At 55.7% G+C, this 55,461-nt stretch carries 60 protein-coding genes (1 of these 60 only partly in view); 29 read left to right on the forward strand and 31 right to left on the reverse strand.

Going from position 1 to position 55,461, the window contains the following annotated elements:
• Positions 1-112: 112 nt before the first annotated feature.
• Positions 113-961, forward strand: a complete 849-nt coding sequence (locus HGK27_RS30595) for a DUF932 domain-containing protein (protein ID WP_206245862.1) — start codon at positions 113-115, stop codon at positions 959-961.
• A 249-nt stretch (positions 962-1,210) separates the two neighbouring features.
• On the opposite strand, the gene HGK27_RS30600 is transcribed toward HGK27_RS30595, so the two are convergent.
• Genes HGK27_RS30600 through HGK27_RS31495 form a run of 3 tightly spaced genes read right to left on the reverse strand, consistent with a single transcriptional unit; the run spans position 1,211 to position 2,837 of the window.
• Positions 1,211-1,684: a hypothetical protein gene (locus tag HGK27_RS30600; RefSeq protein WP_206245863.1), complete on the reverse strand. Its 474-nt coding sequence runs from the start codon at positions 1,682-1,684 to the stop codon at positions 1,211-1,213.
• Complete coding sequence (locus tag HGK27_RS30605; protein WP_206245864.1) at positions 1,684-2,409, reverse strand: nucleotide-binding protein; 726 nt, start codon at positions 2,407-2,409, stop codon at positions 1,684-1,686. The genes HGK27_RS30600 and HGK27_RS30605 overlap by 1 nt, the downstream gene beginning before the upstream one ends.
• Positions 2,406-2,837, reverse strand: coding sequence for a TraK family protein (locus HGK27_RS31495; protein ID WP_206245865.1), 432 nt, complete (start codon positions 2,835-2,837; stop codon positions 2,406-2,408). The genes HGK27_RS30605 and HGK27_RS31495 overlap by 4 nt, the downstream gene beginning before the upstream one ends.
• Before the next feature lie 347 nt (positions 2,838-3,184).
• Between HGK27_RS31495 and HGK27_RS30615 the strand changes: the two genes are divergently transcribed.
• The 19 genes from HGK27_RS30615 to HGK27_RS30705 all read left to right on the forward strand — a co-directional run bounded on the left by HGK27_RS30615 (position 3,185) and on the right by HGK27_RS30705 (position 24,818).
• Positions 3,185-3,568 (forward strand): plasmid mobilization protein, encoded by a 384-nt coding sequence (locus HGK27_RS30615; RefSeq protein WP_241127993.1) that lies wholly within the window; start codon positions 3,185-3,187, stop codon positions 3,566-3,568.
• 82 nt (positions 3,569-3,650) lie between these two features.
• Positions 3,651-5,810, forward strand: a complete 2,160-nt coding sequence (traI, locus tag HGK27_RS30620) for a TraI/MobA(P) family conjugative relaxase (protein WP_206245866.1) — start codon at positions 3,651-3,653, stop codon at positions 5,808-5,810.
• Positions 5,807-7,735, forward strand: a complete 1,929-nt coding sequence (locus tag HGK27_RS30625; protein ID WP_206245867.1) for a type IV secretory system conjugative DNA transfer family protein — start codon at positions 5,807-5,809, stop codon at positions 7,733-7,735. The genes traI and HGK27_RS30625 overlap by 4 nt, the downstream gene beginning before the upstream one ends.
• Complete coding sequence (traF, locus tag HGK27_RS30630) at positions 7,735-8,274, forward strand: conjugative transfer signal peptidase TraF (protein WP_206245868.1); 540 nt, start codon at positions 7,735-7,737, stop codon at positions 8,272-8,274. The genes HGK27_RS30625 and traF overlap by 1 nt, the downstream gene beginning before the upstream one ends.
• Positions 8,264-10,462 carry a DNA topoisomerase 3 gene (locus tag HGK27_RS30635; protein WP_206245869.1) on the forward strand — a complete coding sequence of 733 codons (2,199 nt, stop codon included), beginning with the start codon at positions 8,264-8,266 and terminating at the stop codon, positions 10,460-10,462. Before traF ends, HGK27_RS30635 begins: the two co-directional genes overlap by 11 nt.
• An 11-nt stretch (positions 10,463-10,473) precedes the next feature.
• Complete coding sequence (locus HGK27_RS30640) at positions 10,474-10,704, forward strand: hypothetical protein (protein WP_241127994.1); 231 nt, start codon at positions 10,474-10,476, stop codon at positions 10,702-10,704.
• A 2-nt stretch (positions 10,705-10,706) separates the two neighbouring features.
• Positions 10,707-13,526 (forward strand): zincin-like metallopeptidase domain-containing protein, encoded by a 2,820-nt coding sequence (locus tag HGK27_RS30645; protein WP_206245870.1) that lies wholly within the window; start codon positions 10,707-10,709, stop codon positions 13,524-13,526.
• Between the two features lie 342 nt (positions 13,527-13,868).
• Positions 13,869-14,267: a toxin co-regulated pilus biosynthesis Q family protein gene (locus HGK27_RS30650; RefSeq protein ID WP_206245871.1), complete on the forward strand. Its 399-nt coding sequence runs from the start codon at positions 13,869-13,871 to the stop codon at positions 14,265-14,267.
• A complete protein-coding gene (locus HGK27_RS30655; protein ID WP_206245872.1) occupies positions 14,264-15,907 on the forward strand; it encodes a secretin N-terminal domain-containing protein in 1,644 nt (547 codons plus the stop codon). The genes HGK27_RS30650 and HGK27_RS30655 overlap by 4 nt, the downstream gene beginning before the upstream one ends.
• Positions 15,904-17,040 carry a type 4b pilus protein PilO2 gene (gene pilO2 / locus HGK27_RS30660; protein WP_206245873.1) on the forward strand — a complete coding sequence of 379 codons (1,137 nt, stop codon included), beginning with the start codon at positions 15,904-15,906 and terminating at the stop codon, positions 17,038-17,040. Before HGK27_RS30655 ends, pilO2 begins: the two co-directional genes overlap by 4 nt.
• On the forward strand, positions 17,015-17,632 hold the full coding sequence (locus HGK27_RS30665; protein ID WP_206245874.1) for a hypothetical protein: 618 nt from the start codon (positions 17,015-17,017) through the stop codon (positions 17,630-17,632). Before pilO2 ends, HGK27_RS30665 begins: the two co-directional genes overlap by 26 nt.
• Before the next feature lie 75 nt (positions 17,633-17,707).
• Entirely contained in the window at positions 17,708-18,442 is a 735-nt protein-coding gene (locus HGK27_RS30670) for a hypothetical protein (RefSeq protein ID WP_206245875.1), read from the forward strand.
• An 80-nt stretch (positions 18,443-18,522) separates the two neighbouring features.
• A complete protein-coding gene (locus tag HGK27_RS30675; RefSeq protein ID WP_206245876.1) occupies positions 18,523-20,043 on the forward strand; it encodes a GspE/PulE family protein in 1,521 nt (506 codons plus the stop codon).
• Positions 20,043-21,164, forward strand: coding sequence for a type II secretion system F family protein (locus tag HGK27_RS30680; protein WP_206245877.1), 1,122 nt, complete (start codon positions 20,043-20,045; stop codon positions 21,162-21,164). The genes HGK27_RS30675 and HGK27_RS30680 overlap by 1 nt, the downstream gene beginning before the upstream one ends.
• Position 21,165: 1 nt before the next feature.
• Positions 21,166-21,753 (forward strand): type 4 pilus major pilin, encoded by a 588-nt coding sequence (locus HGK27_RS30685; RefSeq protein WP_206245878.1) that lies wholly within the window; start codon positions 21,166-21,168, stop codon positions 21,751-21,753.
• The gene (locus tag HGK27_RS30690; RefSeq protein WP_206245879.1) at positions 21,753-22,208 is read left to right on the forward strand and encodes a hypothetical protein; all 456 of its coding nucleotides are present in this window, start codon (positions 21,753-21,755) and stop codon (positions 22,206-22,208) included. The genes HGK27_RS30685 and HGK27_RS30690 overlap by 1 nt, the downstream gene beginning before the upstream one ends.
• Complete coding sequence (gene pilV, locus HGK27_RS30695; RefSeq protein WP_206245880.1) at positions 22,208-23,575, forward strand: shufflon system plasmid conjugative transfer pilus tip adhesin PilV; 1,368 nt, start codon at positions 22,208-22,210, stop codon at positions 23,573-23,575. The genes HGK27_RS30690 and pilV overlap by 1 nt, the downstream gene beginning before the upstream one ends.
• The gene (locus HGK27_RS30700; protein WP_206245881.1) at positions 23,575-24,216 is read left to right on the forward strand and encodes a prepilin peptidase; all 642 of its coding nucleotides are present in this window, start codon (positions 23,575-23,577) and stop codon (positions 24,214-24,216) included. Before pilV ends, HGK27_RS30700 begins: the two co-directional genes overlap by 1 nt.
• Before the next feature lie 278 nt (positions 24,217-24,494).
• Complete coding sequence (locus HGK27_RS30705; protein ID WP_206245882.1) at positions 24,495-24,818, forward strand: hypothetical protein; 324 nt, start codon at positions 24,495-24,497, stop codon at positions 24,816-24,818.
• A gap of 336 nt (positions 24,819-25,154) precedes the next feature.
• Here HGK27_RS30705 and HGK27_RS30710 read toward each other — a convergent pair whose 3' ends face one another.
• The 4 genes from HGK27_RS30710 to HGK27_RS30725 form a co-directional block, all read right to left on the reverse strand.
• Positions 25,155-25,733 (reverse strand): hypothetical protein, encoded by a 579-nt coding sequence (locus HGK27_RS30710; RefSeq protein ID WP_206245883.1) that lies wholly within the window; start codon positions 25,731-25,733, stop codon positions 25,155-25,157.
• A gap of 636 nt (positions 25,734-26,369) precedes the next feature.
• A complete protein-coding gene (locus HGK27_RS30715; RefSeq protein ID WP_206245884.1) occupies positions 26,370-26,957 on the reverse strand; it encodes a hypothetical protein in 588 nt (195 codons plus the stop codon).
• 237 nt (positions 26,958-27,194) lie between these two features.
• Complete coding sequence (locus tag HGK27_RS30720) at positions 27,195-28,457, reverse strand: Y-family DNA polymerase (protein ID WP_206245885.1); 1,263 nt, start codon at positions 28,455-28,457, stop codon at positions 27,195-27,197.
• Between the two features lie 9 nt (positions 28,458-28,466).
• Positions 28,467-28,904 (reverse strand): LexA family protein, encoded by a 438-nt coding sequence (locus tag HGK27_RS30725; RefSeq protein WP_206245886.1) that lies wholly within the window; start codon positions 28,902-28,904, stop codon positions 28,467-28,469.
• Between the two features lie 3 nt (positions 28,905-28,907).
• Between HGK27_RS30725 and HGK27_RS30730 the strand changes: the two genes are divergently transcribed.
• A complete protein-coding gene (locus HGK27_RS30730; protein ID WP_206245887.1) occupies positions 28,908-29,168 on the forward strand; it encodes a hypothetical protein in 261 nt (86 codons plus the stop codon).
• Between the two features lie 117 nt (positions 29,169-29,285).
• Here the strand turns inward: HGK27_RS30730 and HGK27_RS30735 are convergent, their stop codons facing one another.
• The 4 genes from HGK27_RS30735 to HGK27_RS30750 form a co-directional block, all read right to left on the reverse strand.
• On the reverse strand, positions 29,286-29,588 hold the full coding sequence (locus tag HGK27_RS30735; protein WP_206245888.1) for a hypothetical protein: 303 nt from the start codon (positions 29,586-29,588) through the stop codon (positions 29,286-29,288).
• A gap of 98 nt (positions 29,589-29,686) precedes the next feature.
• On the reverse strand, positions 29,687-30,004 hold the full coding sequence (locus tag HGK27_RS30740; RefSeq protein WP_206245889.1) for a hypothetical protein: 318 nt from the start codon (positions 30,002-30,004) through the stop codon (positions 29,687-29,689).
• On the reverse strand, positions 30,001-30,477 hold the full coding sequence (locus HGK27_RS30745; protein ID WP_206245890.1) for a MucR family transcriptional regulator: 477 nt from the start codon (positions 30,475-30,477) through the stop codon (positions 30,001-30,003). Before HGK27_RS30745 ends, HGK27_RS30740 begins: the two co-directional genes overlap by 4 nt.
• 78 nt (positions 30,478-30,555) lie before the next feature.
• The gene (locus HGK27_RS30750) at positions 30,556-30,951 is read right to left on the reverse strand and encodes a GNAT family N-acetyltransferase (RefSeq protein WP_206245891.1); all 396 of its coding nucleotides are present in this window, start codon (positions 30,949-30,951) and stop codon (positions 30,556-30,558) included.
• Positions 30,952-31,249: 298 nt separating this feature from the next.
• Between HGK27_RS30750 and HGK27_RS30755 the strand changes: the two genes are divergently transcribed.
• Positions 31,250-31,894: an acetyltransferase gene (locus HGK27_RS30755; protein WP_274617198.1), complete on the forward strand. Its 645-nt coding sequence runs from the start codon at positions 31,250-31,252 to the stop codon at positions 31,892-31,894.
• A 14-nt stretch (positions 31,895-31,908) separates the two neighbouring features.
• On the opposite strand, the gene HGK27_RS30760 is transcribed toward HGK27_RS30755, so the two are convergent.
• The 7 genes from HGK27_RS30760 to HGK27_RS30790 form a co-directional block, all read right to left on the reverse strand.
• The gene (locus tag HGK27_RS30760; protein WP_206245893.1) at positions 31,909-33,177 is read right to left on the reverse strand and encodes an MFS transporter; all 1,269 of its coding nucleotides are present in this window, start codon (positions 33,175-33,177) and stop codon (positions 31,909-31,911) included.
• Positions 33,178-33,278: 101 nt separating this feature from the next.
• Entirely contained in the window at positions 33,279-34,061 is a 783-nt protein-coding gene (locus HGK27_RS30765; protein ID WP_206245894.1) for an N-acetylmuramoyl-L-alanine amidase-like domain-containing protein, read from the reverse strand.
• 143 nt (positions 34,062-34,204) lie between these two features.
• Positions 34,205-35,461: a DegT/DnrJ/EryC1/StrS family aminotransferase gene (locus tag HGK27_RS30770; RefSeq protein WP_206245895.1), complete on the reverse strand. Its 1,257-nt coding sequence runs from the start codon at positions 35,459-35,461 to the stop codon at positions 34,205-34,207.
• Between the two features lie 2 nt (positions 35,462-35,463).
• Positions 35,464-36,888 carry an FAD-dependent oxidoreductase gene (locus tag HGK27_RS31500; RefSeq protein ID WP_407674722.1) on the reverse strand — a complete coding sequence of 475 codons (1,425 nt, stop codon included), beginning with the start codon at positions 36,886-36,888 and terminating at the stop codon, positions 35,464-35,466.
• A gap of 439 nt (positions 36,889-37,327) precedes the next feature.
• Positions 37,328-38,548: an MFS transporter gene (locus HGK27_RS30780; protein WP_206245833.1), complete on the reverse strand. Its 1,221-nt coding sequence runs from the start codon at positions 38,546-38,548 to the stop codon at positions 37,328-37,330.
• Between the two features lie 64 nt (positions 38,549-38,612).
• Positions 38,613-39,392: an NUDIX domain-containing protein gene (locus tag HGK27_RS30785; RefSeq protein ID WP_241127988.1), complete on the reverse strand. Its 780-nt coding sequence runs from the start codon at positions 39,390-39,392 to the stop codon at positions 38,613-38,615.
• Positions 39,389-40,081, reverse strand: coding sequence for a class I SAM-dependent methyltransferase (locus tag HGK27_RS30790; protein WP_206245834.1), 693 nt, complete (start codon positions 40,079-40,081; stop codon positions 39,389-39,391). The genes HGK27_RS30785 and HGK27_RS30790 overlap by 4 nt, the downstream gene beginning before the upstream one ends.
• An 843-nt stretch (positions 40,082-40,924) precedes the next feature.
• Between HGK27_RS30790 and HGK27_RS30795 the strand changes: the two genes are divergently transcribed.
• The 5 genes from HGK27_RS30795 to HGK27_RS30815 are packed head-to-tail and all read left to right on the forward strand — an operon-like array spanning position 40,925 to position 43,055.
• Positions 40,925-41,179, forward strand: coding sequence for a type II toxin-antitoxin system Phd/YefM family antitoxin (locus HGK27_RS30795; RefSeq protein WP_206245835.1), 255 nt, complete (start codon positions 40,925-40,927; stop codon positions 41,177-41,179).
• A complete protein-coding gene (locus tag HGK27_RS30800) occupies positions 41,176-41,604 on the forward strand; it encodes a type II toxin-antitoxin system VapC family toxin (protein ID WP_241127996.1) in 429 nt (142 codons plus the stop codon). Before HGK27_RS30795 ends, HGK27_RS30800 begins: the two co-directional genes overlap by 4 nt.
• Positions 41,601-41,963: a hypothetical protein gene (locus HGK27_RS30805; protein ID WP_206245837.1), complete on the forward strand. Its 363-nt coding sequence runs from the start codon at positions 41,601-41,603 to the stop codon at positions 41,961-41,963. Before HGK27_RS30800 ends, HGK27_RS30805 begins: the two co-directional genes overlap by 4 nt.
• Entirely contained in the window at positions 41,960-42,550 is a 591-nt protein-coding gene (locus HGK27_RS30810) for a recombinase family protein (protein WP_206245838.1), read from the forward strand. The genes HGK27_RS30805 and HGK27_RS30810 overlap by 4 nt, the downstream gene beginning before the upstream one ends.
• Positions 42,528-43,055, forward strand: coding sequence for a hypothetical protein (locus HGK27_RS30815; protein WP_206245839.1), 528 nt, complete (start codon positions 42,528-42,530; stop codon positions 43,053-43,055). Before HGK27_RS30810 ends, HGK27_RS30815 begins: the two co-directional genes overlap by 23 nt.
• 44 nt (positions 43,056-43,099) lie before the next feature.
• On the opposite strand, the gene HGK27_RS30820 is transcribed toward HGK27_RS30815, so the two are convergent.
• A complete protein-coding gene (locus HGK27_RS30820) occupies positions 43,100-43,312 on the reverse strand; it encodes a hypothetical protein (RefSeq protein WP_206245903.1) in 213 nt (70 codons plus the stop codon).
• 62 nt (positions 43,313-43,374) lie between these two features.
• On the opposite strand from HGK27_RS30820, the gene HGK27_RS30825 reads away from it, so the two are divergent.
• Complete coding sequence (locus HGK27_RS30825; protein WP_206245840.1) at positions 43,375-43,548, forward strand: hypothetical protein; 174 nt, start codon at positions 43,375-43,377, stop codon at positions 43,546-43,548.
• A 39-nt stretch (positions 43,549-43,587) separates the two neighbouring features.
• Positions 43,588-43,860: a hypothetical protein gene (locus tag HGK27_RS30830; protein WP_206245841.1), complete on the forward strand. Its 273-nt coding sequence runs from the start codon at positions 43,588-43,590 to the stop codon at positions 43,858-43,860.
• Between the two features lie 161 nt (positions 43,861-44,021).
• Here the strand turns inward: HGK27_RS30830 and HGK27_RS31505 are convergent, their stop codons facing one another.
• The 12 genes in view from HGK27_RS31505 to trbB are tightly spaced (at most 17 nt apart) and all read right to left on the reverse strand, a layout consistent with a single transcriptional unit that may run on beyond the window.
• Positions 44,022-45,020, reverse strand: coding sequence for a M23 family metallopeptidase (locus tag HGK27_RS31505; protein ID WP_206245842.1), 999 nt, complete (start codon positions 45,018-45,020; stop codon positions 44,022-44,024).
• A gap of 2 nt (positions 45,021-45,022) precedes the next feature.
• On the reverse strand, positions 45,023-46,849 hold the full coding sequence (locus HGK27_RS30840) for a type IV secretion system protein (RefSeq protein ID WP_206245843.1): 1,827 nt from the start codon (positions 46,847-46,849) through the stop codon (positions 45,023-45,025).
• 11 nt (positions 46,850-46,860) lie between these two features.
• Complete coding sequence (locus HGK27_RS30845) at positions 46,861-47,118, reverse strand: EexN family lipoprotein (RefSeq protein ID WP_206245844.1); 258 nt, start codon at positions 47,116-47,118, stop codon at positions 46,861-46,863.
• A 12-nt stretch (positions 47,119-47,130) separates the two neighbouring features.
• Positions 47,131-47,916 (reverse strand): P-type conjugative transfer protein TrbJ, encoded by a 786-nt coding sequence (trbJ, locus tag HGK27_RS30850; RefSeq protein WP_206245845.1) that lies wholly within the window; start codon positions 47,914-47,916, stop codon positions 47,131-47,133.
• Positions 47,917-47,930: 14 nt separating this feature from the next.
• Positions 47,931-49,373: a TrbI/VirB10 family protein gene (locus tag HGK27_RS30855; protein WP_206245846.1), complete on the reverse strand. Its 1,443-nt coding sequence runs from the start codon at positions 49,371-49,373 to the stop codon at positions 47,931-47,933.
• 10 nt (positions 49,374-49,383) lie between these two features.
• Entirely contained in the window at positions 49,384-50,205 is an 822-nt protein-coding gene (locus HGK27_RS30860; protein ID WP_206245847.1) for a hypothetical protein, read from the reverse strand.
• On the reverse strand, positions 50,205-51,167 hold the full coding sequence (gene trbG, locus HGK27_RS30865; RefSeq protein WP_241127989.1) for a P-type conjugative transfer protein TrbG: 963 nt from the start codon (positions 51,165-51,167) through the stop codon (positions 50,205-50,207). The genes HGK27_RS30860 and trbG overlap by 1 nt, the downstream gene beginning before the upstream one ends.
• 17 nt (positions 51,168-51,184) lie before the next feature.
• Positions 51,185-51,901, reverse strand: coding sequence for a VirB8/TrbF family protein (locus tag HGK27_RS30870; RefSeq protein ID WP_241127990.1), 717 nt, complete (start codon positions 51,899-51,901; stop codon positions 51,185-51,187).
• Complete coding sequence (locus tag HGK27_RS30875) at positions 51,898-54,447, reverse strand: VirB4 family type IV secretion/conjugal transfer ATPase (protein WP_206245848.1); 2,550 nt, start codon at positions 54,445-54,447, stop codon at positions 51,898-51,900. The genes HGK27_RS30870 and HGK27_RS30875 overlap by 4 nt, the downstream gene beginning before the upstream one ends.
• Positions 54,447-54,779 carry a conjugal transfer protein TrbD gene (locus tag HGK27_RS30880; RefSeq protein WP_206245849.1) on the reverse strand — a complete coding sequence of 111 codons (333 nt, stop codon included), beginning with the start codon at positions 54,777-54,779 and terminating at the stop codon, positions 54,447-54,449. Before HGK27_RS30880 ends, HGK27_RS30875 begins: the two co-directional genes overlap by 1 nt.
• Position 54,780: 1 nt before the next feature.
• Positions 54,781-55,164, reverse strand: coding sequence for a TrbC/VirB2 family protein (locus tag HGK27_RS30885; protein ID WP_206245850.1), 384 nt, complete (start codon positions 55,162-55,164; stop codon positions 54,781-54,783).
• A gap of 9 nt (positions 55,165-55,173) precedes the next feature.
• Positions 55,174-55,461, reverse strand: partial view of a P-type conjugative transfer ATPase TrbB gene (gene trbB / locus HGK27_RS30890; protein ID WP_407674723.1) — the final stretch only. Its footprint extends 681 nt past the window's final position; 288 of the gene's 969 nt are visible here — the last part of the coding sequence; its start codon lies off the right edge, out of view; its stop codon occupies positions 55,174-55,176.

Genomic DNA, 55,461 nt, shown 5'->3' on the forward strand with positions numbered 1-55,461 from the left:
TTGGGGCCCCTCCCCCCGCACAGCCCTTGCCGCCTTCACCCCCCCTTTCGCTCGATGAGCGCCAAAGAAATTAGAGCCATCGCCTTCGGCTCGATACGAAAGGGAATGCACCATGACCAACTATTCGCTGGCAACCCGCTTTGGCCGTCGCGTCCGCAGCATTTCGGGCCGTGATCCGCTGGACAATGGCCAGCTCCAGCAGGTTGTGCCATCGATCTTTGCGGAGGAGGCTCACCACAGCCGCTCAGGGCGCTATGTCTATGTACCCACCATCAACATTGTCGAGGGTTTGCGCCGTGAAGGCTGGCACCCGTTTTTCGCGGTTCAGGCTCAGCCCCGCGATGGTGGACGCACTGGCCACGCGAAGCACATGCTGCGGATGCGTCGCCCGGATCAGATGACCCAGACCGAGGCTCCCGAGGTTATCATTGTGAACAGCCATGACGGGACGACCTCGTATCAGATGTTTGCCGGGATCATTCGCTTTGTTTGCACCAACTCGCTGATTGCAGGCGATCAGTTTGAGGAAATCCGCGTCCATCACAAAGGCGACGTGCAGGACCAGATCATTGAGGGAGCCTACACCGTGGCGAAGGACTTCCCTCGCCTTTTGGATGCAACGCGGGAAATGAGCGCTCTTGATCTGTCCGCTGATGAGCGCCGCGTTTTTGCTGAAGCCAGCCTTGTTGCGCGGTATGGTGAGGAAAAGGCACCGATTACTCCCGAGCAGGTATTGCGGCCCCGTAGGCAAGCAGATGCACAAAGCAACCTCTGGACGACGTTCAACGCCGTGCAGGAAAATATCCTTCGCGGTGGCATCATCGGGCAGCGGGTGGATGACAGCGGGAGGATCAATCGCCGTAGGACGCGCGCTATTGGCGGGATCGACCAGAATGTGCAGGTCAATCGCGCACTCTGGACGCTTGCGGAAGGAATGCAAAAGCTCAAGGCGGCTGCATAAGTCGAAGGGGGAGGGGGCTTCGCACCCTCCCTCACTATTTGATGCGGTCGGAAGCTCAAACCATGAGCGCGTTCCTGAAAGATCGATCAGCTTCTCTCTGGCGGAAAATCGCGGGCCTTGAACGGCAAGCCGTTCAAGGCCCGCGAAGGCCCGAGTTTAGCGGCTAAACTTTTCCGAGGCCGGGCTTGAGCGGGCAGGGGGCAGGAAAATCGCGGGCTTTGAATGGCGAGCCATTCAAAGCCCGGTTTCTCAATGATGGAACATCATCCAGAGAGAAGCGGTCACGGCCAACAGGCTCATTGACGCAGCGAGAATGTTTAACCGCGAAACATGCTCTGCACTTTTCAGGTGAGGTATGATCCGAGCAATTGCCGCGTTGATCGGGCTTTCAATATCCCGCCCAACTTGCCCCCGGATCTCGGAAAGCTGCCCCTCCACACCGACCATCATTTTCTCACGCGCCGCTTTGTCAGCGGCTTCGATCACCGCGTTCAATGCTGCTTCTGTCGTGCGAACGACCTGACTGTTATAGCTGGATAATGCCTCTTCCAGCTGCTGCCGAAATTTCTGCGTCTCCTTTTCGACGGCGGTTGCCATGTCGCCCACCATCCGCGCATGGAAGGTTTCAAGTATGAGGATCGGATCATCCTTGCCCAGAGCAACCCCATGACGCCGAGCAACCTCAGCGATAATGTCTTTAAGTCGCTGGTCATGGTCATCCATCAGAACACCTGCGCTTGAGCCATTCCCGCAAAGATCTTGTCGCGGGTTTGCTTCAGTCGCTGCCTTACCATCAGGGGCAGCGCAGCATCATTCACAGCATCAGCGAAGGCGCGGCGCTCTTGCAGAAGGTCCGACAGATCGCGACCGAAGGTTTCGGCCTTCATCGAGGGGATGTTAATTAATGCGTTGACGCGCGACTTATTTGACAGATAGGCCTTCATTTTCTCGAAGCTCACGCCTTCATGCTCGATCGGCCCCCAATAGGGGTTCAACCAAACAACGATTGGCACCTCTGCCGGGAAGGCCTTGGCAAGAGAAGAGAACCCGGCCAACGTATCAAGCATGGCCTGCCCGCCCACGACGACCGTGTGCAATACGACCTGGTGCCCAAGGTCGAACAGCAATTCTGGCACACCATTGCTCAGGAGGTAATGGGATAGCGGTTGGTAGCAGCTCGCCCCGTTATCAACGATCACGTCGCTCTTTGACGAGGCGATCAACTCGACCATTGCGTCAAAATTCCGGGTGTTGATTTCGTCGCCCTCCAGCAGGGCGATCTTCTTCACGTTGAGCGATTCAAAACCCGCGAAGGTCTGGTTGACCGGATCGGTATCGATGCAGAGCGGCGCCTCGCCGCGATCTGCCATGAATTGTGCCATCATGGCCGAGGCGAAGGATTTGCCCACCCCGCCTTTGCCCTGGAGCATCATATGTACGCGGCTCATATAAGGTCCTCTTTTCTAGGATTAGGATCGTGAATGAAAACCCGACCCATCGTGTCAGGTCGGGGCATTGTTGGCGCAGGTAGGGCAGGGGGGGGCGCCAGCGCTGGCGCGCTCGCCGGCACAGGTGCCGACGAGCGCGAATTTCCATGAGAGGCGGTTCCCGCCTTTCGAGCTGATTTCACGGACGGCGCCTCGCCTTCCTCAAGCATCCTTCGGCAATAGATGGTGAAGGTCACATAGTTGACCGGGCAGTTCTGTTCTGTCCTCAGATGCTCCCAAATCGCGCGAGCCGTCTCTCCATCTTCCAAGGCTTCGCGCACCTCTCCTGAGATGGCACGAAACCACCGGCGCTTGCCGACACTGGTTTTATCATTGGCGGTTCTGGCGGCCTTCATTCGCTCCACCAGTCGCTTTTCGCGCGGTTCCATCGTTCAAAAACACCTCCTTTCTGGCGTCATCCATAGCGCAGGTCGGTTCGGTATGTCGAATATTTCCGCGAAAATTTGCAGGCCTATCGGTTGGATGCCTCATCACTAGCGTTCGAGGCATGCGGAAATATCGTGTTTATATCGGTCGAATTGCCCAAAATTCGGCTGACTTACCCGATGATATCGGATAAATGCCGTGAGAATTAAGGAGGAAGTGGCGGGCAAGATATGTGAGGTGTGTACACCGGCAAAGCCGGCGTCCCCCCCTCACTCCACCTTATTCGCAGCTACGCTGCTCAACGGTGATCTTGCCCTTCGGGAACACTGCTACCGCATTGGAAAACGCCATGGCTGAAACAGAAAAGGTTACCCGCAAGTCGAGCCCGATCATCGCTGTTCGGTGCTTGCCAGAGGAGAAGCGGGAGATTGAAGAGGCTGCCCGTTCGAGCGGATTGAGCGCATCTGCTTACTTGCGGCAGCTTGGACTTGAGCATGAGCCCAAGAGTGTTTTGGATCTCCATGCTGTTAAAGATTTGTCGTTGGCTCTTGCCAACATGGGGCGCCTTGGCGGGCTTCTGAAGCTCTGGCTTTCAGACGACGCCAAGCTGGTGGAGCTTGGCGTTCCCTATCGGCAAATGCAGCGCCATATTCGACGGGCTCTAACCGAGATCGAAGGTGGCCAGAGCGATCTACGCGCCATCATTCAGCGCGTGGTGAGGGGGCGGGCGTGATCCATTGTTCAGCCGCTAAACACTCTCGGCAAGCACATCGCGGCATGACGTTTGTTCAACCGCTAAACACTGGCGCGCGCAGATGATTGCCAAGCATGTGCCCATGCGGACAGCACGGCTGTCTGCCTTCTCCAAGCTGGTGGACTACATCTCAAACTCGCAAGGGCGCCAAGAGCGGGTTGGCGAGGTGACCATCACGAATTGCCATAGTGGCAATGTTGCCGACGCTTGCATGGAAGTGGAGGCCCTTCAGGCTTCCCAGATAAGGTCCAAGGGCGACAAGACCTATCATTTGATTGTCTCATTCCCCGTGGGTGAGAGCCCCGCGCCTGAGGTTCTAAAGGCAGTGGAAGCGGAGATATGTGCAGCTTTGGGGTTTTCTGACCACCAGAGAATAAGCGCGGTGCACCACGATACGGATAATCTGCATATCCACCTCGCCATCAACAAGGTGCATCCTGTCAGCGGGAACGTGCTCAGCCCCTATAATGACTACAAAACGCTGGCGAAGACTTGTGAGCGGTTGGAGGTGCAGTTCGGCTTGCAACTGGTCAACCATCAGCGATTGAGGCCAACCGGCGAGGGCCGGGCCAATGATATGGAGGCCATGGCTGGTGTTGAGAGCCTTATCTCTTGGGTCCGGCAAACCTGCGTCGAAGAAATGCGGGGAGCGCAAAGCTGGACCGAGATCCACACCATCCTTGGGCATCATGGCCTTGAGGTTCAATCCCGCGCCAATGGGCTTATCATCGTTTCCAAGGAAGATGGCACCTGTATCAAGGCAAGCTCAGCCTCTCGCGACCTCTCGAAAGCAGCGCTGGAAGGTCGCCTTGGCCAATTCCAGCGTGATCCCTCTGCGGTAACGGTCCCCAAGGCGGTCTACGCCCAAAGGCCGGTGCGGACCAAAATTGATACGAGTGCGCTATTCCAGCGTTATCGCGACGCAATGAACGCCAATCAGGGCGGTCGAAAAGAGGCAATGGATACCGCCAAGGTCAAGCGCGGGCACGCGCATGAGCAGATTACAAAAGCGGTTCGGGCGCAGCGCGATAAGATCAAGACCATCAAGTCACCGATCCTGCGCAAGCTGTCCTTTGCTGCGATCAACTTCGCACAAAGGAATGCCCGCGATGCGGTGCGCGTAGCTTATGAGTACGAGCGGAAGCGCATCGATGGCGCCTATCGTAAAACCGCCTGGCTCGACTGGCTGAAAGGTCAGGCGGAAACAGGTAACGCCGAGGCCTTGGCCGCTCTTCGTGGCAGGCGTGAGCGAGGACCAACGCAAAGGGAAGGGCTGAGTGGCATGGGGGCGGCTGCCTTTGTGGGTGCCCGCGTCGATGCCGTCACCCGATCTGGCACTATCATTTATGCCAATGACGGCGCCGCCGTCAGGGATGAGGGGAAGCTCCTCCATGTGAGCCGTGGAGCTGATGATAAGGCAATCCTCATGGCGTTGGAGATCGCGCGCCAGCGATTTGGTGACACCCTTAAAGTCGAGGGAAATTCACAGTTCCAAGGGCGTGTTGCTGCCTTGGCACAAGGGCTGGGCATTTCTGTAAACCTCACAAAATCAAAGGATGAAAATGAGCGAGGAAAAGACATTCGATCAGCTTCTGGCCGAAGCGGCGGCGGCAGTCAGTCAGACGCCAATGCCACGCGAGGGCCAGCAGGAGGAGATAGAGTTGACCGGGGAGCCTACGATGCATGGCGAACCGGAGATGGGCGAGGACGATCAAGCGGGCGGGGAGCTTGGACCCACCTTGCGGAGGTTGGACGAGAGCCGCCGCCCCAAGCCCGAAATCGTGTGCGCCACCTGTCCGAACTCAATGTGGCACGGTTCGAGCGACGAACTTCGATGCTACTGCCGCGTGATGTTCGTCATGACCTGGACCAGCGAGGAAGAGGGGCAGATCGTGATGTGCGACGGCCCGTTCATAACCTGAGTACCGATCAGAATCTGACTGCCGCGACTGATAAATACGTTGCGGAACGTGAGGCGAAGCGGCAAAGTGGTTTTTCAGTAGCGAAGCATCGCCCCTACAATGGTGAAGTAGGATCGGCGGAATACGCTGGCCGCCGAACCATTGATGGCGTGAATTTGCTTCTGCTTCGCCAGAAGGAAGAAATCATGGTGCTGCCCGTCAACGCCAAGACCGCCGCCAGAGTGGCGCGCTTGTCCATTGGAACAGAGATCGAGCTGGGTGAAGGCGGCAAGATCATCACGAAGGGGAGGGGCCGATGAAACCTCCCAAGCGCAACAACGCTGTTGGGCCACAAGTCCGAGCCAAAGCGCAGAGGCGTAGCCCTCTTGTCCCAGCGTTGGCCGTCACGTCGCTTGTCGCTGGCGCCAGTGTGGCCACGCAAATCTGCGCGCACGACTTCCGGTATCAATCAGTCCTGGGTGAGAGCTTTCATGGCCTTTATAAGCCATGGGCAATCTTCCAATGGTATTCCGCTTGGGGGAAAATCTACTCGGCGGAATTTACCAAGAGCCTCGGTTTCGGCGGGATGGTTTCCGCCCTCGGGCTTATCGCAAATGTGCTCTACCTAAATGTGAAAGCTAATAGCTCCCGCACCAACGAATACCTGCACGGTTCGGCACGCTGGGCTGACTGGAAGGACATTTCAGCAGCTAGCTTGGTTCATAACGATGGCGTGTATGTCGGAAGCTGGGTCGATCAAGACGCCAAGGTGCATTACCTGCGCCACAATGGGCCTGAGCATGTACTGACCTATGCCCCGACGCGATCCGGCAAGGGCGTCGGACTGGTAATCCCTACACTCCTGTCATGGGGCCACTCTCTTGTTGCGACGGACCTGAAGGGGGAACTCTGGTCCATTACGGCGGGATGGAGAAAGGCTCACGGCAACCAGTACGTGTTGCGCTTTGAGCCTGCCGCTCTTGAGGGCTGTGCGCGCTGGAATCCTTTGGACGAAATCCGCGTGGGCACAGAATACGAAGTGGCCGATGTGCAAAATCTGGCGACACTCATTGTCAATCCGGATGGCAAAGACCTTGACCATTGGGGCAAAACAGCACGTTCCTTGCTGGTAGGTTTGATCCTGCACACGCTTTACCGAGCCCTACAGGGAGGGCCCTCGGCAAACATGGCAGAGGTCGATCGACTTCTCACTGATCCATCGCGGCCAGTGAAGAAGCTTTGGAAGGAAATGATTGGCTTCAATCACTACCCTGATCGCGCCGAAGGCGAGCAAACGCACCCGATCATAGCCGCGAGCGGCAGGGATATGATGAACCGGCCTGATGAAGAGGCGGGCTCGGTCATCTCGACGGCCAGCAGCTATCTTGATCTCTATCGAGATCCTGTTGTGACGGCGAACACCAGTGTCTCGGATTTCTGCATCAATGACCTGATGAACCGAGACAAACCGGTCAGCCTCTACATCATTACCCAGCCAACGGATAAGGATCGCTTGCGGCCCTTGGTGCGGATCATGCTCGACATGATTGTCCGTAAGCTTGCTCCGAAGCAGACCTTCGAGAATGGCAGGGTGGTGGCCACCTACAAGCACCGGCTCCTCTTCATGATCGATGAGTTCCCGGCGCTGGGGAAGCTGCCCATCCTTCAAGAGAGCCTTGCTTTCGCGGCGGGCTATGGGCTGAAGTTTTACCTGATCTGTCAGGACATCAATCAGCTGCGCAGCCGGGAAACCGGCTATGGGCCGGATGAGCTGATCACGTCGAATTGCCACGTCCAAAACGCCTATCCGCCAAACCGATTGGAAACCGCGCAGCACCTTTCAAAGCTGACCGGGCAAACGACCGTGATCAATGAGCAGATCACGACCAGCGGGAAGCGGTTTGGGGGCATTCATGGCCAGGTGACGCGCACCCAGCAAGCAGTGCAACGGCCTCTCCTCACGGACGACGAATGTATCCGCATGCCTGGACCAAAGAAGGATGCCAACGGCGAGATCACCGAAGCCGGTGACATGCTGATCTACACTGCCGGCTTCCCAATGATCTATGGGCGCCAGCCCCTCTATTTCAAAGACCCGGTGTTTTCCGAAAGGTCCAAAATTCCACCACCCAAGGCAAGCGACGTTCTCTCAAAGCTTACGCCAGTGGCAGCGCCCCACCGCTCCAGCCCTAAGATCACCATTTCGATGGTCGGCGCCGCCGCCGATAGTGCGGAGGATGCGTGATGCCCTTCATCAACACCAGAGTCTTTGGTTTTTTTGGGCTGGCATCGCTGGCTATGCTGCCTGCCGTGGCACAGAGCGGCCTTACTCTCAATAGATCCGCAAGTGTGCCAGAGGGGTTCTATCGATCCCAAAATGGTGCCTTGGAACGCGGAGTCTTTGTCACCTTCTGCCCCCCCGAGCGCGAACCGTTCAAATCGGCCCTCGCGCGGCGCTATTTGGAGCCCGGCAAATGCGGCATTGGCTCCTATCCGATGCTCAAGCGCATCGAGGGCGTGGCCGGTGACCACTACAAGATCAATCATGGCGGCATCTGGATCAACGGGAACCTCATTCCCGACAGTGCTCCAGTTGCAAGGGATGCTCTTGGGCGTTCGATGCCAGCCTTAGCCGTTACGGGGATTATCCAGCGTGGGCAGATGCTTGTGATGGGCGTCAAGTCGCCCGAAAGTTTCGACAGTCGATATTTCGGCCTGATCCCGACCAACGGTTCCACCCGTGTCGTGCCCGTCCTCCTTTGGGAGAGCGCTCATGTCGGGTGAGATTTTGGTCATTGCCGAAAAGCCGGAGCTGGCGCGCGCCATTGCAGACGCTTTGGGGGGAGGGGCGCGCAAAGAAGGATACATTGATTGTGGCCGCTACGCGGTTGCGTGGCTGTTTGGGCACATGCTCGAACTGGTAACGCCGGATACGCCGTGGGTGATGGATGATTTGCCTATCAGCTTCGTGCCGTGGGAAAAGCGCCCTTCGCGAGACAAGATCAAGCAGCTCAAGATCATCAAATCGCTCATGCAGACGGCTTCAAGCATTATCCATGCTGGCGATCCGGATGAAGAGGGCCAGCTTCTGGTGGACGAAGTGCTTGAATGGGCTGGCACAAGGTTACCGGTTGAGCGGGTTCTGATCAATGACAACAACCCCAAGGTGATCCAGAGGGCCTTTGCGGGACTGCGGCCCAACAGCGATTTTGCAGGTATGAGCGCTGCTGCAGAAGCCCGTTCGGTGGGTGATCTTCTTTATGGCGTCAATATGACCCGAGCCTACACACTTGCAGCGCAGGTCAAAGGGTATGACGGCGTGCTTAGTGTCGGGCGTGTGCAGACGCCGATCCTCGGCCTGGTGGTGCGCCGTGATCGGGCTCATGCTTCGCACACGAAAGCCTATTATTACACCGTTGTTGGCGATTTTGAGGTGGCGGGTATTGCCTTTCAGGCACGCTATCAGCTGCGGGATGGCGATCCAGTAGACGATAAAAAGCGTCTGGCAGATCCTGCGTTTGCGCGGGCAATTGCGGATCAAGCCTCTGGAAAGGGGGCCCGCATTTCCAGTTGTGTCACCGCCGCTAAAACTGAGCCGGCGCCACTCCCTTACAATTTGCTGAAACTACAGATGGATGCGGCACGGAAGCATGGTCTGAAGCCGGATCAAGTGAAGGAGATCACGCAAACGCTCAGGGAAAAGCACCGGTTGATCACCTACAATCGTTCGGACTGCCAGTACCTTTCGGACGAGCAGCACGCCGATGCTCCGGGGGTTTTAGCCGCGATTTCCGCCACAATTCCAGCGACAGCGGCCTTGATCGAACGAGCCGACGCGGCAGTGAAGGGGCGTGCATTCGACAGCAGCAAGGTCACCGCACACCACGCGATCATCCCCACTGAAACCGTGGCGGATTTTGCCAGCCTGAGCGCCAATGAGCGCAAGATATACGCCATGATCGCCCAGGCCTACATCGCTCAATTTTACCCTCACCATGCCTACGACCAAACCAAGCTGGACGTGAGCGTTGAGGGGTTGACGTTTTCCACATCAGGAAAGGTGACGACCCGCGCGGGTTGGAAGAGCTTGTATCGCGCGGAGGATCTCCAAGAGGAAAATGATGAGGAGCAAACAGCGGCACAGGATCTTCGCGATCTAAAATCTGGTGGCGAGGGCCAATGCACACTTGCGCGGCACATTCAGAACGAGACTAAGCCTGCGCCGCTTTACACCATGGCCACCCTGCTAGCCGACCTCACCCGAGTTGCGCGCTACATACGCAATGAGCGGCTACGCGAACTTCTGGAATCCCGCGACAAAGATAAGAAAGGTGAGCACGGTGGCATTGGTACGCCTGCAACCCGAGATGTCATCATCGCTACTTTGTTTCAGCGCGGGTTTTTGACCGAGCGTGGCAAAAACATTGTCAGTACGCCCGCCGCGCGCAACTTCTATGATGCTCTGCCCGACCAAGCCAAATTCCCCGATATGACGGCACTCTGGCACGAGCAGCAGAAGGCGATCACCGAAGGTAGGAGTAGCGTCCGCCAATTTGTGGAAGGCATCGCCAAGTATGTTGCGGGCGAGATCGAAACGCTGAAATCCTCTGGCCTGCAATTTCAGGTTGAGCATATTCCCTGCCCTCAGTGCGCTCTACCACTGCGCAGGATCGCGGGCAAAAAGGGCGCGTTTTGGTCATGCAGCGGGCGTGACAAAGGATGCAGCTATACGGCTGACGACAAACGCGGCAAGCCGGTGCCCCGTGCGGCCCCAGAGCCAGTGTCAGAGCTGCATAAGTGCATGTCATGCGGCTCCGGCTTGAGGCGCAAGCCATCGAGCAAGAACAAGCTTCAGTTTTGGTGGGCTTGCAGCGGCTATCCGACATGCCGCCAGACCTACACCGATAAGGCCGGAAAGCCTGATTACAGCACCGGCAAAACCACCACCTCAACTCCTCCCCCCAAACCCTGAGAGGTAGTCCCATGACCTATCAAATCGTACCTGACCTTCACATGGCGCCGGGACAAGATCCGGGGCTGCGAGACATTGTGCTTGCGAAGCTGGAAAACGCGGAAATTCCGGGGCTTTCCGTCACGTTTCAACCTGACGAGGCTGGGTTGGCGGGCGCCTTTCTTGAAGACGCCCTGGGCGTAGATGACGCGCTGAATGCAGAAGATGGCTTTGGCGACTATGCCGTCACCGGAGGGCGTTGATTATGGCCGGCCCTAAGAATGACCGAAAGCCATTTCATGTTGCAGTCGCAGAGCGACTTATCGACCAGTTGAAGCAGGGCACCGCCCCATGGCAAAAGCCGTGGGATGCCGATGGCGTCTCAGCGCTGCCGGTCAATCCAATCTCCGGGAAGCGGTATCGGGGCGTCAACGCGCTCAACCTGGCAGGGTATGACTACAACGATAATCGTTGGATGACCTACAAGCAGGCGGCGTCCATGGGGGCGCAGATCCGCAAAGGAGAGCGGGGGACTCCGGTTCAATATTGGCAATATGAAGAGCAGCGCGCTGTTCGAGACGCCAGCGGACAGCCCCTGAAGGATGGCGACGGCAACACGGTTACGCAGACGGTGCAGCTGGAGCGCCCTCGGGCATTTTATGCCGTTGTCTTCAATGCTGAGCAGATCGATGGACTGCCACCGGCAGCGCCTCGGCCCAAGCCGGATTGGGTGCCTGTGGAACGTGCGGAGAGCATTCTTGATAATTCCGGCGTTCGTATTTTAGAGCGTGCAGGTGACCGGGCATATTACCAGCCATCCAACGACACGATCACGCTGCCAGAGCGCGGGCAGTTTTCATCAGCAGATCGCTTTTATGCCACAGCATTGCACGAGCTGGCGCATGCGAGCGGCCACGCCTCCCGGTTAGCGCGTGATCTTTCCCACCCATTTGGCTCGACAGGATACGCCAAAGAGGAATTGCGTGCTGAAATCGCGAGCCTTCTGGTCGGTCAAGAATTGCGGATTGGGCACGACCCTGAGCAACACGCGGCCTATGTGAACTCTTGGATCGCAATCCTTGAGAATGACCCGCTAGAGATTGTGCGCGCCTGCGCGGACGCGGAGAAGATCCTCAGCCATGTGATGGGGCTGGAGCACAAACGCGTTCTTGCGTTGCCGGAAGCGGCGGATATTGCGTTCCAGGCGGAGGAGCAGGCCTTCGATGCTGCGGCCAACACGCCGATCGAGAGCTTGTTCGAGGATGATACCCTCACTTTCGAGCATTTTGCATCCTTCCAAGGAGCGGGAGAGACTTCCCTAGCCGCCGCCATGCAAGGGCATGGCCTGAAGAACCTTGGTGACGTTGTAGGGGCCGACCGAAACTACGAGGCGATGTTCAACACGGCAGTTGAGCGACTATCCCCTCTGTTCGGTCTTGCCCCCACCAGCACGGGGGATGGTCCTGACTGGCCTGCCTATCTTGAAAGGAAAGGTTTGGCGAGCGCGGCAGCGGAGCACGTTGAGGGCGCCATGGCGCAGATTAAGCTCGGCCAAAGGAGCAAAGACATGGCCCAAGCACCACGTAATTATCTGAACGTGCCCTATGCTGAGCGTCGCGAAGCAAAAGAGGCCGGTGCGGCGTGGGATGCCACTGCTAAAAGCTGGTATATCCCGCAAGGTGTTGAATCTGCGCCGCTAAGCCGGTGGATCAAAGAAGCCTCAGATGTGCGTGAGCAGATCCGGAGTGCGCCAGATGTGCCGGCGCCAAAGGAAGGGCAGGGGCAAGCAATTCAAACCGAGCAGAAGCCTGAAAGGGCAGAGCGCATCATTTTGGCGGTTCCGTTTGCTGACAAGGAGGCTGCTAAAGCCGCTGGCGCTCGATGGGACCGGAAAGATAAATGCTGGTACGTTCTGGCCGGGCAGGTTGATCCAAAATCTGTCGAAAAGTGGAAGATAGATCCGACACAAGTCCGGCAGGAACGAGCCTTGTCTCCTCAGGAGGAATTTGCCGAAGCGATGCGTCACCGTGGGCTAACGGTGCCTCCTGGGCACCCTATCATGGACGGATCTAAACAGCGTGTTCCCACCGTGGACGACAAAGGAAAGGAGCGTTCCGGCTTCTATTTTGCGTTCGGCAACGATGCGGTGCCGGGGGGCTATATCATGAATAACCGCACTCAGGAGGAAACGCGCTGGCGGGCTTCAGGCATTGCACTTAGCCCCGAGGAAAAAGCACAAGCCCTGGCTAAAATGGTGCAGGAGAGGGAAATCAGGGCGCAGCAGCAGCAGGAAACATTTGAGAACACTGCGCAGCGTCTTCAAAAGCAGCTTGAAAGATATTCGCCAATAGAAAAGCCAAGTGCGTATCACGTAAGCAAGGGTATTGGCATTACTAAGGGGGCATATACTGACAGTTCTGGAAATGCCATCATCCTACCGGCAATCGACACATCAGGTAAGCACTGGACCACTCAATACATTCAGCCAGGCGGTGAGAAGGTCTTTGCCAAGGACAGCGTGAAAGAGGGTCATTTCCATGTCGTCAATGGCGGAATTGGCCAGAAGGCTTTGGAAGCTCTGGATAAAGCGCCAGTCATAATTATCGGGGAAGGGTATGCTACGGCGACGAGCATATCTGAAGCGGTCGGCTACGCGACAGTTGCAGGCTTCGATTCTGGCAACTTGCCTGCTGTGGCAGAAGCATTGCGCGCACGTTACCCCGATAAGCCATTTCTGATTGCTGCGGATGACGACCAGCGGGTTTTTGAAAAGCATGGCCATAATCCCGGCGTGGATAAAGCATCTAAGGCGGCGGAAGTTTCTCGGGGCGCAATGATCGTTCCTGTTTTTGCCACCGGAGAGCAAGCCGGTGATAAGAAATCATTCACTGATTTCAATGATCTATCTGTGCGCAGTAGCTTAGGGCGCGAAGGTTTGGTCAGGCAATTGGATGTTGGAATTGCGAAGGCCACCCAATTACAATCCGCGTGGACCCTTGATCGACGCCAGACAAGAGATGAAGGGAATAGGCAAGCTGCAAGAAATGATGATGTAAAATTGGCAGCATCGTCAATAAGGCGGTGACTTATTGTTATATATGCGGGGATGTCTTTTGGGCAAACCCATAATTCTTTTTTAACACAATGGCGTCATTGAAATCCGAGCCTAGCTCGACGCTCGTTTGAGCTGATTTGTGACGTGATAGTTCAGATTGGGGAGGGCGTAAAACCCCTCCCTTTTTTGTGGGTAAACCTCATTTCCGCTATCGGAAATTCATCAAAATTTCGCTCAGTTTAGCCGCTAAACACATTAAAAACATGGTAAAACAGTTACTTAACATTTTGGTTCGATAAAAACTACTTTTTTCCTTGCTCACATTGTTGGCGACGGGTAAACCGAACTGACCGAACAAGTGTGAGGCAACAAATGATATTCTTGCTTTTGGCGGCGGCAGTTGCTGCGCCGGTGCCCGCTACAGAACCTGTCCCCGCAGGTGTGGGGGCCGAAGTTGTTCCGAGCCAGGTTCCGACCGCAGACATTACTGTCATGGCGCCGGAAGCTTCGATTGTCGAAAAGTGGACGGCAGACCGTGGTGAATACCTGAGTGCGGTCCTGGGTCGCTGGGCCAAGCGGGCTGATTGGAAGCTCGTCTATGAAAGCGATGCTGATTACCGCCTTTCAGCTGATGGCGTAATCGAAGGCGATTTCAAGGGCGCCGTCTCTCGGCTCATCGGTGCGTACTCGCAGAACAAGCCCCTCCTTCGCATCCATTTCTACAACGGAAACAGCGTTCTGCGCGTGTGGGTCGAAAGGAGTGAGCCGTGAAGCAGAGCATTTTGAACGGAAGCCTTGCCTCGCTGGTCGCCCTGTCGGTCGGCTTGGGCGGCTGTGCGGCGCAAAGGCATGCTGTCGCTGATATTTCGCATGCGAAGAAGACCGCTGAGGCGTTCGTGCAGGAAATGCCGGATGTGGACCCCAACAAGGGCAATCCTATCATCAGCCAAGACGACAATCTCTATTTTGGGCGTGTTCTTGTGCGCCATCATCGTGGCGATCCGCTGCCTGCCAAGTTCGACCGGTTCATGGTCAGCGAGCGCGGGGAAGTTGATATTCGCGGGTTTACGGCGCTGATCGAGAAGGCCACCGAAATCCCGATCGCTTTGAACCTCGCAAAGCCGCCCGTGACCACTGCTGCGCCTATGGCGCAACCCGGGCTCGGTATGCCCGTGACTACGATGGGCGCTGCGCGTGGCCTGACGATGCCCGTCCTTTGGGATGGCCCCCTTGCCGGGCTTCTCGATCAGGCCGCGGCGCGGTTTGGCGTTGATTGGGAATATCGCAATGGCGTGATCCAGATCGCTGATGAGCGCACTGAAACCTTCGTGATGCATGCGCTTCCGACCTCTTCCAGCCTCGATACACGTCTATCGACGCAATCTGGCGGATCAAACGGGGCGGGCAGCGCTGGCGGCGGTTCGACGGGCGCTAGCGGCGCAGGTGGCGGCAGCGGGGGCACCGACAATCAGGTTGCCGCCGCGAGCGCAATCCAATCGGGCCAGAAAGCGGCTGTTGACGTCTGGGCAGAGGTCAAGGCAGCCTTGACCGTGATCGTTGGTGATCGCGGTCGGTTTGCGGTCACGCCAGCAAATGGCACGATTACGGTCACCGGTTCGCCGGCAGTCATCCAGCAGGTTGCTGATTACGTCCATGCTCAGAATGCTATCCTTGAGCGGCAAGTGGCGGTTCGGGTTCGTGTTTACACCGTCAGTCTGACGGAAGGCGACGATACCGCTCTCCAGTTTAACCTTCAGCTCAAGACTGCCGCGCGCAATTTGGGGCTGAGCTGGGGGAGCCCCGGAACCGCGCCGACGAGCGCCACCGGTTCTTTCGCAGCGACGGTGCTGAGCAGCACCAGCCCTCTTTCTGGCTCGGAACTTTTGGCCAAGGCGCTTTCCAGCGTGTCCAATACGTCTCTGATTTCCGAGCTGAACATGACGGCGCTGAACAATCGACCTGTCAGCAAGCAGGACGTTCGCTCGCAGTCCTATGTGGCACAAACGGCGGTTACGAACGGACAATACACCAGCACCACCGAGCTTGTGCCTGGCACCCTTTCCACCGGGTTTGCCGTCACGCTGCTGCCGAGGATCATAAGCGAGAACAGGATTTTGATGGCCTACTCCATCAATCTCTCCAGCCTCGTAGCGCTCGACAAGCAGACCAACGGCCAGACGTTCGTTCAGCTCCCGACCATCGACGTTTCCGGTGGAATGCAGGAGGCAATGCTGAAGAGCGGTCAGGTGCTGATGCTGATGGGCTATACATCGGACGGCGCCGCTGATGCCCGTCAGGGTACTGGAACGCCGTCGAATTTCCTTCTCGGCGGGACTCGTAGCGCGAGCACAATCCGGAAGCGCATCGTTGTGACGATGGAGCCGGTTATCACTTCGGAGGGCGGGGAGTGAGTTCCTTTGTCCGCCTTCCTAACGGCAAGCAGGCGCTTGTCGGCCTCGATTGGGATACCAATTCGCAGGGGTATGGCTCGACCGAGGCTCGCATGCGCGCGAAGGGTGCCAAGGCGAGCGGCTTCATCCTTCGGGGTGGCGATAACGAGAACCTTGGCCTGGTCACGGATAACACCGTGCCTTCGGACGGGTGCATCTCGTTTGCCGCAGTAATGGCGGATGACCTTGGGGCCGACTGGTGCGGTGTTTTCCAGCTCGATGGGCAGTTTGTGTTTGTTGCCGTCGCGCATGGGTGTGTGCTGGCCGATGGTGACAGGATCTACCCGCATGAGGCTAGTGCAAAAGCGCGCCTTGAGCAGGAAAGCCGTATTTTCGATAAGGTGTACTGCCCCCTAAGCTGGGGGCGGGTGAATAGCCTCGACAGCGATGCTGCTTTCAAAGGAGCAGCATGGTCCACAGGCGCCCCGATTGTCGTTGTTCGGCAGGCGAAGAAGGTCAATCGGCAGCAAGTGTTGATCGGCGCCATTGCTCTTGCGGTCTTGTTTTCGGGTTACCAAGGCTGGCGGATCTATCAGGAGCGCAAGGAAGCTGAAGAGCTGGCGCGGCGGGCTCCCCCTCCGCCGCCTGTCGATCCTTGGGTGAACCGAGCGAGCACCATGCAGGCCGTTGATGCCTGTTTGGCTGCCCGAGAGGTGCTGAGTTCCACAAGCCATCAAGGATGGGATCTCAAGGCCCTGTCCTGCGAGTTCAACGGCACGGCGGCGAGAGTGGTCGGGACATTATCGCCTTACACGGCGAACGTGATTCAGCCAGTTTTGCCGCCTCAATTCGCCGCCAAGCTTGCGGCGGATGGCACCGTGATGGAGGCAACGGCGCAGCTGAAGCTGGCTGCCGTAAACCGTCGCGGTGAACGCCCCTCTGCCGCAGCAATCTTGGAAGCCAGGAACATCCTGCTTGGCCAGCCCAAGCCAGCGACTTGGCGCCAGAACGGGCGTGTTGCCACCTTCGATCTTTCAACCTCGGCTCCCGTCCAAATGATCGGTGCCAGTTTGCAAAACATTCCAACCATTTCGATCGGCAAGATCGAGCTGACAGGGGAAAATTGGCGTGTCCAAGGCGACATTTACAACTGAAGCTGCATTGCGAAAAGCCAAGCCTATGGCTTGGTTGGCTGGTGTCGCCATGCTGGCCGGCACTTGCGCATCAGCAGCACCCATCGGGCCTGCTACGCCTTCGACACCGACCGGTGTTGGGGCAGGGCCGATCGCTGGGCCGCAGGAGCAGCATGCTCCGGCAAGCACTGCCGAGCGACTGTATCGTCTCGACCAGTTGCGGGCGGACTTGGAAGAAGCGAAACTGCGAGCGCAGATCGCTAAGGCCAATCAGGAGGCCAAGGGGCAGGGGTCTACCGCTGCCGCCATGCCGCCAATTCCTGGCCTTGGTATGGGCGCCAGCCCTGCTCTGGGGCTCCTTCCTCCGCTTCCCACGACGAGCGCCCCAGCCCGTCCCAAGGGCGGGTTGGATACCCTTCCGGATGCTGCCCCCACCGTTGAGGTCATGGAGACCTATGGCGTTGGCAAAGACCGGCAGGCCATTGTCAACATCGGGGGCGCCAAGCGCATCGTTCATGTTGGCGATCTGGTCATGGGCGGAACGGTCGTTGCGATCGGCACTGCCAGCATCAGCGTTCGCGGCAGCCGAGGGCGGCTCACAACCTACAACTGATTGGCAGGCGCCCAGAGCGCCTGCCCATACCCCCAAAAATCAACTTTCTATCAACACGATGCTTTGGAGAGCAGCATGAAGAATATCAAGAATTTCGCCCTGGCCGCTTCGGTCCTTCTGGCTGGCGCCGCTGTGCCTGCCTACGCGCAGGACGTGGCACAGGCCAGCTCGACCGACAGCGCCACCGTACAGGCGGCGGCGCCGCAGAGCGCCGCCGTGCAGCGCCCCAAGCTCGCCCGTTGGGGCATCGGCGTGACTGGCGGTTCGCTCGGCGTCGGCCCGGAAGTCAGCTATGCTTTGAATCGCCACCTTGCAGTGCGCGGCAACGTCACCTTCCTGTCCATCTCCGCTGACTTTTCCGGCGAGCAGAACTACCGGGGCACCGCCAACCTCGGCTCTGGTGGGCTGATGCTGGACTATCATGTCGGTGGTGGCGGTTTCCGCCTCTCTGCAGGTGCCCGTATCGATGGCAACCGGGCCAAGCTGGTTGGCGCGCCGACCAGCACGATTGCCTTGAATGGCACCACCTACAGCCCGCAGCAGATCGGCACTCTTCACGCACGGGCTGATTTTGCCACTGTCGCGCCCACCGTTACCATCGGCTACGCTGGCACCCTCAAGCACGGCCTCAAGTTCGGCATCGAGGCGGGCGCAATGTTCAGCGGCAGCGCGCACATCAAGGATATCACTGCGAGCAATGGGGGCGTTGCTGCCGCCGATCTGGATGGTGAGCGCCAGCGCATTCAGGACCAGGTGAACGACTACAAGGTTTACCCGATCCTCCAGTTCTCGGTCGGCTACCGCTTCTAAGCACCGGCCCCGTCTGGCTTTCTACTCGCGGCCACTAAACCCCCACCAGCTTTGCTGGTGGGGTCCTCAAGGCAAATCGCATGCAAAATCATCGAGACTATGTAGATCTTGCCACGGATGAGTGGCCGGGAGGCAGCGCAACCGTTTCATTTTTGGCGGTTTATAGCAGTGGCCACGCCCTGATCGTCCACGATCAGGCGCACAACAGCGAGGTACGCAAGCTACTCAAGCTTGTCGAAACGCGGTGGGATTTGACCCTTGAGCGCGAATATGTGCAGCTTGAGGACATCGCCAATGCCCGCCGCGATGGCCTTGCTGGGCGCCGTGGTGATGCCGACAGAGGCATGCAAGCAAGCATTCTCGATTTGATCGAGGCCGCGCACAATCTGAAATCCTCGGACATTCATATCGGTGTGGATGAGAAGATCACAACCGTTTCTATGCGGGTCGATGGTCTGCTGAAGCCTCACACCACCTGGACGGCCGACTTTGGCTTGCGCCTCTTGGGCGCTTCCTACGCAATGGCCGACATTGCGAACAAATCCTATTCACCAGCCCGCTTCCTCTCTGCCCGGCTTGCGCCTCGACAAGGGCGTGATGACTGGAATTTTCCAGCGGGTCTGGAGGCTGTCCGCATGCAGTTCAACCCGAAAGCATTTGGGCAGAATTATGCGGTCTTGCGTCTGCTCGACACGATCCAGAACCACACGACGCTGGAGCAGCTGGGGTATGAAGAGGATCAGTTGCCCACGCTTCGCAATTTCGCGAGGCGTTACAAGGGGCTTTGCATTATCTCCGGCCCAACGGGATCGGGCAAGTCCACCTCGGTTTGCACGTTGCTCATGCGCCAGCGTGAGACGGAGGCTGCGGAGGGGCGTGCTAGATCCTGCTTCACCATTGAAGATCCGCCCGAGCGGCGGCTCCCTGGCGCACAGCAGCTTGTCGTACCCAACACGGACACCGACGAGGCCCGGCATGGTGCATTCGCGGATACGATCAAGGCCGCGCTTCGATCTGATCCTGAAATTCTGCTGATCGGGGAAATCCGCGACCAGATCACGGCATTGCTGACCTTGCAGGCCTCAATGACCGGTCACCAAGTCTACTCGACCCTGCATTGCTCCACTGCCCATGCCATCCCCATGCGTCTGATCGACCTTGGAGCTGACCCGACTATCATTCTGAGCGGAGACGAATTGCAGGTTGCAGTTGCACAAATTTTGGCGGCGAAACTCTGTCCCCATTGCAAGGTTCCTCTCAGGGATGACCATAACAACCCGGATCTGAAGCTATTGCTCAGGGCGATCCCGCAAGGCGGATTTGTCGCAGGGAAGGGGTGTTCCGAGTGCAGGAACACGGGCGTCAAGGGCAGAACAGTGCTTGCCGAAGTGATCCGTACCGATGCCGATTATCTGAGCGTGCTCAAAGACAAAGGGATCTTCGCTGCTCGCGAATTTACGCGGGCGCGGGGTGAACCCAGCATCGAGGACATTGCGATCCGCAAAGCGGCGCGCGGCGATATTAGCTGCAACGTGCTCCCTGAAATCATGGACCTTTCCACGCTCGCTAATCCGATTGTGGCCCTTGCAGAGGCTGGCTGATGCTTTCCGAAACAATCCGCAAATTCCGTTCCTCTCTGGCAGAAAAATCAGGAGGAGAATTGGAGGTTAAGCTTGCCAAGCTTTACCTCATCGCGTTTCCGGCAACTCGGTACAAAATCTACAGTATGATGGCGCGGCTGTTGGATGCGGATATTGATTCCCGCACGGCACTCGATTTCATTTATGATGTTGTGTCGAACGATGGCCGCAATCCGAACGAAATGGAATCCATCGCAGTTCGCCACTGGATTGCATCGCATCGCGAACATGGCCGCCTTTCGGAGGCGCTTCACGGGTGGGTTCCTACCAGTGAGGTTTTACTCCTCGAAGCAGGAGAGCGTTCGGGCAAGTTCCAGCAAGCTCTTACGGTCATGCTGCGGCTCAACGACAAGATGAGTTCGATACGAGGAACCATCATCGGCAAACTGGCCTACCCGTCTGGCACCTTGCTTATGCTGTGCGGCGTGATCTACTTTTTGTCGATCAAGTTCATGCCGCCCATGATCGCCATTAAGGGTGACAATGCGATGTGGATGGGTAGTGCCGCCCAGACCGTCGCATTTCTTACGTGGTCGGAGACTTGGATGGTCCCGACACTCGCTGGCTTCTTCGGCATCGTGGCGCTCATTTTCTTCACCTTGCCCAGATTCCGGGGTGGGTTGCGAGCGATGCTCGACCGGTTCCCGCCTTGGTCGGTCCATCGCTTCATCACTGGAACTGGATTCCTCACCGCTACATTGGTGCTGATGGAGTCCGGGCGAGGATTGGTAGATTCTCTCGCACTCACCCGGCCCAACGCATCTCCATATCTGGCGTCCAAGATCGACAAGATTGAGGCGGAAATGCGTGAAGGCGCTGATTTCGGCGGTGCGCTCCTGGCGAGCGGCGAGAATTTTCCCGATCGCGAGCTGATCAAAGAGATTCAGATCTACGAGCGGATCGGTCGCCTTGATGAGGGGCTTTTGGCTGTTGTTGAACGGTGGATGGAAAGTGCCACCGCGAAGGTGAACAGACAAATCACCCTCATGTCTAACTTAGTTCTCTTCTCAACTTTCGGGGTATTAGGTTTCGTATTTAACGGAATTTACGACATTATTTCTCAACTCAAGCAGGGATACTGATATGAGTATCATTCAAAATGATGTGGCGGCCTGTGGCAATTCGGTCAGCATCGGAGGCTCTGTCCTTGCCGGTCTCCTGAAGCGTCATCGACAGGCTCAGGAAAGCCGCCAGTTCGGTGCTTCTCTTATTGAAGCGCTGCTATTCCTTCTGATCGTGGCTATTATCGCCATCGGCATTTTCGCGCTGTTTTCTAACAGCTGGTCAAGCTCGAAGGTTCAGACCGAAACTGGTTATCTCCAGTCCATCGTGTCTGCCACCCAGCAATTTTACGCCACGAACCGCGATTACGGTAACGCCGATATCACCTCGGCCCTGATTACGACGAAGGCAGCGCCGGCGCCGACGATCGTCGGCAACACTCTGCGCAATAGCTGGGGTGGCACCATTACCGTGGTGGGCAATGGCGACACTTTCACTGTTGCGACCACCAATATTCCCGCCAAGGAGTGCATCCAGCTCTCGCAGATCTCCATCAATCCCATCTCCGTCTCAATCAACGGAGGCGGTCAGACGCTTCCTTTGACCGCTGCGGCGGCAGCGTCGGCATGCTCCAGCACTACCAACACCATCTCCTGGAACATCCGATAATGCAGATCCTCGGCATTCTAATCGCCCTTTTGGCGATCGGGATCGCCATCCCGTTTTCGGGAGGGGGGTATACCCCCTCCCGCATCGTCAGCTTTGATTATCAGGCTGAACTCAACGTGAGCCTGATCGAGGCATTTTCAAGAGCTGCTTGGGCAGCGGGTCGCACCATGGGGCAAGGGCCTATCGACCGGTCTAGCATGGCCCTTCCAAGCGGTTTTGCGGACGACCCCAATCGCCCGTTCCAAGCATGGTCTGACGGTAGCTACATTTACGTTTGGTCAGCTAGCAATGACCCCACATTGTTGAAGCCGAGTGCCCCATTCCCAGGGCTTCAGGCATCCGATGTTCAGGTTGGAATTGCTGGACCATCCTCGATTCAATGGCGCGACGGAAGCTCTGCGCCAAAGCCCGCCAACATTCCCGACAACTGCCTTGTCATAAGGATGCACTACTGATGCCGCTCCATACAATCAGCGCACACGAAGAAATCAGTGCTGTCGATCAGAGCAGGCAGGCGGGTTTCACCATGGTTGAAGCTGTCCTTTCGCTATCTCTGATGGCTGTCATGGCGGTAGGGATCGGTGAGGCGATTAATCGCAATAGCAACAACATTGGCTTGGCCAATGTTGCGTCGCAAATGTCAGAACTGCGCGCTGCGACTGATCGCTATGTGCAGGATAATTTCATGTCTCTTTCCTCGGCGGCAGCAGGAGGGCCAATCGAGATTCCCATCTCGACTTTAGCCAATGGAAATTATCTACCTCCCTCTTTCAATAGCACGAATCTGTACCAACAGACCTATCATGTTTATTTACGTGAGCGCTCATCAAGCGTTCTTGAAAGCATGGTTGCGCCCACAGGAGGCAGGGCGTTATCTATCACGGAAGGCGGAAACATCGCCCTTCTGCTGAAGGGCGTCGGTGGATATGTCCCCCAGGGCTCTGGCAACGCAGTAGGATCGCGCGGCGCTTGGAACCTCTCGCTGGCGTCCATAGTGCCCGGTTCTTCGCCTCGGCCATCTGGTGCGGCGGTTGCGTACCAGATCCATTATAGCGTCTACGGCCCTACTGGTGCGCTAATAAGGTACGCCACGGGCAATCCGTTGGACAACCAAATGGCTGCAACGCTCAATATGAACGGCAATGCCATTAGCAATACCGGGACGATCACGGGCAGCCAGTTTGTCAGTAACGGCAGTGCGAACGGCCCATCTGTTATTGCAAATACCCCAAACATTGGTTCGACCGGTGGCATTCAGCTCCAGGGTAACCCATCAACAGGCGTGGCTTACTTCCAAGTCACTGATAAAGATGCACATGCCCAATGGGGGTATGCTGCAATCACCCCGGATGGTCTTTGGAACTGGTCTGGAACAATCAACGCTGCAAACTTGCTTATCAACGGGCAGCCGATTGGCGGAATACCAGCTGGCGTGATTGTGGCGTTCTCGGGCGCCTGCCCGTCAGGTTGGAGCGAGTACGGTGGCGCGCGAGATAGGGTGATCGTTGGAGCTGGTGGAAGCTACTCGACGGGACAGACCGGGGGCTCGGATAGCGTTGCACTCAGTGTCAACCAGATGCCGTCCCATAGTCACGGTGAATTCTCAAATCAGGCCTCTAATTCAAACATATCTTCAGCTTCACAAGCGCCGGCGGTTGGTACTAATGCGGCAGGTGATAAATATTTTAACTATAGTATTACAGGTGCTGGGAATGCCGCTTCCACCGGAAATTGGATCGGGCAAACGCAATATGTTGGAGGCGGTCAGCCCTTTGATAATCGCCAGCAATTCGTTGCCCTAAATTATTGTCAGAAGAACTAATGTTTACGATTACCCCTCACATTGTTGCCGGTGCACTTGCGGCATCCGCTGCAACGCCAGTTGTCGCTTATCTGGGGCTCAAGGTGGCGAAAGCCACTGATACGGCTCTTTCCGGGATGAGGCCGATCAGCTCTCCAACCTCGATCGGCCTGGGCGCCACAATTGCAGCGGCGGCTGTCTTTGTGGCGCCAACCTTCTCCGTTGCCACCGTGATCTTGGCGGCTGTCTTAGGTGCCATTGTGGCTGCTGATTTCGCCAACATGATTATCCCAGATATTCTTGTGACCGGACTAGCGATTATTGGCCTCGCGAGCAGGCCGTATGCACCTTTTGTCGCATGGCACACTCTGGCTTGGGCAGGTGTTGGAATTTTCATATTGGGACAAGCCTTCGCCGCGTTCATGCGGTGGCGCCTTAATCAAGTGGCATTTGGTGGCGGGGACGTAAAGCTGATGGCGGCGCTTGCCGCGAACATTCCATCTGCTCACCTAGGCCTTGTGTTTCTCCTTGGGTGCGGGCTTGCGATATTCGGTCACTGCGTGCGACCAGTACGCCACATGCCCTTTGGGCCCTACCTCGCGACAGGCTTCCTACTGGCTTGCCAAATGACGCACTGCTTTTTTGATCCGACCTTGATCTAGGTTGCTACTCAGGTGCACCGCTGCGACGCAGTCGCTCAACCAATCGCAGATCCGGCCATTACTGATTGACCTAGTAACCGTATGCGCTTATATAAGCGTCATTGGTTACGGGATTGATATGTAGCTGGTATTAAGCGATCAAGTTGTATCAGGCGTGCATTAATAGTTGTCAGCATTATAGGTAGATGTACTACATCATTCCTTATTGACATGGCGACGAGCTAAAGCAATGGGATTTCAAGGGGTTCTTGGGGGAAAACAGGTGGACGAGGTTGTAAATGAATATTGGGTTGGTTCATGATTTCAGTGCAATCATCAGCAAGGTAATCTCTCGATTTTCTTTGCTGTTTGCGCCAATCGGCTTAATGATTGTTATAATATCTAATTTTGTGCCTGAAAAGTTTGGTGATCGTGATGTTCGGGCGTTTGTGAATTTCGACGTCAAGATTGCATATGCCGTTCTGGCTTTAGCGCTCTCTGACTATATCGGTCAGCATTATGCTCTCAGATACGCTAAATCCCTCAAGCTTATGGTGTATGGACATTTTCTGTTCCAGGCTACCGGTTTGGGGTTGGGCGGGACGATGTTAGCCGTTTTGTAATTTGGTCAATCGAGACTTCGGGTCGCAATACACTTTTCCTATCACAATATGGTCATAGCCAATTGTGGTAATATGAGTTTGGAAGTTTGACCGGATAGCTAAGGTCAACAAGAGCATAGAAAATTCGCGATGGGCCATCACGATATGGCCAGCGATTACTATGTTGCTGCCCACACTCTTCACTACGCATTGCGTGACGGGCCCTCAGCACTGTCTTAAGCGATGACTGACACGCCTTAGCAAGCGCACGCGCTCTAACGTCGGCGCCGGTCGCCCCCAAGGTCGCAGCTCTGGCGCGTATGCGTTTCTTGTAGTGGGGGGGCGGGCTGGCGCCGGTCATAGTGGCCCGCATAATTCAGAATCAAGAGTGTCGTCGGTACTATCGGCGGTATCCAATATCGGTGCCGTGCCTGCCGGCAGGGAGCCAAACAGCGTTTCTAAAATCTCATCCATCGTGTCGATCCGGCGAAATAGCTTGCTGGGCACTTTGCTGTGGTTTGTGCGTAGCGGGCGATCGCCGGTTTCGCGTCGCCCGCTACGTTTGGGGCTCGCGAAACTTGACAGTTCAGGCAGAGGCGTCCCTGGCGCTCCACCAAACCACCAAAACGGGCCAAGATCGAGATCCAGTGTCACGCTGATCCATATTACGCATCCGCTCGGCTTTTCGACGAGCGCGCGGGCGACCGAGACTGGTGACGGTTTGCCGCGAATCCCCGTTTTGAACTGGATATGGCGCACAATCTGTCCCCGGCCCATAACCAGATCATAGCCATGAGCGTCGAACTCGGATCGCAAGATTTCCACATCCGTGATGCCACGCCGCCAAAGCGTTCTGAGGGCTTCGCCGACGAAAACGTGTTCGACAATGCGTTCCCGCAGCGTCGAATGATGCGAGTGCATGTCGATATTTACCATTGCTGAATTGGTCCTTTACGCCGGGGATCTACGCCTCCCTATCTGTCATGCGTTGCCATATCTACCTACTGCGTGGCAGACACAACGCGTTTGCTGAAGGCATAGGATGGAAGGCACGCCCTCTAATTGATCTTTCATGGCCTCGTGCGCGACGCGACGTGGTGCATTGCCGGCCCTAACCCGGGTTGCACGACCAATCGGCAGCGCCGGCTATGCTTCGTAATTTTTGCCGCTATAGGGGCCAAGGGCGAGGACGGTTCTCATAGCCGTGTGGGCCGTCAAACTGCTCGCCCAAAGGAGGTGATGCAGAATGACCAATTACGAAGTGGCACAACTCATGATCGCCGGGCTTGGCTTGGTGGTCGCGATTGTGAAGCTGGGGCAGCGTAACCGCTGATCTAGCGGGGGTGGGGGCCTAGCCGGGCCTCTGCCCCTTTTAGGTTTGAACCCGCCGGGTAGCCGCCCGGCGGGTTCGAGGTGAGCAGAATGACTGCTTACGAGGCGCTATCTATATAGCACAATTTTTTGTTCCTCCAAGAGGCAGAACGCACGGCGCTCGATCTAAACGGCAAAATCACGGCCTGCTGATCGGAAGTTTGGGCAACGATCCGCCGCCTGGCCAAATTCTGCCCCCCATCAATCCAGCCTTGATGCCTTGATGTGCTGGGGAAATTTATCATTTTCCATAGCCCACATCAGGTATTCAACGCGCAAATCTATCAAAGCGCGATATTGCGCATCCACCGCCGTTAGGAAGCGCGCTATGTCCGCAACCGTCGTTTTTGCCGGAGGAATGACGTTCAGCGCGCGCTTACCCTTGTTACCAATCGATACCTCCAACGCGCCGCGCACCTCGCGCACGATAATGCCATCCTCGGCAACCCATGCGTCATGCACAAAGCGGTTTCGCTTCTCCGATAATGGTCCAAGAAGCTCACTTAATGCAGCATCTAGCTTATTAAACCACTCTCCATCGCCGCGCTTTATATATGCTGCTTTGCGGAGAATACTAATTTGGGTCCGAAACGGCGTCTCACTCATTACAGCGGTAGCGATGTCTCTGTCCGGTTCGCTTATCATGACGACAGAATGAAGAAGCTCGCGAACTTTAGTTTCGACCATGCCCCAGACAATGACTACAAAGCCGAGATGACGGGCCAGATTTTCCATATCTGTCGCATCAAGAATTTCGTCGCCGCTGTTGTCCACCGGAATTTTTGTCACTTAATCAGCCTTTGATTCGAGGCTATTAACCTCATCCCACTCTAATTTTAGCTGCTAAAAGCCCGAGTTCGCAATTCTCAAAAGCGATCCAGAACGATATGCCCTTTAGCAGAGAGGTTTTACGGAGGCCGGACTCTGAACGATCACCTTTGCGGTTGGCTGCAGCGTTCCGGGCCCAATTCGATTGCCAGACAATCGCATAATAGAAATTATGTTAATTATACAATGACTTATGGTCTATTTTGCTATCGGGATTTCTCTGAAATTGGTGGTCCATGCTGGGCTCTTCTGGCCGCGCTTGGTGTCAAAGCTACGTGCTCCGAAACCTTGGGAGGCGAGTTTGATCGTCCCCCGGCCAAAGCGGCTGTTGAGCCCGTCCATGGCCTGCAACAACTCCGGCGCGCGCGGATCGGCCGCAGAGAAAAAGTCTCCCTGCCCCTTCCCTTCCGGCACAAGCTCCTCGAGCAGCACCCCGCATTTGGTGTAGACGCCACCGGGCTGATACATGGCTTCCATCATCTTGCCAGCGAGGGCACAAATCACTCTCGGGTCGTTGCTGGGCGGAGAAAGCCGCTCCTGTCGGCTCGCAGACGGTGGATTGCTCTTATAGCGCGAGCCATGCGCGAAGGCGATCAGCCGAGAGGCGCTCAGGCCTTGGGCGCGGATCTTTTCGGCGGCGCGCGCGGCGCGCTGTACCATTGCCTCGCGTAACTCGCCCGGATTGGTGACAGGTGCGCCAAATTGCCGGGTTACAGCAGTCGCCTTCCGTGTGTCGGGTATCGGCTTGAAATCGTCGCATTCGATCCCGTTCAGTTCACGAACCAGGCGTTCAAGTACGACCGTGCCGACATTGCGGGCAACGGCAGGTTCCAGCTCAACGAGTTCCGCGGTGGTTCTCACGCCGAGAGGCTTCAGCCGCTCGACCATCGCAGGGCCGATGCCCCAAACCTCCTTGACCGGCCAAGCGGCAAACAGTCGGGAGCGAAGCTCTGCATCATGGAGGTCGATGACACCGCCCCAGACCTTTTCGGTCGCCTTGGCCAGGGCATTTGCGACTTTCGAGAGTGCGCGGGTCGGCCCTAAACCGATCCGTGTCGGAAGACCGGTGATGCGGGCGATCGCATCGCGCAGTTTAAATGCTGCCGCTACATCACCCAGGCCGTTGGGGAGTACGGGCGCTCTATAGAAGCTCTCATCAATGGAGTAGATCTCCACCACATCGCTATGGTCCGCGATGACCGCGTTGAATCTGCGATTCATATCCGCATAAAGTTCATAGTTCGAGGAGCGCACAACGATGCCGTGTTGCTCGATGATCTCACGGATTTTGAAGACCGGATCGCCCATCTTGATATGGAGCGCCTTGGCCTCCTCGCTGCGCGCCACGGCGCAGCCGTCATTGTTGGAGGTGACGATCACCGGCACGCGCCGGAGGCTCGGGTCGAACACCCGCTCGGCGCTAACATAGAAATTGCAGCAATCGACAAGAGCCCATGCCATCGCCAGCCCCTATCGCTGATAGTTTCTGACGCCTGCGCGCACGACGCCCCAAACTTCGGCGCTGTCGTCGGCTACCTGCTCAGGATAGTTCTGGCGGCTGTTACGAGCCACCAGATAAGGCAGCCCATCTCTCCTGACGAGCTGGCGGCAGACGAATCCACCCGCAACCACCGCGATCACAATGTCGCCGGCTCGTGGCGTCTTATCTCGATCGACTACGACCACATCGCGATCCGAGATGCCGGCATCGATCATGCTGCTGCCATCTATCCGAAATACGAAGCTGCCCGCACGGTTGAGCTGTAGCAGCTCAGCCAGATTGATGGCATCTTCCTCCCAGTCCTGGGCGGGGCTTGGAAAGCCAGCACCTGCCACGCTGATCGCACTGAGCTGCAAGCCCGGCGCCAGTTCAGCGAGCGGGACTGGCTGCGCGACCGGCAGCTGCATAATATGATTCCCTTGCTCGATCCGCCCATCAATACGCCAATCCGAACAAATAGGGAACAGAGATTTTCGGGCTATGCCCCGATTTATCTCAAAAGGGCGCTCTGGGCGCTAGTCGTCAACGGCACGATCGCGGATCGCCTGGGCAATTTCCCGGACAATCTCGGCTTGATCGCCGGACTGCGCAGCGGCAAAGGATTCCGCAATAAACGCGGATCGCTCGAATCCGTCATCCCCGCGCTCATGTTCGCGTATCATTTGAGCTAGGTAAGTCAGGCGCCCGACAATCACGGGGGATTGCCCGGCGGTAAAGGCCTCCACAATCCTTGCCGATTGCTCGAACCCATCCACATTAGAAGCCATTGGCCCTGCTCCCTTGCCTTTTCAGAGTGTGGCCAGCCTATTCAGAATGAACAGCGCCATTGGAACACCTAACACCACAGCGGCGACCAGATACCTGACTGCTGGCCAGTTTGTTGCCGCCCAGAGCATCCCAAATGCGATCAGACAGAATACGGGAAAGCCAATCAGGAGGCCTGACAGGGCGCCCCAACCGTTTATCGCAATCCAAGTGCCGAGAAGCGGAATGGCCACCAGCGTTATTGCGAAGGTGACATTAAAGACACCTTCAAAGAACGGAACATCGCCCGCCCAAAATGTCTCCCGTGTCTTGCCTATGTTTTCCATGGCTTACCCCACCAATCGCCTAGCTGATCACTATGCCATCTGACATGGGCATTCTCAATAGTTGGTCAAGGCCGCCCACTCAGGGGCGGCCTTGACCTCTAGGGATCGTTCGCTGCCGAGCCGCAGACATAATCCCGAAGACTTTCAAGCATATCCTCAATATGAGCACCATCGCCGGGTGCGGTTGAAAATCTCAACCGCACCCGGCTGACTTCATTCTGCGCCAAGGTCGAAAAATAATTCAGAAGTTCCTTGGCGCGGCACTGGTTGGTCCGGGTCATCTCCAGGATATCCGCTTCAAAGCGCGCTTCGTGATAGGCTGCTGCATTGAAGTAAATCTGACCGTCAACGCCTATCGTGCAAAATCGCATTGATGAGACGCTTGATGTTCGCCAGTCATCGAGGCGATCGTTCACGCTTTCGAGCCTTCAACCTTGCCGGTGCGTCGCTTGCGGGTTTCCTTCGGCGCTCCGGGCTTAGTATCACGAGGCTTGCGCCCCAGGCCAATTTCCTTGGCGAGCGAACGGCGCTTTTCGGCGTAGGACGGTGCTACCATTGGATAATCGGCGGGCAGATTCCAACGCTCCCGATAGGCTTCCGGGGTCAGATTGTAACGCGTAGCCAAGTGCCGCTTGAGCATCTTCAGCTTTTTCCCGTCTTCGAGGCAGACGATATAATCCTGTTTGACCGACGAGCGCACGCTCACCGCTGGCGTTGGAGCGACTGACTCATCAGGCGTCGACTGCCCCAGCCCTACGAGAGCGCCGTATACCGATGCGATGAGCTCTGGCATATCGGCAACAGGAACGCTGTTGTGGCTCACATGTGCCGCAATAATGTCGCTGGTTAGAGTGATGAGGGTTTCTTTCTGAAGGGTGCCGTCTGTCATTTCTTATCTCTATGCAGTTAAACCAATGCCCAAGCCGTAAATGAATGCTAACATGAAAATATTCAAGTGGGGATCGCTTTATATCGATGTTCTGAGCCTATAGCGCTGCATCTGACGAAATCCTTGATCGTATAAATCGTGATCATTTGGCACCAAAACTGTGTGCAAGTAGGTCGCACCAGCGTTCAGGCACGCTTTCTGAGAGGCAATGTTATCGGGATGGATGGTGATCCACAATTCGGCAAGGGAATGCCTGCGCGCAAGCCTAGCGACTTGCCTTATGGCTTGCGTTGCATACCCTCTCCTTCGATACTCAACATGGATGTCATAACCTATATGGCCAATGTAACGAACTGAAGTGGCGTCAGCGATTCGTAGCCTGATTGCACCAACGTTTACGCCCCCGGCCAAAATATCATAGTGTTCTGTCGGAAAGTACATTTTGACCGGGTCGCGCTGAACTGTCTTGTTCATTAGCAATTCTATACACATTTGGCGCTCCGAATCACTTAACTGGAATGTTGGATTCCATATTGCATCTGATTCGCCATATATTGAAGAAATCCGTGATCCAAGCTTGAGAAATGTTAAATGGACAGGCTGTGGCTAAATTGAAGCCCGGAGCGCGGGCCTCAATAACGGGGCCGACGCTGGAGCAGATGACGGTATAGGTGTAGATGTCCAGCCTGCTGCGCAAGCCCGCACAGGTATGCAATCAGCTTGATCATAGTAATATGATTTCTTGTTTTTAACTGCCTGAAGAGATCTTATAATGTCACTTATTATAGTCGCAAGTTCGAGTGGTCAGCATGCTGCCGTGGTATATGAAGCTGCTATCCTTGCAGGAATGGCTGTGGAAGGTCTTGCGACCATTGAACATGATGCACCATCCGCAATTCTTGATTGTAAATTTTTGGGGGATGTAGATGAAGTTATTTCTTCAGCATCTCACCGAAGGGCACAATTTGTAATTGCGTGTGGCTCTAATATGGTGCGCCGTCATTGGTGTGAACGCATTCTAGCGCTTGGAGTGGAACTCGGCACTGTTTGTCATCCTGCCGCAATCATTTCTCCCAGCGCAGCTATAGCTCCGGGGTCAACATTGCTGGCCGGGGCTATAGTCGGTCCCCGTGCGTCCGTAGGCTACGGGGTCATAGTGAATCATGCATCGACCGTGGACCATGATTGCCGGATAGGTGACTACGTCAACATCAGTCCTGGTGCCCGCCTCGCAGGTTGTGTTCAATTAGAAAATGGCGTCTTCGTGGGGATGAATGCCTCAATTATTCAAAGCATTCGACTCGGTGAAAATGCAATAGTAGGAGCAGGAGCAGTCGTCACGCGCGACGTTGCTCCAGAGGCTACAGTTGTAGGTGTACCTGCCCACCCCATCTCATCGCGAAAAAACGCGGATTAGGCTTAATCCAGTTTTCAGAGATCCTCATAGGCTGCAATCTCGTGGTCTGCATCATGACCGCCCATTAAGGCTTTAGGCGACTGCCCGTCTACTAGTGCGACAATGGTGTAGCAAATCGCTCCCAGGGCGAACACAGTGCGGAGTGATAGGGCGTCAGAAAGCATGCCCCATAGTAAGCTTCCCGAAGCCATACACCCAAACGTAGCAGCCATATAAATGGCGATTCCCCGCCCCCGCAAATGTGGCGGCATTGTCAAAATCAGCCGCGAATTTAGGTTGACCATCTGTATGAGCATCGTAGCTCCAGCAATCGCTAGTGCCGCACATAATGTTATCAGGTTGCTGCCGATCGCAAGGAGGCTCAAGGCCAGCGCGCCACCGAGGGCGCCAGCCCTGAGCAGTTTCCGATCATCGGTCATAACGCGCTGCGCTAGCGAATACGCGATACCGCCAATGACTGAACCAGCTCCGATGGAAGAAAGAAGCAGACTATAAACCTTTGAATCGCCCGCAAGCAAATCGCGGGCGATCAAGGGCGTGAGACTCAAATAGCATGCTGCGCACGCGTAGAGGACCATACCACGGGCAACCAACCGCTGTATTGGCCGCGATTTCCAGACGTAACGAATGCCGATCCGCTGCTCCGTCCACATCGAAACCTGCCGATCCAATCGGGGTGCAGAGTTTGTGGGAGAGATGAGCAATAGCGCAGCTACGACCAATACGTAAGCGAACGCGTTACAGGCATATGTCGCCGAAGGGCCGCCGTAAAGTAGCAACAAGCCTGCCGCACCGGGGCCAATGATTCGAGCAATATTGAAGCTGATGCTGCTGATCGCGATGGCAGACGGTATGTTGCGGGGCTGAACGAGCGATGGGACGATAGCTTCGAATGCGGGGCCAGCCAAGGCCGCTGCGGCACCTGATAGAAGCGTGAGTGTAAAAATAGCAGCAAAGCTCAATTGATTGACCGCACCCAGTACGGCGAGCGCTGCGCCGACTAAAATAAGTACCAGTTGGCACCAGATCAGAAGTCTCCTGCGATCGGAGCGGTCTGCCAAAACCCCAGCGGGTAGGGCGAGAAGCAGGGTGGGGCCTGATACGGCAGCCTGGACTACGGTCACTGCAGAATTATGATATCCAGCATTGGCCAAAATCCAAGCCGAGGTGGCCTCACGCATCCAAACACCAACGTAGCTAATGAGTAGAGCGCCCGCCAGCAATGCAAAGCTGGTGTCCTGCAATGCCCTAAGCGGACCTGAACTTGTAAGGAATTTTCTCAACTCCAGATCCTCATCACCAGTTTCATTGAGAGAAAAATTTCAATGTTTCTCAACACATAAATGTACAAGCCCGACTTGCATCATAGGTATAGAAATTGGGGTCACTTGCCATAGTCAAGTACGATTCTAAAATCATTTTCAAGACATACATGATGCATTGCACTTTGCATTATATCTATTGGCAAAGGAGATGCGATAAGGATACCGCATCCTGTATTTCTCTCCATGAAAGATTTTAGATTTTCTTCAACGACCCCACCAGCGCTACGTGCGGCATGTCTTATGGAAATGTCATTGGATCTAATCGCAATTCCGCAGTGAAAAACATCCAGTTCATACCTGTTCGATCCGAAGGCGATGAAGTCACCCGTTCGGATAGCATCCATCCATGCAGCACCAATATCGTAAGGATGATAATCTATAGAGATATGCCTTGGCGGGATCGCCGGTAATACCGATAGGCATTTCTCGACAGGTAATTGTTGAACTGAAAAGTGGCTAGTGCTGAAGACGCCTTGCTCTACGCCATTTCCGATCCAGTCGAATGTATAGTGATTTCGGTTAAGCCATGATATTGGTCCACTGTAACGCAGCAAAGTGAGAGATGTTATAAATTCTTCCAGTGTGTCGGAACGAGAAGCTGCATAAACGAAATCACAATACGTGACGCAATCGAACCGATCTACCGATATGCTCAGTGCCTCATCTCCCGCAACGCGGTCTGAAAGGGTGTTGGCTTCATACCTCGATCCCAACAAAACATTGGACCAGTAATCAATCCTGTCCGCGACACACCGCTCGGCTCGCAATGATTCAAACCCATTTAAAAGCAAGGATCTGACCGTTTCGCGATCGGGCGTGTAGAGAACAGTTTCACCGCTCATCTTGGTCTCTGCCTACGCTTATCAATCGATGTAGATTGGTCGTCGCCAAGGATCTCGAAAAGCGGCGGGTGTCGTCGATCATTTGAATATTGCGAATGTCCATTGAGAAACACTCCAACATTGATCCGCCACGATTTGGCCGCCTACCTTGAATAGGCAGCGATAACCTTATGAAAAGCAGCGATGTATTGATCCATATGTTCTAGGTTGTAGACTGGGTGCACAGGAAATGCGATTGTACACTGTCCTAAATCACGGGCAGTCGGACAAAGAACCTGCTCATAATTGATGTTGCGTGCGGCAGGATCATTGAAAGGATAGTTCAATTTTCCGAATCCATTCCGCTTTTGAAACGCGTCTTGCAGATAGATCTCCGGCCATGGCACCGACTGCGCAGGCACGCCTTCAGCTGCAATAGCGCTCACCACTTGTTGGATCGTGACGTTCAACGCTCTGATATTAACAGTAAATGGTGCCCACCAATAGGCATTGGTTCTCTGGTCTGTATCAGTAGGCGTGGATGTTATGACTGGGTGGGTGTTAAGGTGGGCGGCCAAGTACCTACCATTACGCTGCCTGTTTTTAAGGTTCCAGTTTTCAAAGCGCTCAAGTTCGACAAGACCAATGGCCGATTGGATTTCAGTCATTCTATAATTAAACCCAATCCTCGGATGGACATATGTCAAACGAGCTTCTCGTTCGAGGATCGCAAATCGCTCTTCCGCCTCGTATCCATGGTCCCGGAAGGAGCGGGCCAACCACGTGGCATCTCTCTCCTTCATAACCACAGCACCACCTTCACCTCCTGTCGTGAAATGTTTGCTTTGACAGAAGCTAAAGCAACCGGCATCACCAACTGCACCAGCTTTGATTCCGTTGAAACTCCCTCCGATCGCCTGGGCACAGTCTTCAATGACCATAAGACCATGGCTTTCCGCGATATCAAGGATAGGGGCCATATCAGTCATAACGCCGAACACATGCACTACGATTATTGCACGCGTTTTTTCGGTAATTTTCTCTGGTACGCGCAGGGGATCTAGCGTGTGGGTTCGATCAACGTCACAAAAGACAGGCAGCGCACCAGCTTGTAAGACTGCAAAAGCCGTTGCGATAAATGTGTATGATGGACATATTACCTCGTCACCGGGGCCAATGCCGAGCGCAGCCAAAGCGGTATGAAGTGCAGACGTCCCATTTGTGGTCGAGATTGCGTAGGGCGTTCCGCAGAAGCTAGCAAACGCCTTCTCGAACCGCCGGCCGAGCGGCCCGGTCCAGTAATTGACCTTGCCCGTCTGCAGCGGTTCCAAGACACGCTCAAACACCGCCTCATCGAAGGAAGGCCACATCGGAAAGCGTTCGCTGACGATAGGCGCGCCACCATCAATAGCTAGCGTCATTTTTATATCCTTTCTGCGAGGCGAGCGCCAAGCCATTGCGAGGTGGCCAGGATCGTAAGAGCGGGGTTGGCTGCGCCAAGTCGAGGAAATGCCCCTGGGCCCGCGACGTACACTTGAGGCAGTTCCCGGACTTCAAGATCGGGAGACACCGGCACCGCACCTGTGTCTCCGATCGGATGCGTGCAGGCTTCGTGTTCAAAACCGCCATAGGGAAGTTCGAACCGGGAGAGGACGTTTGGGTGCTGGCTCGCGGTGATCGCCGCCCAAGCTGCGTCACGATCAAGTAGCCGCTTATCTTCTACGCTTGGCATATTGGCGACCCTTATCGCCGCTGCCTCTGAAATTGGCGCTAACTCGGTAACAGTCGCCCCAGCCAGCGTTTCCGCCCATTGAACGACCCTAGAATGAACCTGAACAAGACGGGCTGTATCGTGTGCCGTCACCTGGCCACTAATATGGGTTTTCGTCCTCTGAGCGGTATCAATATGGACCTTAAGTTTGCTGTAATACTCGGAGCCATCCTGCTGCTCAGTTACAGCAACAATTTGCACCAGTCGGTCACCGTTCGGAAAGGCGGGCCGCTCAAGAAAGAAAAGATTGGTGCGAAGTTCTGGGATTTCTTTGTACCCACTCCATAACATGCGATGGCGATATGCCGACAAGGGAGTGCCGGGGGGGAGGCGAAGAAAGGCGCCGATGCAAAAATGATCCGTAACGGTCGTAGCGATGGAGCGATCCAAACTCCGCGCAAGTATCTGTGTGTTACTGATCGCAGACGCGGCAAGGACACACTTGTCAAACCCTCTTATGCGATCGCCGCCTGATGCGCCTGATAGCATGATATCCCAGCTGCCCTCACCGCCACGAACTATTGATGTTGCTCTCCCACGCCTGATCGTGATGACGCCTTCCTTCACAAGGGAGTTCACGGCAGCTAACGGACTGTAAGCCTCAAAACGACCATCGGTGTCCAGTCTCGCCGCTTGCGGTGTGTGGAATAGGCCCAATGCACCTAAGCGTAAGGCATGCGATCCGGGTGTGAGTTCTGGAAACTCCGGTCGAAGCCGATCAAGTACCCGGTTATAAAGCCCGCCTGAACCGGTGAGGCGATCACACCAAATTGGCCCCCAAGAGGCTAGTGTCTCCGTATCAAGTTTGAGCAGTACGCCATGATAGCAGAGGGAGCGGCCTCCGAGCCGTTCTGACAAACCTCCACCCAGGCCCCAGTTCTCACTTGTCCACGAGCGAACCTTTTCGTCCCCTGGATGTATGGCCGTGTCCCAGTCCATGTGACGTGTTCTTGTAGCTGGACCTGCCTCGATTATCTCTGCTGTGCAGCCAGACATCGCAGCGCTTAATGCGCATTCCAAACCGGCCAATCCGCCACCAATTATTGCGACACGGGGCCGCGAACCTATGAAGGACATTTTCTGGACCTGTTTGTAAAATTATGCCGAGCATTAGCTAAGCGTGAGTTATGTGATTGTCGTATTTAAATTCCATATACTTATACATCATTTGCGGCGAACGCCATGATTCTAATTTACGGATATCTGGTTAATAGCATTATGTAATAAACATCGGGGTTGCTTGGATGCCGTACTCACCGAGGGGCCACGCTGTTGCGGTTCCGATACCGCAGGCAGCCATCCTGTCTGGCTGAATCGGTTAACTTTTTTGGAGCTGTTGACGCAGTAATGGGGACGCATATCCGACATTTTTCCATGCGTCAGTCGACCGGCTGCGCGTAGACCTCTGCTTTGCGCTGGCGACCATCGCCAAATGGGAAAATGTGGTTCGCCGTGGCGAAACAGTCCGCATTAGAGATCGTGTGGTCTTGCGCAAGCATGAGCGCGGGCCGACAAGTCAGGCGGCTTCAAGCTTCTCAGGATGAACGGCTCCGCGGGTTCGACGTGAAAATGAGAATGTTCCAACAAGGATCGCAACCACGCCCAGCAACCGCGCAGTTCCGGAAGCAAGAAGAAGCAAATCGCCGCCCAACCGATCGAAAGCAAACCCCGATAAAATCGCGGCTACTGGGATAGGCAAATAGGTTGCGAACCTGGCTGCCGAGACCGAGCGCCCCACAAGATGGGGAGGGACAACACATTGCCGGTAGGTCGATAAAAGCGTGACATTGATGCATCCGAGAAGCGAGCAGACTCCCCAAAAAAAACCAAATGCCACAATGCCCAAATTTGCAGCCATCAGTGTTGTGAGCGCTCCTGATATCGCGGTGAGCGCGAGGACAACGGCCGCAGTCTTAGATCGAACAACTAATTTTCGGGCTAAAAAATGGCCTGCAATGCCAAACAAGCCGGCAGTAGCAAAAAGAACTGATACTGCTGTCGCACTCGCACCAAACCGGTTGTGCGTAAGAGGAACAAATGTCGATTGGACCAAAGTAGATGCGAAATTAGAGAACATGAAAAGTACAGTGCAAGCAAGGATTTGCCGGTCCTTTTTTATCGTTCTGAAGCCACGAGCGATGTCTTGATGGATTGCCACACGCCGGAACTCCCTCCGCTCACGACTATGTATCCGCAGGACTGCCATTGATGCTGCCAGATAAGCACACGCCGATAGGTAGAAAAGCCATTGAGCAGGAATTAGCAGAACTGCAGCTCCAGTAGCGAGCGGGGCCATCACCGAGCTGAGCTGGTCAACCATTCCCAGGTGTGAGTTGATGCGGAGTCGCTGCTCAGGAGCAAATTTCTCCACAACAACAACATGGGTCGCAGGGAGCTGAACGGACGACAGTGATGAGTTAATAAAAAGGAAAATGAACAATAAAACGTACAAATGTGGCTGCGTTACCAACCAGGAAATTGCCATTATCGCTAAGAATGAAAGCGATGTAGCGGCAAAAATCAAACGAGTCGCTGAATGGCGGTCTACTATCGCTCCACTTAAAAGTCCGACTGTTATCGGAGGAAGATGTGCCGCTGCAAATGCGAGCGATGTTGCGATCGGTGAGCGGCTAATATTGTAGACTACCAAGGGCACAGCAAGCCGATTGATCCAGCCAGCGGTGGTTGACAGTGCGGTGCACAGAATAATCCGATTGCCGACCCCAAGAAGCGCCATGTCTGAACCTCTGATTGATGAGTTTACAGCAAATGCTTTTTAAAACTTCCTCATGTTCACAGCATCAGGTGTCGATGATGTCATAAGTCTCGATATTTCTGTATGTTAAAAATGATTTTAAAGCTATTTGAAATATGAGCGGGTATTCATCCATAGACGAAGTCACAACCGAAGCTGGTAAAAGTTCAATTGAATTTACATCTTCATCAACTGGTTTGTATTTTGTAATAAGCTCAGAATCGGATTCTAATTTATTAAGTCGGCCTTCAGTCATTATCATAATATGCGTTGGATAACCGCCGACATGTATACCAGTTACATTTAGATCGACATGATCTAAAGACAGTCCTGTTTCTTCACTAACTTCACGATGGAGCGCCCGAGCAATAGCACCATCTGAAGCTTCATTTAAATCGCCTCGATCGACAGCGCCGCCCGGTATTGCAAGTCGCCCATTTCTACGGCGGACGCAAACGATTGCGTCATCATGCCAAAGTAGAGTATGAACACCTACAGCTAAGGGTGGGACAGAAATATCTGGTACCGCTAGGATCTGGTCAATTGCGAGATAGTCGCGATAGCGTATTGGAACGCATGAAAGATTGACGCTTACGCTTGAGGCATCAAGGCCAGATACACCTAAAAGCTCACCATCGAAACGCCCTACGCCTTTTTGCTGCCAAACCCGATCGGTGATCGCAGCAGCAGGCGGCATAGGTTCATGGACGCTAGGGTGTTCTTCAGCCCATTTCGTGCGCACATAACCTATCGGCCCATCGCTTCCTGGGATGCGCAAAACTTTTCGTGACGCATATGCTTGTCGCGCCAATGCGCTAAGTGTCATATCTCGCATTGCGAATGGCTTCGCACGACATCAACACTCCATAAAGCCAATGTTTTCCATTTATGTACTTTTTCTGGAACCATGGCCTGCGGCGGTGGGAGATTGAATGGCGGCTCGCAAAGGTCAACGGCACGAAAATCCCCTGCTGCGATATCAGCGTTGAGCTCGTGAGGACCGATCGGGCCCAAGTACCGCGAGCAAATGAACCACTTTGCAGATGATTTCGCAATATTTCTCAGGAAATTTTTGATATGATTATTGGGCAGATGTATGAGCATGTCTCGACAGAATATTAAGTCTGCGTCCGGCAAGGCGTCAACGCTCGCATCGAGGCAGTGAAACTGGCCTTTGTCTGAATAGCGGGCGTCGTTGTCGGCTATGATTTGCGGAACAATGTCCGCTCCTATATACCGCATAGAACCAAGCGGGAACTCGGACATCCAGTTCAGATCGCCACATGGCACATCTAAAATCGACTCAGCATCTGTATGAGCGATGAGGATTGGCAGTCTCGATGATAGGAAATCCCCTCGGTCCTTCGAACTTCCTTTGCCGCTTTTTGACTCGTCCCCTCCCCAATGATTGGTTTCGTAGTAGAGAGAGAAAATATCTCTAAGACCACTGGTGAGTGAATCAGGCGTATCAGAAGGGGTCAATATTTGTTGGTCAATCGTGTTATCGAATTCCATAACATTGTCCCTTCCAACCAGATTTGCCACATCGGCATCAAAATGTTCACTTTGCGGTAGGGCAACTTTTCATGTTCTTGGGCGGAGGGGTTTTACCGAAAGCGACGCGCATCGGAAACCACACGTCACGCTCCAGATCGCCAAGTGGTGCTTCGGGCCACTGTAATTGCTGGGCCCAATTTATCATTTCCCTATCAGTAGCAGTGTTTCCAGTACTACTGAGAATGTATGCACCGTTAACAATACCCTGTTTAGATACTTTCAGACAAAGTGCCCCAGATGCATTTGCAAGGGATGCTGGAAAGTGGGTTGTATCTTGAGCGCAGAGCGGCACGCTTGCCAAACTGCATGCAACAAGTACGCCTGTCCACATTTCTTTAAATCTGTTCATATTACCCCATTTATATAGGATATATTCCGAACTAGGTATTTGACAAATTTTGCTGCGGCATAAATATGTATTACATATATGAGATATATAAATACATTATAACGCCTGTTTCGCTTGAGTGAGCGAACCTCCATTGTGAGTTGTGCGCATTGCTTGCGTGCTAAGCTGATTTGTAAGGGTAAAAAAATATAATGTGGAGTTATTGTAGATTCCCGACAGGCTTAAAGCCCGCGCGGCGCCCCCCCTCTGTCAACCAAACGGTCGATTAGTTGACTGACAACCGGGCTCGCGAGTTGATCGCTGTTCCTAAGGATTGTCGGGGATTGTGCGCTGCACAAAATCGGGCAACTTAGCACCTGTCAATTAAATCAGAAAAAATTCTGATTTAATTGACAGTCAGGCTCATTGCTGTATGGTTAGGTACATACCATACTTCGCAGGAGTGTGCAGCCATGAACACGCATTTTTTGTCGAGCAAAGAGTTCAGCCGCGATCCGGGGCGGGCGAAGAAGGCGGCGGACGATGGCGCTGTCTTCATCACAAACCGCAACCATCCAACCCATGTGCTGTTGCGGATCGAGGAATATCGCAAGCTTACGACTTCAAAGGGCTCCATTGTCGATAAATTGGCCTTGGTTGAGGCGGCAGATATCGATTTTGAAGTTCCGCGTGTCGGAATCGGCCTCAAGCCTGCGGATCTCTCCTGATGTTTCTTCTCGATACCAACGCCGTTTCCGAACTGCGCAAGGGCAGGCGCTCTCCATCTGCACTCCCGATCGTCGAATGGGCGGAAAAGGTCGATGAAGGTGCGCTGTTTGTTTCAGCCATCACGATCCTTGAGCTGGAAATTGGGGTCCGCCGTATTGAGCGGAAGGACAAAGCGCAGGGCGTGGTGCTACGCCATTGGTTGGATGACATGGTGCGCCCGACCTTCGCTGGGCGTATCCTTCCGGTGGACGAGGCGGTGGCGGTGGCATGCGCTTCCTTCCACGTGCCCGACCCCGCAGCCGAGAGGGATGCCTTGATTGCTGCGACAGCGATTGTGCATGGCCTATCTGTCGTAACCCGCAATGTTGCTGACTTTGTGCGCACTGGCGTTCCCCTAATTAACCCGTGGGAGACTGAGCTATGAACAGCGATAGCGTTCCTGGCGCTGAGCCAGAGTGGGATGCCATGATGGAAGCCGTCATGGATTCCATTCCGGTCAAGCTGTCGTATATGGAATGGCGGGATCTCAGATCTCAAATTCACAAAACTGTATGGACGTACCTAAGCGACATTTTCAATCGCGCTTCGGTCGAGTTTCGTGATCGGTCGGACGGCCCCGAGGTACGTTTGTGGATGGGCGTTGGGCAGGATTCCGAGGATCTGCAGCGCGGTTTCCTCTTGTCTGAGGTCCTGGAAGAGGCCTGCTCGCCACGGGAGTTGCTTGCCGCCCGTGACATGCTGAGTGCGCGCATTGCCCAGCTTGAGCAAGGGGATGCTCCATGAAGCTCGGCTATGCCCGCGTCAGCACCAATGAGCAGAACCTGGCGCTACAGATCGATGCGCTGCGCGCTGCCGGCGCCGAGCGCATCTATGAGGACAAGGGCATCAGCGGCTCGATGGTGCTGAAGCCCGCATACTCCGACATGCTTCGAGACGCGCGGCCTGGCGACGAGGTTCTTGTCTGGAGGCTAGACCGTTTGGGTAGATCTCTCCCCGCGTTGATCGGTGAGCTGGAAATGCTCGCCCACCTTCAGGTAGGGTTTCGCTCGCTTACCGAGCAGATCGAGACGATAACCCCCGGAGGCCGACTGTTCTTCCACATGGTTGGCGCTTTCGCGCAATTTGAGCGGGATGTGATCCGTGATCGCACAAATGCGGGCCTGCGAGCTGCGCGCGATTCAGGTTCCAAGCTTGGCCGCCCCGCCACAATCACCGACGAACGATGGGCTGAAGCTAAAGCGCTGATGGCGCCTCCAACCAATAAAGGCGCGGCTGCTATCGCTAAGCTGCTCGGGGTTACCCGGCAAGCTGTCTATAAGCGGCTCGATAAGGACAAGGCTGTTTTAAATGGAAATCAATGTGCAGGCTGATTGGGAAATCGACCCAGAATGGGGTGGCGGTAGCTACGGCGAGAAGGCCAATGTATGGCCTTTCGAGCTGGTCGCCTATGAAATCCAGGCCAGTGGCGAGTATGACCGTAAGATTGGCTGGGAGGTCTTTAGTGGTCCCATGCTGCACAGCTTGGTCGCAAAGGGCGAAGCAGCCAGCTTTGAAGCCGCCCAGCGGGCCGCTGAAGCAGTGTGGGAGAAGTTGCAGCTGCCGCTCCCGCGCGATCTCGAATGGGACGACCCCGAGCCCGGTCGGATCGAGGGCTCAACATTCTGGCTTGCTACCTATTGGCCGGAAGGTTTCTCGCTTGTGGTGACCACCCGGCCTGCCGAGGTGGAGGATGGGGTCCTGTACCCCCAAGTTTATCGTTGGGAGATCCTTCCGGCGATGACCTCGGAAGCGATCTACACGGGGGAGGAAAATGGACTGGAGCAAGCCCAGGCAACCGCAGCAGCAGTCCTGTCTCTTGCGTTAAACCCTGTTTGATCGACCACTTGGAAGGATGTAACCAGTGACTGGCTTGGGGCGCTTCAGTCAGCGCCCTTTTCACGACGCTCCAGCGCTTCATCAACAGCCTCACGGATGAACTGGGCGCGCTTCTGCGCACCAACCAGCGCATCGATACGGCCCAATGCCTCCGGCGTAAGCCGGACAGCCGTAACTTTCACTCCAAGAGGCGGACGTCCCATAGCCTTGCGACTAACCGATGACTGTTTCTCTGCCAAGCTGATATTTTCCGTCATTGGTTATTGAACTCCATAACCGTATGCGCTTACATAAGCGTCATTGGTTATGGAGGCAAGACATGGATATTCAAGAGCAGCTGGATGCGCTTAATGACATTGCTACCGACCTGGACCGAGGGGTTAGTATGTCCCGCCAGAGCGAATTGGCTGCGTGGCTGCATGAGATTATCGGAGAGCTTCGAGCACAAGGCGGGCTTGATCGGCCAAACCATCTGGCTGGTGGCGGTGGGTGAAAAGGGCTAACGGCTACCTCCTCATTCAGGAGAAAATTTATGCCCATCCCAGAAAGTTCTGTTGTTGTTGGCGGCTGTTATGAAACCGCAGAAAAGCAGCAGCGGCGGGTAATAAAGATTCAGGGTGATAAAGTTACTTATCAATCTTGGGGTGGCAATGTGCAGAACACAAAGGGGCCGCTGCCGTGGATACCGGTAAACATCAAAAAATTCGCGCAAGATGTTGAACAAGCGATTGCTTGCCCAGCGGATTTGCCGCCGATGCCAACGGCCCACGCGGATGATGACACTCATGAAGATTCTGCCGAGTAACTATCTCAAAACCTCTGGAACGTGAGAAAATTGGTGCTAACTGGCGTTGATCCAGTTTCGTCATGGACCCTCCCGTTCTCCGAAACATGAGGATCGTTTTGCGCGCTCAGGCCATTGCGACCTGAGCCTGAGCGCGCAATTCTTCACTTAGGCCCTGCTATTCAAGGCATACGTGGCGCGATATTCCGCTCAACGTACCCCGTCGATGCGTCCGACATGACCAGCCTGCCCCTACTATTCTTTTCATGGCGAATTGAGGTGTTGGCGGAGGTCCGAACGCCATTGAGAGACGCGCCCTGAAGGAGCGGAGAAGGGTCTACCGGCTGACCATTCACCCTCACTTCGTAATGAAGGTGAGGGCCAGTTGCGATGCCAGTTGCGCCAACCGCACCAATCTCCTGCCCCTGAAGCACACTTTGCCCCCTCGACACGACCACCCGTGAAAGGTGGCCGTATCGCGTAGCGAGGCCATCGCCTCGATCGACCTCGATCAAGAGGCCGTAGCCTCTCATCCACCCTGCGTAACTCACGACGCCACCGGACGCCGCCACGACAGGGGTTCCCTGCCTGGCCGCTAGGTCAACGCCTGCATGGGCTTTCCATCCCCCCGTGACAGGATGCCAGCGCCAGCCAAAGCCGCTTGTTACAACCACAGGAGCAGCTTTCGGGTGAAAGCTCGCGGGTGTCACCGTAGCTGGAGATGGTGCTGGAGCTTCAGCGCCAGCTTCAGGGGCAACATTGTAATTGCGTGCGAGCCATGAAGTCCATTTGGCGCCAGAAATTAGGAGTACCCGGCGATAGGCCGCATTGTAGACGGGCGTGTAGGAGTGATAATTGGCTGCCCGTGTCCACAGATCACCCTTATCACGCAAAAGGTGGCCGCGTATCCTCCATGCAGCCAATTTGTAAGGGTAGCAGCCCGGAGCCATCGCGTCAGCGGCGGTGATCCCGTAGCGTTGCAATGAAGCAATATAACGGGTGTTCAGCTGCATCGAGCCCAGGTCGTAAGTCGCATTACTGTTGCGCCGCGCAAGGCCGGGCCGCCCATTCTCGCGTTCCGCCACCGCGAGCATGATGTTGGCCGGAACGCCATACTCCGCAGCGGCGCTGATCGAACAGACAACGCGCTCTTGCATTGCCGGAGGAAGATCAAAAGCCATCGTTATTCCCCTTCCTTCGCACCGGATATCGTGTCGCCTGCAAAATTTGATGCTGCCGGGCCGGTCGCTGGCGCGAGGGCATCCGATTGATTGCCGCCAGCAGATCCGCGGATCGCCGCCTTGGCATTCTCCATCGCAGCCGCTGGCCCGTCAGCAAGCATTGAGCGGGCCTGTTCGGCTGCAACAGCGGTCTTGGCACGATTCATCAAGTCGGCCCCGCTGGCGGCATCCTTCGCATCCTGCCGCTCTTGCGCAGCAGCGCCGGGGTTGCTGATCTCAGCGGCGAGTTTACCGCCAATGGTATCACTAACCCTGTCCTGCCATTTCTGTGCAGTGTTGGAGATAGCGTTGGACGCCATGCGCCCCACGCCAGCGGCGAAAGCTTTAGCCGCCCCGCCGCCACCGCCACCGCTGCCACCGCTGCCACCGCTGCCACCGCTGCCACCGGCAGAGGCGCCACCAGCAGCGCTTCCTCCGTTTGCCGCCTCGGTATCACCACTCGCGCTTTCGCCTCCCGAGCTGGCACTCCCGTTGGCGCCATTAGCGGTACTGCCGCCCTCGCCCGCTGCGCCTGAAGCGCCGGCGTCCTTACTGCCATCCCCAGGAGCTGAAGCTGCTTGCTCGCCCTCTTGGGTAGAACCAGAGGAATCCGTGTCGGACGATGAAGCGGACGCCATGCCTGCTGCCTGACCCATGGCACTTCCACTTGCCGATCCCATGGCAGAGGCCAGTGGCGACCCCCCTTCACTGCTGCCGGCTTCACCTCCGGCAGAGCTACCGGCCATAGGCGAGGCCATGGGAGCCCCTGCCTCACTGCCGCCAGCACCGGCTTGCGAAGCTGCCGATATTGCTTGCGCAACACCTGCTGCGTTTGCCGCACCCGATGCCATTGCAGCAGCCCCGCCCGTGGCCACAGCCGCTCCCGCCACGGCAGCATCACGCATGGCGCGACTTGCCATGCCGCTGATCGAACCGGCAGCACCGACAGCGTGGCCAGAGAGCATGTTCGCCAGCATAGGGGGGAGCTTTTCAGAAAGCATATAGATCAGCAGCGCAATAATAAGCAGCGCTACGTCATCTTCGATGGTGTTGGTGCTAGAAGCGGTGAAGCTTGTAAGCATTTGATTGCCAACACCGAGTATCAGGACAACCGCCATTAGGGAAAGCGATACGCCAAATACAGTCTTGAAATAGTTGATCGCGATATCAGAAGTCCATCGCGACCCGCCAAATCCAAGAAGGAACACCCCCGCGTAGGCGAGGAAGTAAACCGTGATTTGGATCAGGATGAAGTTGATGACGCAGAGCGCAAGTACAATAAGAAGGACGATGCAAACCAAAATCGAAGCAAGGCTTTGAGCAAGGTCAGTTAATGACAGTGCGCTGACCGTGTTCGATAGGATTTTAAAGCCGATAGCCAGAAAATCAGCTGACGATACACTTGAAAAACCGGCTGCTTCATTGCCCATTTGAGTTGTCGAATTGATGATCGCTGTAGCGATTGCAACGCCATTGGATAAGAAAAAACCGAAAATTCCCGTAAAAACAACGAAGCGTATCAGTTCACCAAGGATATCGCCTAGTTCGGCCTGCTGCACAGCTTTTTGACCGAAAGTCCAAACTGCACTGATAAGCGCCAAGCAGTAAAACAGGTAACTCGCATCCTTCTGAAACGTCCCAGACCATCCCGTCATTGCCGAGGTGAAGCGCGTAGTCACATTATCAAGAATGGTTGTGCTGTTCGCGGTTTGAGCAAATGCCGGACCCGATAAGGCCAGGCCAAGGGTGATGCCGAGGGCAATCAGGACGTGACGAGGAATGCGGGGCATAAGGACCTCGGTTAGATTCCGGCTTTAATGCTGGTGTGGGCGGATTTGGTGTAGCCGTCGCTCGCAGCTTTCCACTTCCGGCGATGCGCCTCAGAAAGGCCGTCGCCAGCGTTCTTGCAATTCTCGCTCAGCGTGGAAGCAGTACGGCATTCGTTATTGACTTTAATTGCCTCATCTTCGTGATCGGCATAGTAATCTTTACTATGCGATGCATCGCCACATGCGGAAAGCATCATAATGGCGATGAGGCAAAAATAGGTCTTCTTCATAAAAACTCCTCGTTAATGAATACCTGCTCGGATAGCAGTGCCTGCCGATGTATCGTAACCAGTTCCACTCGACCATTGCTTGCGAGCTGCGGCTTGCATCGCTTGTTGGTCAGCCTGAACCTGCTGGACGGCCAGTTCAGCCGCGCGCTGGTTCAGCAAGAGAGACTTGATTTGAAGCATTTGGTTTGCTTGAAACCCTGCAAACTGATTTGCGTACATGAGCGCCTGCATCTGTCCCGAGGCTGTTGAAGCGCTCGACTGAAGACTGGCGAGCTGAGCGGCCTCACTCTCGATCGACGTTTGCTGATTGCTGATCCCCGTAAGCACAGTCTGATTGGTCGCCTGCAGTAGATCTGCTTTTGCTTGCTGCTGATCGGTAAGAGCTCGGAGCTGCGTTGCATTGCAGGTGTTTCTAGCGAAGCACGTTTGATTAATATAAAATGAAGGGTTTTTGAAATTGTTCAAATAACCTGCAACTCCACCTGCCGTATTTGAGAGCATTCTTAGGGTGTTTGCAGCACTTTGCAAACCACTCATTGCCCCTTGGGCCTGTTGCCATATTTGCATGGGAGCCTGCGCAGTATTAGTGATCATATTTTGATACTGCTGCAACTGCGTCTGATATTGTTGAACCTGTTTCGCCAAAGCGGATACCTGCTGCAATGCAGATGTTGTGGTCTGACGAAGGTTAGAAACGTCGATGACCGACCACTGCGCGTTGGCAGGGCTGGGAATGGCCAAGATCGCGCTAAGGCAGATACCAGCGCGCAGAAGCTTATTTTTTGCGTAATTCAGCATGGCATTCCTTTCGTTTAGTAGTCAAAGTTGCGGTATGGCTTTGTAAATTCGAGATCTTTCACAACGACCAAATTGAAACGATACCCCGGTCGAATTTGCAACGTTGGCGCGATTGACATATTCTTCTCAACCATGTGCGCTGCCGTCTCACCCAAGACTTGGCCAAGCCCCTGCGTTGCAGCTTGGCTTGGGGTCAGGCTGTAAGCACCCACGCTCTGTTGCTGGCTCAACTGAATGCCCGCAACGATACCGGAAAGGATGAGGGCAGATCCAAAGGTGCGAGCATAGTGATTGTTCACCTGGTCTTTGAAGCCGCCATAGCCAGCGCTGCTGGCGCCCGGCATGGCATCAATGTCGAGTGCCTTGCCATCAGGAAAGACGATGCGCTGCCAAGCCACGAGCAGGCGTGATTGCCCATAGGATACAGAACTGGAGTATGAGCCAACGAGCCGCGAACCTTGCGGCACAAGCAGGAATTTCCCTGTTGGCGTATCATATACGTTCTGGCTGACCTGAGCGATGATTTGGCCCGGAATTGACGAATTTACCCCTGAGACAAGGATGCCGGGGATCACAAAGCCCGCACGGACCTCAAACCGCGACCGAGGCGCCTCGGTCTTTGATCCCAACTGCCAGCGATCCGTGCCGGCTGTGCGGCTGAACTGAGAAACATCGTTCGCCGGGCGCGAAGGGCTAGGATTCCCTGATCCTCCAGCGCCCTGCTTTTCCTGAGCTGCTAACGCTTCCGTAAGCGCGGTATAGGACGCCATATCGCTGGCGCTGGGCATCTGACCTTGTGCAGCATTCTGCAACATCTGCTGACGCAGGCTATCAAGCTTCGCGATGGTTGACGTGTTGCTGCCAGACGAGGGAGATCCGGGGCTACGCGTGCTCTGGAAGCTTACAGTGCTGGTGGACTTCAACGCCGAGGTAAACTGCGCCTGTTTCATCTGGCGCAATTGGACAAGCATTTCCATGCGCTGCTGACGGAGAGGGTTGACGACCCCGCCCCCCTGCCCCGCAACATTGCCGGTGGGCAAAGGCGGTGCATTAGGATCGAGCGGCGGCACGGGAGCCATATTGATCGGTGGTTGGCCGCCTGGAGTTTGAGCACTGCCGTTGGCGGGAAGACCATTGGGAGGTTGCAGCGCTGGCGGCTGCGGCAAGCCATTTGCAGGCACAACACCAGCTCCATTGGCGCCAGCGATATGCTCTGCCATTTTATCTGCATCGGTGCTGGCTTGCGTCTTGGCGAGATCGGAAGGCTTGGCCTTTTGCAGCGCCGAGCGATCATTCATGACCGACGCCACGACCAGCAGGAATAGCACTACAACCGAAGCGCCCGCGAAGAGCGGCACTTTGTTCAAGCGCCTCAAGCCGGTGCGTGCAACTTCCGTTTGCGCGACTTGACCGCCCGGTGAAGCAGTTGGGGACATATTGAGTGTTGGATCAGTCATATTGCCCCCGTTAATTCCCGATTGAGCAGGCGTGAGCCTTGGCCGAACGACAGAGAGCCAAGGCCGAGTGAGGATCGCCTTCACCAAGCATCAGCAACTCGTATCGCCCTGAGGTTTGGCGGTAGGTTGTGTGCTGCCAACGCTTCAGAGCTGGCCGGACCTGAACCAGATGGTTCCAGTACCGGACCACCTGATCCCGTGTGTGCAATGTCCCCATGTAAAGCGTCCAGTGCCCAAGGGAGGGCGTAGAGGCTTGCTCAGGCACTGGCGCAGCCGCCACAGGAAGCGGCGCCTGCACGGGCTCTGCGGCCTTTGGAGCACCTGCTGAAGGTGGAGCCTCGGTGTAATCCGGCGCACGAAACGCCCTCTCCTCCACCTCCTCGCGCGCACCTGTCAGATTGACCGTCCAGGCAGCAACAGCTTTGACATATGGGTCAACCGTATACGCCCGCGCTGCGGACTGATTTCCCATCTGAATGCGGGTGAACACGGTATTCTCATCGAGATTGGTGAGGTCGATCTTCACCGGCAGGGTGCCCTTCACAGGCGGGGCCCCCTTCTCTGGACGATCAACTACCGCGAAACCACGCCGACGCAGCAAGGCCAAGAAGTCCTCACGCAGCGGATCGCGCCGATCGCCAAGAACCTCAACCTTGGTCAGTGCCGGCGGAAATAATTTGCCCAGCTCCTTTGCGGCATCACCCAAGATTTGCGCGCGAGGAAATGCAGCAAGGCCAGTCGCCCCTCCCACATGGGAGTTCCCCGCCACGCAGCCTGCCATCATGAAGGTGCAGGCACTGGCTAGCGCCAGCTTCACAATCCGGGCGCCCATTAGGGTTTACCCCGCGTGATTGTTACACGCTCCTGTAGCTTGCCAACCCCGGCAACCAGCACCGCCTCATCAAACACCTGGTCAACTATGTAGCGCCCGTTTTGAACGCGATAGTTTACAAGCGTGACGTCGCCTTCCCGCTTGACCGACCCACCCTGCCTGAGCACCAGCAGCGAAGGGGCTTCAGTCTGGCTCATGGTCGAGGGCATCTCGATGATGGTTTTGACGCCATCATTATAGACCCGGACAGGCTTCCAACGAGCTTGGCCCTTGACGGTGTAGTCAAAGTTCAGGCTTCCCAGATACGATCCTTGAGCACCGCGAGCAGAGGGACCGCTTTCCCCCTCGACACCAGTCGGTGTGCTGGCCGCGCTGGGCAGTGTGTTTTCCGAACGCACCTTTTCCTGGCGCTGCCGCAAAGCGGCCCATTTGGCTGCTGCCTCATCAGGATACTGAAAGCCGACGCGGGGCATGTATTGAGTGGCGTGGGAAACCAGCTGGATATGGTATGTCCGACGATCGGTAGCTACCATCAAGGACGTGTGCAGACCCACATCCATTGGCTTGACGACCAGATGCTGAATTTCTGCGGCCCCAGACTGCGATATGGCCGGTTCGATCAGCCAGCGGGCGCTGTCGCCCACATTCACAGAATTGACCTGCTCGCCAGCCTGCAACTCAATGTCGCAAACCTGCAAAACAGCACAGACCACCGTTGGCTCTGTTGCGCCAAATTGGAAAACGACTGCCCCGCCGTCGCCAGCGAACGGCCTCATGCCGGTGGCGCTCTTGGTCATCCATTCGTTGGAGATCTCGACAGCAGATCTCTCCACCGGGGTTAGCGTGGGGTTTTTGCCATAATACTGCTTCGCCAGGCTGGCATCGTCGCCAGCGTTCTGAGCCATGGCAGCCGGAGCGATCGTCATGGCGGCGAAGGCCGCCAATGATGCGAGGGTTTTCATAAACGTCCTTTCCGGGCTCAGAGAACGCGCGACCAGGTGTAATCCTGCACGTAGATTCCAAGCGGGTTCTGCTGGATTTGCTTTTCGCTGGTGCCCTCGGTTGGCGGCACCACATGCACGGTCACGAGGGCTCGCATTTTGGCTGGCGGGCTTGTGACATTGCCGTCACGGTCACGAACCGTTTCCACCCAATCAACCTGCCAAGTGTCAGCGGTCTGCTGAAGCACCGAGCTAATTTCGACTGTCACCGTTTCCTTGGCAGCACGAACCAACGGCGAGGCCTCGGGTGTACCATTGAGGAAATCGTTCATCTTGCCGATGGCAGGCTGATGCGCTTCCAGCATGGAATATACGCGGAAAATAGCCTGCCTCTGCAAGGCAATATCTGGCGTAACCATCCGTGCCGACTGCACGAAGCTCCCCACCTGCGCTTGAATAACGCGAGGATCGACGGGGCCAGCTTGCTCGGCGCGCGAAACAGCCGCCGCGTCGCCAAGCTTGTCCACCTTCACGACATAGGGAACGAATTTGGACTGCGCCCCAATGGCGATCAGCCCTGCCACCGCCACCAGAACAATCAGCATCGAGGACAGAGCTACGAGCTGCCACATGCGACGGGAATCCGCGAGGCCGCTTACGTGATCGTTCCAAGTGCGGCGGGCGTTCAGATAGGGATTAGTCTCGGTCGAAGGCGCGGATGCCTGCGGCGCGCGCTTCATGAAGCGAAAGCTCATGCGGCAACTCCAATTTTTGTGTAAACGCTACGGGTGGCGAGCCATTCCTTGACCCATCCATTGCCGTGGCTGCGTTCGAGCCCCTTGATGGTGGCTATCTCTTCCTTCGAGCTGGCGCCAACGAACGCCAGTGCAACAGGACCGAGTGCCAGCTCGAATAGGCGCCGACCATTTTCAGAAACTGCATAATACTGGCGCTTGGGAAGTGCCGTGCGCAAAATTTCGATCTGGCGCCGGTTGAGGCCAAGGCGCGAATAAAGTTTCTGAGCATCCTCGTTACCCGCCTCCGGGTTCGGCAGATAAATTTTGGTTGCTGTGGACTCGACCAGCACATCCAAGATGCCCGAATTTGCAGCATCAGTGATGCTTTGCGTCGCCATAATGACGGCGCAGTTCGCCTTACGCAGAACCTTCAGCCATTCTCGGATCTTGTCTCGGAAAACGTCATTGCCCAACAACACCCATGCTTCATCAAGCACAATTGCGGCAGGCTGGCCCTTCAGAGCGCGCTCGATACGGCGGAACAGATACAGAAGGACCGGCAACGCATACTTTTCCCCGAGGCCCATCAGCTCCTCAACCTCAAAGGTGGTGAACTGGCTCAGGGAAAGGCCATCTTCTCGGGCATCCAGAAGATGCCCCATGGTCCCGCCAACACAATAAGGGGTCAGGGCATCGCGAACCGTTTGATCCTGCACCGCATGCGAAAAATCGGTCAGCATCTTTGCGCCCGTCTTATGCATGGAATCCAGCGCGTGCGCGATTTCCTTTCGCATAGCGGAGGTGACGACGACACCGTTCAGAGCAAGGATCGACTCAATCCATTCGGCAGCCCATGCCCTGTCGGAGGGCGTCCCAAGGAACTGCAGGGGGCAGAAGGCCAGCTTTTCCTCATCGCCGGCCACAGTGAAGTGCAGGCCGCCAACCGCCTTGCAAAGGGGATACATCGACATACCCTTGTCAAAAGCGAAAATGCTCATGTCCGGATACCGCCGCAACTGTGCAGCCAGGATGCTCAGAAGGGTTGATTTGCCCGCACCCGTGGGTCCGAAAATCAGAGTGTGCCCAACGTCACGGACATGCAAATTGAGGTGGAACGGGGTCGAACCATGGGTGACGCATTCCATGAGCGCAGGCGAGTTTTCAGGATAGAATGGGCAAGGTGCAATCGCATTGCCCGTCCAGATCGAGGATGACGGCAGCAGATCAGAGAGATTGAGCGTGTTCATGATAGGCCGACGCACGTTCTCTACTCCGTGCCCCGGAAGGCTGCCCAAGTAGGCCTCCATCGCGTTCAGTTCTTCAACGCGAGAGACAAAGCCAAGGCTCATGATTTTACGCTCAAACTCACGAGTATCGCGCTCAAGCGCGTCGCGGTCTTCCCCCATTAGAACGACAACACTGGTGTAATAGCCTTGCGCAACTAGGCCCGAGCTTACTTCTGCAATAGCCGTTTCCGCATCCTCGACCATCGCAACAGCATCCTGATTGATGCGCCCAGAATTGGTCTGAAACACCTGATCGAAGAAGCCGCGCATCTTCTGGCGCCATTTCTTGCGGAATTTATCAAGGTGCTGAACAGCTTCATGCGTGTCCATGAAGATAAAGCGCGTGTTCCAGCGATACTCACAACGCACTTCAGAAAGTGAATTGAGAATGCCGGGAGTGCTTTCAAGGGGAAAGCCTTCAATGGCCACGACCTGGATGAAGTTGCGGCCGATCTTTGGCACGGTCCCCGTCCAGAGATCACGACCGCCAATAATGGCGTCCAAATACATGGGATTTGATGGCAGTGCGATGGGCTGGTTCTCGCCCGTCACGCACCGCTGAATCCAGCGAAGCTGGTCATCGAAAAGCGTGTGCCCGTCTTCCTCGCCAGCGACCCGCACCCCCTTCAACCGCGTGAGCTTGATCGCGGAGGACAGGCTATCTTCAAAATTCCGAACCTTGCGCTTGAACTCGGTCAGAATATCATAGGTGCGCTCGGTGTTGGTTTTGCGTTCGCGGTCATCATCGAACACCAACTCCTTGATTTTCTGTTCAGTGATCGAGGGCGGAAACCACGTCGCAGTCAGGACAAAAAAGCCCTCGTACATCGTGCCGAGCTGCTGAAAATATGCCCGGCGCTCATCGTCGATCGCTTGCGTAACCGGATCGGGGAAGTGCGATGCACCACGATCCGAGTACGCAACGCTGGAACGGCGAACTGCGTCAACATGGATCATCCACCCGCTGCCCAAAGCCACGAAAGCCTGATTAATCCGGGCAGACAAAGCTTCCCGCTGCTCATTGGTGCTACTCGCGGCGTCTTCTGCGCGGTAGATCCATGTGGCCATCAAGGAGCCGTTCTTGGCGAGAACCACGCCATCATCAACGAGCGCGGCATAGTTCAGCAAGTCCGCCAACCCGGCATGCTTGCCACGATGCTTGGCCAGCTTGTTGCGACGCGCCTGTTGCACAGCCGCCTGGGCAAGGAGAGCAATCAGGGTCAGGCCCGCAATTGCGATGATAACCGCCAGAGAGGCCAGAGCGAGCGAGGGAGTCATTACCGTTTCTTCCCCGGTTGACGATACTGTCGGCCCTGCCCTTCGGTGTTCACGCGAAAGGGAGTGGAGCGGGCCGGGTAGTAGCTTTGGAAACGAAGGTGCCGGACGGCCACGAAACGCATGAGCGGATCGGCTTTGCCCATCTTCTGGGCAGCCCAAAGGCCTGCAAACCAGATAAATAGGCCAGCTAGCCACGCCTTAGGGGAGTCGATGGCCGGGCCAATCAAGGCACCGGCCAACAACCCACAGAGCATCACGATTTCGCGGTCACCGCCCATCAGAAGGTTCGGGCGAACGCCCGAACGGCGAATGGCGATCGACCTGATTTTCATGTTACTGCCCGTGGCTCGCGACCGAAGCGACAGAGCTGATCATCGCCCCGCCACTCGAAATCGAGGACAGCATGGCATTGGCGCCGACCAGCAGGCTGACGACCAGCACCAGCATCATGAGGGTTCGGACGAAGCCGTTGAGATCCCCGCCCAGGACAAGCACACCGCCAGCAGCCACGATGCCGACAATCGCGAAGGCATAGGCAATCGGACCAGTTGCCGACTGGCGGATCTGCGTCAGGTAGGACTCATACGGCAGGCCGCCGCCCGAAGTCGATGCATAGGCACTATGGGGCCAGAGCATCGCAAGCAGAATGATGGCGGCCACCAGCGCCAGTTCAAGATATGCCGGGTTACGAACCTGGCTCAAACGCAGCGTATTCATAATATGACCTCACAGTGATCGAAATTGGTAGGCTCCGCCCGCAAAGCCCTGAACTTCGAGGATGGATTGAATGCGCCGGCCTTGCTCCGGCGTGCGGGCGATGTGGACAATCAGGTGAACCGCTTCTGCAATGAGGGGTTCGATGGGGTGCGGCGCATCAGCGTGCATGCTGATGAGCATTTGAAGGCGGCTAAGACCCGCCTCTGCATTGTTCGCATGAAGCGTTGCAGCGCCGCCTTCGTGGCCAGTGTTCCAGGCCATGAGGAGATCCAGTGCTTCTGGCCCGCGAACTTCGCC

The organism is Novosphingobium terrae (assembly GCF_017163935.1).
GTDB classification, from domain to species: Bacteria; Pseudomonadota; Alphaproteobacteria; order Sphingomonadales; family Sphingomonadaceae; genus Novosphingobium; species Novosphingobium terrae.

Excerpts from the sequence above, each read along its gene's own strand:
- HGK27_RS30595 (WP_206245862.1), top strand. The coding sequence starts at position 113 with ATGACCAACTATTCGCTGGCAACCCGCTTTGGCCGTCGCGTCCGCAGC.
- HGK27_RS30600 (WP_206245863.1), bottom strand. The coding sequence starts at position 1,684 with ATGGATGACCATGACCAGCGACTTAAAGACATTATCGCTGAGGTTGCT.
- HGK27_RS30605 (WP_206245864.1), bottom strand. The coding sequence starts at position 2,409 with ATGAGCCGCGTACATATGATGCTCCAGGGCAAAGGCGGGGTGGGCAAA.
- HGK27_RS31495 (WP_206245865.1), bottom strand. The coding sequence starts at position 2,837 with ATGGAACCGCGCGAAAAGCGACTGGTGGAGCGAATGAAGGCCGCCAGA.
- HGK27_RS30615 (WP_241127993.1), top strand. The coding sequence starts at position 3,185 with ATGGCTGAAACAGAAAAGGTTACCCGCAAGTCGAGCCCGATCATCGCT.
- traI (WP_206245866.1), top strand. The coding sequence starts at position 3,651 with ATGATTGCCAAGCATGTGCCCATGCGGACAGCACGGCTGTCTGCCTTC.
- HGK27_RS30625 (WP_206245867.1), top strand. The coding sequence starts at position 5,807 with ATGAAACCTCCCAAGCGCAACAACGCTGTTGGGCCACAAGTCCGAGCC.
- traF (WP_206245868.1), top strand. The coding sequence starts at position 7,735 with ATGCCCTTCATCAACACCAGAGTCTTTGGTTTTTTTGGGCTGGCATCG.
- HGK27_RS30635 (WP_206245869.1), top strand. The coding sequence starts at position 8,264 with ATGTCGGGTGAGATTTTGGTCATTGCCGAAAAGCCGGAGCTGGCGCGC.
- HGK27_RS30640 (WP_241127994.1), top strand. The coding sequence starts at position 10,474 with ATGACCTATCAAATCGTACCTGACCTTCACATGGCGCCGGGACAAGAT.
- HGK27_RS30645 (WP_206245870.1), top strand. The coding sequence starts at position 10,707 with ATGGCCGGCCCTAAGAATGACCGAAAGCCATTTCATGTTGCAGTCGCA.
- HGK27_RS30650 (WP_206245871.1), top strand. The coding sequence starts at position 13,869 with ATGATATTCTTGCTTTTGGCGGCGGCAGTTGCTGCGCCGGTGCCCGCT.
- HGK27_RS30670 (WP_206245875.1), top strand. The coding sequence starts at position 17,708 with ATGAAGAATATCAAGAATTTCGCCCTGGCCGCTTCGGTCCTTCTGGCT.
- HGK27_RS30675 (WP_206245876.1), top strand. The coding sequence starts at position 18,523 with ATGCAAAATCATCGAGACTATGTAGATCTTGCCACGGATGAGTGGCCG.
- HGK27_RS30680 (WP_206245877.1), top strand. The coding sequence starts at position 20,043 with ATGCTTTCCGAAACAATCCGCAAATTCCGTTCCTCTCTGGCAGAAAAA.
- HGK27_RS30685 (WP_206245878.1), top strand. The coding sequence starts at position 21,166 with ATGAGTATCATTCAAAATGATGTGGCGGCCTGTGGCAATTCGGTCAGC.
- HGK27_RS30690 (WP_206245879.1), top strand. The coding sequence starts at position 21,753 with ATGCAGATCCTCGGCATTCTAATCGCCCTTTTGGCGATCGGGATCGCC.
- pilV (WP_206245880.1), top strand. The coding sequence starts at position 22,208 with ATGCCGCTCCATACAATCAGCGCACACGAAGAAATCAGTGCTGTCGAT.
- HGK27_RS30700 (WP_206245881.1), top strand. The coding sequence starts at position 23,575 with ATGTTTACGATTACCCCTCACATTGTTGCCGGTGCACTTGCGGCATCC.
- HGK27_RS30705 (WP_206245882.1), top strand. The coding sequence starts at position 24,495 with ATGAATATTGGGTTGGTTCATGATTTCAGTGCAATCATCAGCAAGGTA.
- HGK27_RS30710 (WP_206245883.1), bottom strand. The coding sequence starts at position 25,733 with ATGGTAAATATCGACATGCACTCGCATCATTCGACGCTGCGGGAACGC.
- HGK27_RS30720 (WP_206245885.1), bottom strand. The coding sequence starts at position 28,457 with ATGGCATGGGCTCTTGTCGATTGCTGCAATTTCTATGTTAGCGCCGAG.
- HGK27_RS30725 (WP_206245886.1), bottom strand. The coding sequence starts at position 28,904 with ATGCAGCTGCCGGTCGCGCAGCCAGTCCCGCTCGCTGAACTGGCGCCG.
- HGK27_RS30730 (WP_206245887.1), top strand. The coding sequence starts at position 28,908 with ATGATTCCCTTGCTCGATCCGCCCATCAATACGCCAATCCGAACAAAT.
- HGK27_RS30735 (WP_206245888.1), bottom strand. The coding sequence starts at position 29,588 with ATGGAAAACATAGGCAAGACACGGGAGACATTTTGGGCGGGCGATGTT.
- HGK27_RS30745 (WP_206245890.1), bottom strand. The coding sequence starts at position 30,477 with ATGACAGACGGCACCCTTCAGAAAGAAACCCTCATCACTCTAACCAGC.
- HGK27_RS30750 (WP_206245891.1), bottom strand. The coding sequence starts at position 30,951 with ATGAACAAGACAGTTCAGCGCGACCCGGTCAAAATGTACTTTCCGACA.
- HGK27_RS30755 (WP_274617198.1), top strand. The coding sequence starts at position 31,250 with ATGTCACTTATTATAGTCGCAAGTTCGAGTGGTCAGCATGCTGCCGTG.
- HGK27_RS30765 (WP_206245894.1), bottom strand. The coding sequence starts at position 34,061 with ATGAGCGGTGAAACTGTTCTCTACACGCCCGATCGCGAAACGGTCAGA.
- HGK27_RS30770 (WP_206245895.1), bottom strand. The coding sequence starts at position 35,461 with ATGACGCTAGCTATTGATGGTGGCGCGCCTATCGTCAGCGAACGCTTT.
- HGK27_RS31500 (WP_407674722.1), bottom strand. The coding sequence starts at position 36,888 with ATGTCCTTCATAGGTTCGCGGCCCCGTGTCGCAATAATTGGTGGCGGA.
- HGK27_RS30780 (WP_206245833.1), bottom strand. The coding sequence starts at position 38,548 with ATGGCGCTTCTTGGGGTCGGCAATCGGATTATTCTGTGCACCGCACTG.
- HGK27_RS30785 (WP_241127988.1), bottom strand. The coding sequence starts at position 39,392 with ATGACACTTAGCGCATTGGCGCGACAAGCATATGCGTCACGAAAAGTT.
- HGK27_RS30790 (WP_206245834.1), bottom strand. The coding sequence starts at position 40,081 with ATGGAATTCGATAACACGATTGACCAACAAATATTGACCCCTTCTGAT.
- HGK27_RS30795 (WP_206245835.1), top strand. The coding sequence starts at position 40,925 with ATGAACACGCATTTTTTGTCGAGCAAAGAGTTCAGCCGCGATCCGGGG.
- HGK27_RS30805 (WP_206245837.1), top strand. The coding sequence starts at position 41,601 with ATGAACAGCGATAGCGTTCCTGGCGCTGAGCCAGAGTGGGATGCCATG.
- HGK27_RS30810 (WP_206245838.1), top strand. The coding sequence starts at position 41,960 with ATGAAGCTCGGCTATGCCCGCGTCAGCACCAATGAGCAGAACCTGGCG.
- HGK27_RS30815 (WP_206245839.1), top strand. The coding sequence starts at position 42,528 with ATGGAAATCAATGTGCAGGCTGATTGGGAAATCGACCCAGAATGGGGT.
- HGK27_RS30820 (WP_206245903.1), bottom strand. The coding sequence starts at position 43,312 with ATGACGGAAAATATCAGCTTGGCAGAGAAACAGTCATCGGTTAGTCGC.
- HGK27_RS30825 (WP_206245840.1), top strand. The coding sequence starts at position 43,375 with ATGGATATTCAAGAGCAGCTGGATGCGCTTAATGACATTGCTACCGAC.
- HGK27_RS30830 (WP_206245841.1), top strand. The coding sequence starts at position 43,588 with ATGCCCATCCCAGAAAGTTCTGTTGTTGTTGGCGGCTGTTATGAAACC.
- HGK27_RS31505 (WP_206245842.1), bottom strand. The coding sequence starts at position 45,020 with ATGGCTTTTGATCTTCCTCCGGCAATGCAAGAGCGCGTTGTCTGTTCG.
- HGK27_RS30840 (WP_206245843.1), bottom strand. The coding sequence starts at position 46,849 with ATGCCCCGCATTCCTCGTCACGTCCTGATTGCCCTCGGCATCACCCTT.
- HGK27_RS30845 (WP_206245844.1), bottom strand. The coding sequence starts at position 47,118 with ATGAAGAAGACCTATTTTTGCCTCATCGCCATTATGATGCTTTCCGCA.
- trbJ (WP_206245845.1), bottom strand. The coding sequence starts at position 47,916 with ATGCTGAATTACGCAAAAAATAAGCTTCTGCGCGCTGGTATCTGCCTT.
- HGK27_RS30855 (WP_206245846.1), bottom strand. The coding sequence starts at position 49,373 with ATGACTGATCCAACACTCAATATGTCCCCAACTGCTTCACCGGGCGGT.
- HGK27_RS30860 (WP_206245847.1), bottom strand. The coding sequence starts at position 50,205 with ATGGGCGCCCGGATTGTGAAGCTGGCGCTAGCCAGTGCCTGCACCTTC.
- trbG (WP_241127989.1), bottom strand. The coding sequence starts at position 51,167 with ATGAAAACCCTCGCATCATTGGCGGCCTTCGCCGCCATGACGATCGCT.
- HGK27_RS30870 (WP_241127990.1), bottom strand. The coding sequence starts at position 51,901 with ATGAGCTTTCGCTTCATGAAGCGCGCGCCGCAGGCATCCGCGCCTTCG.
- HGK27_RS30875 (WP_206245848.1), bottom strand. The coding sequence starts at position 54,447 with ATGACTCCCTCGCTCGCTCTGGCCTCTCTGGCGGTTATCATCGCAATT.
- HGK27_RS30880 (WP_206245849.1), bottom strand. The coding sequence starts at position 54,779 with ATGAAAATCAGGTCGATCGCCATTCGCCGTTCGGGCGTTCGCCCGAAC.
- HGK27_RS30885 (WP_206245850.1), bottom strand. The coding sequence starts at position 55,164 with ATGAATACGCTGCGTTTGAGCCAGGTTCGTAACCCGGCATATCTTGAA.